This is a genomic window from Streptomyces sp. NPDC057428, from assembly GCF_042803195.1.
GTDB lineage: Bacteria > Actinomycetota > Actinomycetes > Streptomycetales > Streptomycetaceae > Streptomyces.
Genome location: NZ_JBHVCT010000024.1, coordinates 1 through 57,671 on the forward strand (window position 1 = coordinate 1; position 57,671 = coordinate 57,671).

General features: G+C 69.7%; 45 protein-coding genes and 3 pseudogenes (1 of these 48 running past the window's edge). 21 read left to right on the forward strand and 27 right to left on the reverse strand.

Going from position 1 to position 57,671, the window contains the following annotated elements:
• Positions 1-409, reverse strand: a pseudogene (locus ACFU5K_RS12440) (hypothetical protein); the annotation flags it as partial.
• A 533-nt stretch (positions 410-942) separates the two neighbouring features.
• On the opposite strand from ACFU5K_RS12440, the gene ACFU5K_RS12445 reads away from it, so the two are divergent.
• The 4 genes and pseudogenes from ACFU5K_RS12445 to ACFU5K_RS12460 all read left to right on the forward strand — a co-directional run bounded on the left by ACFU5K_RS12445 (position 943) and on the right by ACFU5K_RS12460 (position 4,808).
• Positions 943-1,818 carry a DUF4394 domain-containing protein gene (locus tag ACFU5K_RS12445; RefSeq protein ID WP_384059729.1) on the forward strand — a complete coding sequence of 292 codons (876 nt, stop codon included), beginning with the start codon at positions 943-945 and terminating at the stop codon, positions 1,816-1,818.
• Between the two features lie 380 nt (positions 1,819-2,198).
• Positions 2,199-2,708, forward strand: a pseudogene (locus ACFU5K_RS12450) (cupin); the annotation flags it as partial.
• Positions 2,709-2,713: 5 nt separating this feature from the next.
• Positions 2,714-3,613, forward strand: a complete 900-nt coding sequence (locus tag ACFU5K_RS12455; protein WP_384059732.1) for a sucrase ferredoxin — start codon at positions 2,714-2,716, stop codon at positions 3,611-3,613.
• Between the two features lie 430 nt (positions 3,614-4,043).
• Positions 4,044-4,808: an SDR family NAD(P)-dependent oxidoreductase gene (locus tag ACFU5K_RS12460; RefSeq protein WP_384059734.1), complete on the forward strand. Its 765-nt coding sequence runs from the start codon at positions 4,044-4,046 to the stop codon at positions 4,806-4,808.
• A gap of 58 nt (positions 4,809-4,866) precedes the next feature.
• On the opposite strand, the gene ACFU5K_RS12465 is transcribed toward ACFU5K_RS12460, so the two are convergent.
• Positions 4,867-5,802: a LysR family transcriptional regulator gene (locus ACFU5K_RS12465; protein ID WP_384059737.1), complete on the reverse strand. Its 936-nt coding sequence runs from the start codon at positions 5,800-5,802 to the stop codon at positions 4,867-4,869.
• Between the two features lie 123 nt (positions 5,803-5,925).
• Between ACFU5K_RS12465 and ACFU5K_RS12470 the strand changes: the two genes are divergently transcribed.
• The 3 genes from ACFU5K_RS12470 (at position 5,926) to ACFU5K_RS12480 (ending at position 8,535) form a co-directional block, all read left to right on the forward strand.
• Positions 5,926-7,182, forward strand: a complete 1,257-nt coding sequence (locus tag ACFU5K_RS12470; RefSeq protein WP_384059740.1) for an MFS transporter — start codon at positions 5,926-5,928, stop codon at positions 7,180-7,182.
• Positions 7,183-7,231: 49 nt separating this feature from the next.
• Positions 7,232-7,768 carry an NUDIX hydrolase family protein gene (locus ACFU5K_RS12475; RefSeq protein WP_384059742.1) on the forward strand — a complete coding sequence of 179 codons (537 nt, stop codon included), beginning with the start codon at positions 7,232-7,234 and terminating at the stop codon, positions 7,766-7,768.
• 101 nt (positions 7,769-7,869) lie between these two features.
• Positions 7,870-8,535: a DedA family protein gene (locus ACFU5K_RS12480; protein WP_384059745.1), complete on the forward strand. Its 666-nt coding sequence runs from the start codon at positions 7,870-7,872 to the stop codon at positions 8,533-8,535.
• 86 nt (positions 8,536-8,621) lie between these two features.
• Here ACFU5K_RS12480 and ACFU5K_RS12485 read toward each other — a convergent pair.
• Positions 8,622-9,203, reverse strand: a pseudogene (locus ACFU5K_RS12485) (coiled-coil domain-containing protein); the annotation flags it as partial.
• Between the two features lie 515 nt (positions 9,204-9,718).
• Here ACFU5K_RS12485 and ACFU5K_RS12490 point away from each other — a divergent pair.
• Both ACFU5K_RS12490 and ACFU5K_RS12495 read left to right on the forward strand, forming a co-directional pair.
• Entirely contained in the window at positions 9,719-10,330 is a 612-nt protein-coding gene (locus tag ACFU5K_RS12490) for a HEAT repeat domain-containing protein (RefSeq protein ID WP_384059748.1), read from the forward strand.
• The gene (locus ACFU5K_RS12495; RefSeq protein ID WP_384059751.1) at positions 10,330-11,340 is read left to right on the forward strand and encodes a MerR family transcriptional regulator; all 1,011 of its coding nucleotides are present in this window, start codon (positions 10,330-10,332) and stop codon (positions 11,338-11,340) included. Before ACFU5K_RS12490 ends, ACFU5K_RS12495 begins: the two co-directional genes overlap by 1 nt.
• A gap of 61 nt (positions 11,341-11,401) precedes the next feature.
• On the opposite strand, the gene ACFU5K_RS12500 is transcribed toward ACFU5K_RS12495, so the two are convergent.
• The 13 genes from ACFU5K_RS12500 to ACFU5K_RS12560 form a co-directional block, all read right to left on the reverse strand.
• Entirely contained in the window at positions 11,402-12,790 is a 1,389-nt protein-coding gene (locus tag ACFU5K_RS12500; protein WP_384059754.1) for a phosphomannomutase/phosphoglucomutase, read from the reverse strand.
• Positions 12,774-14,396, reverse strand: coding sequence for a glycoside hydrolase family 13 protein (locus ACFU5K_RS12505; RefSeq protein ID WP_384059757.1), 1,623 nt, complete (start codon positions 14,394-14,396; stop codon positions 12,774-12,776). Before ACFU5K_RS12505 ends, ACFU5K_RS12500 begins: the two co-directional genes overlap by 17 nt.
• On the reverse strand, positions 14,393-15,637 hold the full coding sequence (locus ACFU5K_RS12510; protein WP_384059760.1) for a Gfo/Idh/MocA family protein: 1,245 nt from the start codon (positions 15,635-15,637) through the stop codon (positions 14,393-14,395). Before ACFU5K_RS12510 ends, ACFU5K_RS12505 begins: the two co-directional genes overlap by 4 nt.
• Positions 15,634-16,710: a glycosidase gene (locus tag ACFU5K_RS12515; RefSeq protein WP_384059762.1), complete on the reverse strand. Its 1,077-nt coding sequence runs from the start codon at positions 16,708-16,710 to the stop codon at positions 15,634-15,636. The genes ACFU5K_RS12510 and ACFU5K_RS12515 overlap by 4 nt, the downstream gene beginning before the upstream one ends.
• Positions 16,711-16,718: 8 nt before the next feature.
• A complete protein-coding gene (locus ACFU5K_RS12520) occupies positions 16,719-17,609 on the reverse strand; it encodes a carbohydrate ABC transporter permease (protein ID WP_384059854.1) in 891 nt (296 codons plus the stop codon).
• A gap of 40 nt (positions 17,610-17,649) precedes the next feature.
• Positions 17,650-18,612: a carbohydrate ABC transporter permease gene (locus ACFU5K_RS12525; protein WP_384059764.1), complete on the reverse strand. Its 963-nt coding sequence runs from the start codon at positions 18,610-18,612 to the stop codon at positions 17,650-17,652.
• Positions 18,609-19,913, reverse strand: a complete 1,305-nt coding sequence (locus ACFU5K_RS12530; protein ID WP_384059766.1) for an extracellular solute-binding protein — start codon at positions 19,911-19,913, stop codon at positions 18,609-18,611. The genes ACFU5K_RS12525 and ACFU5K_RS12530 overlap by 4 nt, the downstream gene beginning before the upstream one ends.
• Before the next feature lie 86 nt (positions 19,914-19,999).
• The gene (locus tag ACFU5K_RS12535) at positions 20,000-21,019 is read right to left on the reverse strand and encodes a LacI family DNA-binding transcriptional regulator (RefSeq protein ID WP_384059768.1); all 1,020 of its coding nucleotides are present in this window, start codon (positions 21,017-21,019) and stop codon (positions 20,000-20,002) included.
• A gap of 135 nt (positions 21,020-21,154) precedes the next feature.
• Positions 21,155-22,387, reverse strand: coding sequence for a hypothetical protein (locus ACFU5K_RS12540; protein WP_384059771.1), 1,233 nt, complete (start codon positions 22,385-22,387; stop codon positions 21,155-21,157).
• A 370-nt stretch (positions 22,388-22,757) separates the two neighbouring features.
• Positions 22,758-24,038, reverse strand: a complete 1,281-nt coding sequence (locus ACFU5K_RS12545) for a S8 family serine peptidase (protein WP_384059774.1) — start codon at positions 24,036-24,038, stop codon at positions 22,758-22,760.
• Positions 24,032-24,535 carry a hypothetical protein gene (locus ACFU5K_RS12550; RefSeq protein WP_384059776.1) on the reverse strand — a complete coding sequence of 168 codons (504 nt, stop codon included), beginning with the start codon at positions 24,533-24,535 and terminating at the stop codon, positions 24,032-24,034. The genes ACFU5K_RS12545 and ACFU5K_RS12550 overlap by 7 nt, the downstream gene beginning before the upstream one ends.
• A 368-nt stretch (positions 24,536-24,903) precedes the next feature.
• Positions 24,904-25,893 (reverse strand): CehA/McbA family metallohydrolase, encoded by a 990-nt coding sequence (locus ACFU5K_RS12555; RefSeq protein ID WP_384059778.1) that lies wholly within the window; start codon positions 25,891-25,893, stop codon positions 24,904-24,906.
• 235 nt (positions 25,894-26,128) lie between these two features.
• Positions 26,129-26,488, reverse strand: a complete 360-nt coding sequence (locus tag ACFU5K_RS12560; protein ID WP_384059779.1) for a PGPGW domain-containing protein — start codon at positions 26,486-26,488, stop codon at positions 26,129-26,131.
• Between the two features lie 458 nt (positions 26,489-26,946).
• Between ACFU5K_RS12560 and ACFU5K_RS12565 the strand changes: the two genes are divergently transcribed.
• From ACFU5K_RS12565 to ACFU5K_RS12580, 4 genes are all read left to right on the forward strand, one after another.
• The gene (locus tag ACFU5K_RS12565; protein ID WP_384059782.1) at positions 26,947-28,320 is read left to right on the forward strand and encodes an FAD-dependent oxidoreductase; all 1,374 of its coding nucleotides are present in this window, start codon (positions 26,947-26,949) and stop codon (positions 28,318-28,320) included.
• Positions 28,321-28,383: 63 nt separating this feature from the next.
• The gene (locus ACFU5K_RS12570) at positions 28,384-28,839 is read left to right on the forward strand and encodes a discoidin domain-containing protein (protein ID WP_384059856.1); all 456 of its coding nucleotides are present in this window, start codon (positions 28,384-28,386) and stop codon (positions 28,837-28,839) included.
• Between the two features lie 459 nt (positions 28,840-29,298).
• Positions 29,299-30,711, forward strand: a complete 1,413-nt coding sequence (locus ACFU5K_RS12575) for a S8 family serine peptidase (protein WP_384059785.1) — start codon at positions 29,299-29,301, stop codon at positions 30,709-30,711.
• Positions 30,712-30,758: 47 nt separating this feature from the next.
• A complete protein-coding gene (locus ACFU5K_RS12580) occupies positions 30,759-31,331 on the forward strand; it encodes a hypothetical protein (RefSeq protein WP_384059787.1) in 573 nt (190 codons plus the stop codon).
• 148 nt (positions 31,332-31,479) lie between these two features.
• On the opposite strand, the gene ACFU5K_RS12585 is transcribed toward ACFU5K_RS12580, so the two are convergent.
• Both ACFU5K_RS12585 and ACFU5K_RS12590 read right to left on the reverse strand, forming a co-directional pair.
• On the reverse strand, positions 31,480-33,432 hold the full coding sequence (locus tag ACFU5K_RS12585; RefSeq protein ID WP_384059790.1) for a LamG-like jellyroll fold domain-containing protein: 1,953 nt from the start codon (positions 33,430-33,432) through the stop codon (positions 31,480-31,482).
• 269 nt (positions 33,433-33,701) lie between these two features.
• On the reverse strand, positions 33,702-35,291 hold the full coding sequence (locus tag ACFU5K_RS12590; protein ID WP_384059792.1) for a GPR1/FUN34/YaaH family transporter: 1,590 nt from the start codon (positions 35,289-35,291) through the stop codon (positions 33,702-33,704).
• Positions 35,292-35,644: 353 nt separating this feature from the next.
• On the opposite strand from ACFU5K_RS12590, the gene ACFU5K_RS12595 reads away from it, so the two are divergent.
• Together ACFU5K_RS12595 and ACFU5K_RS12600 are read left to right on the forward strand one after the other, a co-directional pair.
• On the forward strand, positions 35,645-38,467 hold the full coding sequence (locus tag ACFU5K_RS12595; RefSeq protein WP_384059794.1) for a PQQ-dependent sugar dehydrogenase: 2,823 nt from the start codon (positions 35,645-35,647) through the stop codon (positions 38,465-38,467).
• Positions 38,464-40,224 carry a ThuA domain-containing protein gene (locus ACFU5K_RS12600; RefSeq protein WP_384059797.1) on the forward strand — a complete coding sequence of 587 codons (1,761 nt, stop codon included), beginning with the start codon at positions 38,464-38,466 and terminating at the stop codon, positions 40,222-40,224. Before ACFU5K_RS12595 ends, ACFU5K_RS12600 begins: the two co-directional genes overlap by 4 nt.
• A gap of 127 nt (positions 40,225-40,351) precedes the next feature.
• Here ACFU5K_RS12600 and ACFU5K_RS12605 read toward each other — a convergent pair whose 3' ends face one another.
• From ACFU5K_RS12605 to ACFU5K_RS12630, 6 genes are all read right to left on the reverse strand, one after another.
• Positions 40,352-41,182: an enoyl-CoA hydratase/isomerase family protein gene (locus ACFU5K_RS12605; protein WP_384059800.1), complete on the reverse strand. Its 831-nt coding sequence runs from the start codon at positions 41,180-41,182 to the stop codon at positions 40,352-40,354.
• 106 nt (positions 41,183-41,288) lie between these two features.
• The gene (locus tag ACFU5K_RS12610; RefSeq protein ID WP_384059858.1) at positions 41,289-41,540 is read right to left on the reverse strand and encodes a DUF3253 domain-containing protein; all 252 of its coding nucleotides are present in this window, start codon (positions 41,538-41,540) and stop codon (positions 41,289-41,291) included.
• A gap of 139 nt (positions 41,541-41,679) precedes the next feature.
• Positions 41,680-43,455, reverse strand: a complete 1,776-nt coding sequence (locus tag ACFU5K_RS12615; RefSeq protein ID WP_384059802.1) for an MOSC domain-containing protein — start codon at positions 43,453-43,455, stop codon at positions 41,680-41,682.
• Positions 43,456-43,851: 396 nt separating this feature from the next.
• A complete protein-coding gene (locus tag ACFU5K_RS12620) occupies positions 43,852-44,625 on the reverse strand; it encodes a polysaccharide deacetylase family protein (RefSeq protein ID WP_384059804.1) in 774 nt (257 codons plus the stop codon).
• Positions 44,619-45,497, reverse strand: coding sequence for a DMT family transporter (locus ACFU5K_RS12625; RefSeq protein ID WP_384059807.1), 879 nt, complete (start codon positions 45,495-45,497; stop codon positions 44,619-44,621). Before ACFU5K_RS12625 ends, ACFU5K_RS12620 begins: the two co-directional genes overlap by 7 nt.
• Positions 45,498-45,539: 42 nt before the next feature.
• Positions 45,540-46,364 carry an SDR family NAD(P)-dependent oxidoreductase gene (locus ACFU5K_RS12630; protein WP_384059860.1) on the reverse strand — a complete coding sequence of 275 codons (825 nt, stop codon included), beginning with the start codon at positions 46,362-46,364 and terminating at the stop codon, positions 45,540-45,542.
• A 182-nt stretch (positions 46,365-46,546) separates the two neighbouring features.
• Between ACFU5K_RS12630 and ACFU5K_RS12635 the strand changes: the two genes are divergently transcribed.
• Entirely contained in the window at positions 46,547-47,740 is a 1,194-nt protein-coding gene (locus ACFU5K_RS12635) for a galactosyldiacylglycerol synthase (RefSeq protein WP_384059809.1), read from the forward strand.
• A gap of 271 nt (positions 47,741-48,011) precedes the next feature.
• Here the strand turns inward: ACFU5K_RS12635 and ACFU5K_RS12640 are convergent, their stop codons facing one another.
• On the reverse strand, positions 48,012-49,868 hold the full coding sequence (locus ACFU5K_RS12640; RefSeq protein ID WP_384059811.1) for an NAD-binding lipoprotein: 1,857 nt from the start codon (positions 49,866-49,868) through the stop codon (positions 48,012-48,014).
• 422 nt (positions 49,869-50,290) lie between these two features.
• Between ACFU5K_RS12640 and ACFU5K_RS12645 the strand changes: the two genes are divergently transcribed.
• From ACFU5K_RS12645 to ACFU5K_RS12655, 3 genes are all read left to right on the forward strand, one after another.
• On the forward strand, positions 50,291-51,544 hold the full coding sequence (locus ACFU5K_RS12645; protein WP_384059813.1) for a GAF domain-containing protein: 1,254 nt from the start codon (positions 50,291-50,293) through the stop codon (positions 51,542-51,544).
• A 109-nt stretch (positions 51,545-51,653) separates the two neighbouring features.
• Entirely contained in the window at positions 51,654-53,177 is a 1,524-nt protein-coding gene (locus tag ACFU5K_RS12650; protein ID WP_384059816.1) for an aldehyde dehydrogenase family protein, read from the forward strand.
• Between the two features lie 61 nt (positions 53,178-53,238).
• Positions 53,239-53,940 (forward strand): IS701 family transposase, encoded by a 702-nt coding sequence (locus ACFU5K_RS12655; RefSeq protein WP_384059819.1) that lies wholly within the window; start codon positions 53,239-53,241, stop codon positions 53,938-53,940.
• Positions 53,941-54,603: 663 nt separating this feature from the next.
• Here ACFU5K_RS12655 and ACFU5K_RS12660 read toward each other — a convergent pair.
• Positions 54,604-55,380 carry a LuxR C-terminal-related transcriptional regulator gene (locus ACFU5K_RS12660; RefSeq protein ID WP_384059822.1) on the reverse strand — a complete coding sequence of 259 codons (777 nt, stop codon included), beginning with the start codon at positions 55,378-55,380 and terminating at the stop codon, positions 54,604-54,606.
• A gap of 512 nt (positions 55,381-55,892) precedes the next feature.
• Here ACFU5K_RS12660 and ACFU5K_RS12665 point away from each other — a divergent pair.
• Together ACFU5K_RS12665 and ACFU5K_RS12670 are read left to right on the forward strand one after the other, a co-directional pair.
• Positions 55,893-56,090: a hypothetical protein gene (locus ACFU5K_RS12665; protein ID WP_266637713.1), complete on the forward strand. Its 198-nt coding sequence runs from the start codon at positions 55,893-55,895 to the stop codon at positions 56,088-56,090.
• A gap of 65 nt (positions 56,091-56,155) precedes the next feature.
• Positions 56,156-56,893 (forward strand): response regulator transcription factor, encoded by a 738-nt coding sequence (locus ACFU5K_RS12670; protein WP_179857994.1) that lies wholly within the window; start codon positions 56,156-56,158, stop codon positions 56,891-56,893.
• A gap of 70 nt (positions 56,894-56,963) precedes the next feature.
• Here ACFU5K_RS12670 and ACFU5K_RS12675 read toward each other — a convergent pair whose 3' ends face one another.
• On the reverse strand, positions 56,964-57,671 hold the 3' portion of the coding sequence (locus tag ACFU5K_RS12675) for an MFS transporter (RefSeq protein ID WP_384059825.1). The gene runs 573 nt beyond the window's last position; only the last 708 of its 1,281 coding nucleotides appear in the window; its start codon lies beyond the right edge, outside the window — the gene reads right to left on this strand; it ends in the stop codon at positions 56,964-56,966.

Here is a 57,671-nt window from a genome sequence, read left to right on the forward strand (position 1 = left end):
CATGGTCCTCGGCGACAAGACCCCATCCGAAGCCATGCGAGACTACCTCACAGGCCCATTGACCTGCTGATTCGCAACCACTGACAGAAACCGCCCCGCCCGAACGCGAGCCCCGCCCGCCGATCCGCTCGGCCTCGTCGGCCAGATGCTCATCCAGCTCGGCCTCCAGGGCGGCCTGCATCAGGTGCTGCGTGATCGCGGGCAGCAGACCGTCCTCACCGACCAGCCTCAGCCCGCCGCCGCGGACCCTGTCCTGGGCCAGCAGCGTCAGCGCGTCCAGCAGGTCCAGGCTCAGCCCGTCCACGGACTCCTGCATTCTCCTCATGTCCGCACCGTCCGCGGCCGCCCCACCGGCCGCAAGCGACACGCCGCCCACCGTCTCGAGAGAGTGAGTCTTCTGGTTCGTCATCAGGTGTCCCTTCAGGTGAAGTTCCCACCTAATTCATGACACTCCCAAACGAAGGGCCTGTCGTCTTGTGCTGGGCAAGAGCGGCGCTACTGTTCCGCGGTGTTGTACGCGGTAGTCGATGCCGACGAGCCTGGTGTCGCCGGACAGGCCGCGCACGTGCCCGATCGAGAGGGCGTGGCCGGGGGCGTGTGTCGAGAACTCGATGAGCTGGTCATGCGCGAGGCCGATATACGCATGGGTTCCTCCTATGGGGCTGGGCCGGCCGGACACAGGCATCACTCAGCGACGTAAACGCGCAAGGTAACGAGCAGCGAGCAGCTACTTTCCGCAGCCGAACGCGGAAGTGCCGGAGGACGCTCGCTCAGGTCTATGGCTATCGGCGATTCCCCTGAACGGCCGCACGCAGGCGTGTCTTTGTGGTCCATTCGGGGTGTATTGCGCCGTGAGCCCAAACCGGATCGAAGGGGGCATCGAAGTAACGGGGAGACCCGCCCCGTTCCGTGGGCGGGCTGACTACCGTTCGGAGTGCAACCGTGCGTACTCGTCTTCTTTCGGCCGCCGCTGCCGGCGCCATCGCGCTGTCCCTTGCCGCCCCCGCGCTCGCATCGGCCGAAACCGAGCCCACCCCGTTCGGTCCCCGCGGGCGTGCGGCGTCGCCTGGTCTCATCAGCGTGGGACTGACCTCCGACCAGCGCCTGGTCGGCTTCCAGGTCACCAACCCCGGCGAAAGCTGGTCATTCGGCAAAGTCGCCGGCCTGAGGGGGGACAGGAAGCTGGTCGGTATCGACTTCCGGGTCCAGAACGGCAAGCTCTACGGCGTCGGCGACCAAGGCGGCGTCTACACCGTGAACAGCGACGCGCACGCAGTCAAGGTCTCCCAGCTCACCGTCGCACTGGCGGGCCAGAACTTCGGCGTCGACTTCAACCCCGCCGCCAACCGCCTGCGCGTCATCAGCGACACCGGCCAGAACCTGCGCCACAACATCGACGACCCGGCCGCACCACGCACCACCACCGTCGACGGCACCCTCACCAACCCGACCACACCGCCCTCGACCGCGCTCGGCGTCACCGGAGCCGCCTACACCAACAACGACCTCAACGCGGCCACCGGCACCACCCTGTTCGACATCGACACGGTCAACGACCGGGTCTCCCTCCAGTCCCCGGCCAACGCCGGCACACTCGCCCCCACCGGGAACCTGGGAGTGAACGCAGGGCCCTGGGCCGGGTTCGACATCTACTACAAGCCCTCCGACGGCTCCAACCGTGGGTTCGCCGCGCTGTCCACCGGTGGAAAGAAGCGCTTCTACCGGGTGAACGTTCTCAACGGTGAGACGTCCCTCGTCGGCTCCTTCCCGACCGGCCGACAGGTCGTCGACATCGCGCTCCCGCTGAACCAGAACTGATGACGACCCGCGCCGGTGTCGGCAGACACCCCGCCGACACCGGCGCGGACGAATCGCTGTCGCCAGGCTCGAGGTGCACGGCCTGTATCCGGGCAGCCAGGCGGGCGCCGGCCGCCTGCCGCGCGGCCCGGTCCGTAGCCGTCCGGCACCAGTATGTAGAAACTCGAGCGGGCGATGCCGAGGATGGTGCAGAGCCGCTTCACGCCGTAACGGCGCTGGAAGCGGTTCACCAGCGTCGCCCCCGCGAAATACTTCGCCGCTTTGCGCAGGATCTCGAGCGTGGTATCACCTGGCCCGGCCACAAAAAATGGTCCCTCCACTCGAATCGATGCCTTCGCTGACCAGCAGTACGCTGATCGCAGCGGCGTCTTCGTGATGAGGTCTCGCTCCACCTGACGTTCGGAGTCCACACCTGGACGCGCCACGCGCTGGCTGAACAGCTCGCCCGGGCCGCGCTCGACGCACTGCGGGACGATCCCGAGATGCGCAGATCCCTGCCGATGGGCGTGGACGGGCCGGCGGCCGAGATCGACATGGTCCGAAAGGCGCTGGTCGCCGCGATCACGGTTGCCGACTCCGCGCCCCGGTTCCACCGTGCACGGCGTGGACAGGCGCGCGCGGCGCCGCTGGGGCCGCTGGGGCCGCTGGCTCAGTTCAGAGCCGTCGAAGGCCTCGGCCCCGCATCACGGGTGCGGCTCCGTGAGGCGCTGGAAGGGCGACTGGAGGGCGTGCGTCTGCTCACTCGCGTGGGATGGCTCGACTTCCCACCGGCAGATCTGCCCTCCGTCATCCGGCTGCTCGACGGTGAAACGCACCTCGCCGGTGACCTGGGCGTCGATCTTGTCGGCAGACTGCTGCACGCGGGTGTGCTCGTGCCCGCAGGGCGGTGATCGCGGTGACGGCGCCCGGCCGTTTCTTCTGCGCCGATGCCGCTCGGATCCGGGGCGACTCGATCACGGGCACTGCCCCGTACGGTTCGGTCTGTGTCCTCATCGAGTACCGAGGCAGCTGGCCGGCCAACGGCTTCGACGGCCTCGATCTCGAGCCGGATACCAAGGCGCTCGTGTTCTCCGCCGCCCAGGCGGTCAAGGCCCGCATACTTCTCGTCAGACGCCACGGACGAGGCAGCCGGGAGGAACCGCCCAGCTGGGCCGTGCTGCGCTTCGAGGGTCTTGGCGCCCACCGCCAGCAATGGGGGACGTGGAGCCGTGACGAGGATCTGGCGCAGATCGCAGAGGCTCTCCGCGCCCCCGTCGTACTGGGCTGCCCTCCGGTGGTCCTCGTCTGCACCCACGGGAGGCACGACACCTGTTGCGCTGTGCGTGGACGGCCGGTGTGTCGTGCGCTCAGCGAGCGCTGGCCGGACCTGGTGTGGGAGTGCACTCACGTGGGCGGCGACAGGTTCGCCGCGAACGTCGTCATCGTTCCCGACGGCGTCTACTACGGCGATCTGGACGCGTTGTCCGCCGTCACGGCCGTCCAGGAGCACTTGGCCGGCCTGATACACGCGGAGCACCTACGTGGCTACACGAACCTCTACCCACCTCAGCAGGCGGCCGTCACTGCCGTGCTCCAGCGCTTCGGTCCCGCCGGACGGCACGCCTACACCGTCGCCACTGCATCACGCGCCAGTGAAGACATCTGGCAGATTCGTGTCGACGGCCGCCCGCCTCACCCGGCCGCCCTGGATGTCGAGGTGCACGCCTTCCGGACCCCACTGCGGCAGCTGACCTGCCACGGGCCGTCCATGAGCCGCGCCGTCGCTTACGAGGTCACTTCGATCCGCGCCCACTGAGGCGCCCGGATCACTGATCGTACTTGCCACAATTCGGCTCCTGGGTTCCTTCGGTCACCCCGTCACCGCCCGGTTAGCCGACAGCCGACAGCCGACAGCCGACAGCAACCGTGACCTCGGTCGTATATGTGCGTCAGTCGCCCGCCTTTCCAGCCCATGCCACCTCCTCGCGGTACACCCGCGGCGAGCCCGTCCCGGCGCCCACGGTCGGCACACGGAAAGCACCGGCCGATGAACGCCGAACCCAGGAACCGCGCAGCCACAGTGACGCACACGTCCGCGGCCGAAAGACGCACGGGAGCGGCCGGGCTGCCGGTCGCGCCGGACTCTCGTGCCGGTTACAACGGAGTCCGGGGTCACGGCTTCGTCCGCTCCACACGCGTTGCAGGACTCGAAGTACCCGGACCATTCACAAAGCAGGAGCGAGACCATGGGAACACTTGACGGGAAGATCGTGCTCATCACCGGCACCGGAGGAGGCATGGGACGCGTCGCGGCCCTGATCTTCGCCAGGGAGGGCGCAAAGATCATCGGTACCGACATCCAGGCCGAGATCAATGCCGAGACGGCCGACCTCGTACGTCGCGCCGGCGGCGAGATGACGAGCCTGGCGCCCGTCGACCTCACCGACCCGGAGCAGGTGCGCCTCATGGTGGAGGAGGCGGTCAGCGCCTACGGCGGCCTCGACGTCGTCTACAACAACGCGGCCGTGCAGCGCTTCGGCCCCATGCCGGACTTCCCCGTCGAGGACTGGCGGGCGACGGTCGCCGGCGAACTCGACATCCCCTTCTTCGTGTCCAAGTTCACCTGGACGCACCTCGTCCGACGCGGTGGCGGAGTGATCATCAACGTCGCATCGGAGGCGGGCATGATCGCAGGCTCCACCCCTCCGATGGTCGCCCACACCGCGGCCAACGCGGGCGTCATCGGAATGACGCGGCAACTCGCGCTCGAAGGCGCACCTCACGGAATCCGCGCGGTGGCCATCAGCCCGGGCCCTGTACTGACCCCCGCCAGCGACAGGGACCTCGGTGACGACCAGATTTTGAGGGAGGCCGTCACCAGCAAGACGCTCCTCAAGCGCTTCGGGCGCCCTGAGGAGATCGTCGAACTGGCGGCGTTCCTCGCCTCCGATCGCGCGTCGTTCATCACTGGCGCCAACTACGCGGTCGACGGCGGATCGAGCGCCTGGTAGGGGTCTCTTGGCCCACTGCGCAGAGCGCGCCGGAACTCACGAGCGTGCCCGCCCCCCTTCAGCGGGGAAGAACCCACTCCGGGGTCCAGGTCCCGGCGGCACCGTGCCCGGCGGATGAGGCGGCGAGGTGGGCTCGGAGGGTGGCCAGCGCCGGGTGAGGGCTGTCGCGGTGCCAGAGGAGCGAGTGCGGATAGACAGGTGTCGGCGTCGTCACCGGGATACGGCGCAGGCCGTGGCCGGAGGGCCAGACGAGACGGGTCTGCCCGCCCATGAAGGTGGCGAGGGCCGGGGTGTCCGCGATGGTGTCCAGGAGCGCGTCGGAGCCGAAGTTGGGGCCGGTCGCCTCGATGGTGAGACCGAATTCGGCGATCAGGTCGTCGTAGTAGGCGGCCCACTCGGTGCCCGGGACGATGCCCGGCATCCAGATCCGGTGCCCGGCGAGCCGGGCGAGGGTGACCGATCGGACGCCGGCGAGCGCGTGGGCAGGGCCGGTGAGGAGTTGGAGCGGTTCGTCGAGCACCCGGACGGACTCGATGTCCTCGGGAAGGGGCCGGCCGGGCGCGGCCACGGCGCGGAAGGACGCGTCGATCGCACCGGACCGGATGGCGGCGACGGCCGTCTCGATGTCGAACAGCATGACCACGTCGAGCTCGATCTCGGGGTGGGCGCGGTGGAAGCCGCGCATCAGACCGGTCGCCGCACTGCGAGAGGCGATCACGTCGACACGCAGCGGACGGCGACCACTGCGCACGGAACCCACCGCACGCTCGGCGACGCGCATCAGCTCTCGCGCGTGGGTCAGGAACGCCTGGCCGTCGATGGTGAGCTCGGCACCGCGCGTCGTGCGGGTGAACAGTCGCACACCGAGCGTGCGCTCCAGTGCGGCGATGCGCTTGGACACGGCCTGCTGGGTGACGGCCAGCTCGACGGCGGCCTCCTGGAACCGGCCCGCGTCGGCGACGACAAGGAAGGTCCGGACGGTGTCGAGGTCCATGTCGACACCCTAAGGGAACAACCAATGGTTGTGGCCCGCGGCTCTGCGGTTGTTTGATTCGCAGGTGCGGCGCTCGCTTTGATGCTTGCGAACGCAGTTCGGTTGTACGGGAGGGGCGTGGGCATGAAGAACGGGCACCGGCTGGGGCGGCCGTTCGGCTGGCTCTGGGGCGCGTACGGGACCAGCGCGCTCGGCACGTGGCTGGCCTTCGGCGCGTTTCCGCTGATCGCCATCCAGGTGCTGCACGCCGGACCGGCCGCGGTCGCGGCGCTGGCCTCCGTGGGCTCTCTGGTGGGCGCCGCCGCCGCGGTGCCGCTCGGCCCGTGGGTGGAGTTCCGTCGCAAGCGGCCGGTGCTGATCGCGATGGACCTGGTGCGGTTCGTGGCGCTGCTGACGATCCCCGCCGCGTACGCGCTCGGCGTGCTCACCTTCCTCCAGCTCCTCCTGGTCTCGGTCACCGTCGCGGCGGCGGACATCGCCTTCCGCGCAGCCTCCGGGGCGTACTTGAAGACGCTGCTGCCGGCAGAGCATCTACTGGTCGCCAACGCCCGTTTGGAGTCCACCGCCTGGACGACCACAATGATCGGACCACCGCTGGGCGGCGTCGCCGTCGCACTCCTCGGCCCGGTGGCGACGGTGATGGCCGACGCGGTCAGCCACCTGCTCTCCGCCCTGGGTGTTCGCGCGATGGGCGGGCACGAGCAGCAGCCCGCGCGCCGGGAAGCCTCCCGGGTGCGGGCCAGGGACCTCCTGGACGGCTGGCGATACATCCTCGCCGACGCGACACTGCGTCCGCTGTTCTTCAACACCGCCCTGTTCAACGGCCTGGTGATGGCCACCCAGCCCCTGCTCGCCGTCCTCATGCTCGGCCCGCTCGGTTTCGCACCGTGGCAGTACGGTCTCGCGTTCGCCGCGCCGTCGATCGGCGGGCTCCTCGGTTCGCGGCTGGCCCGCCCCCTCGTCACCCGGTTCGGACACCGCCGGGTCCTCGTCATGGCCGGGGCGTCACGGGCGGTCTGGCCCGTCGGTCTGGCCTTCCTGGGGCCAGGCACCGGCGGACTCCTGCTGGTCATCGGTGTCGAGTTCGGACTCATCTTCTGCTGCGGAGTCTTCAATCCCGTCTGCACCACCTACCGGCTCGAGCGCACCGCGACCGACAGAGTCGTCCGCACGCTGTCCGCCTGGGCGGCCACGGCCAAAGCCGCGACCGCACTCCTGACGGCGGTCTGGGGTGTGCTGGGCGGTCTGCTCGGCCCACGCCCTGCCGTGGGCCTGGCCGGCGTACTCCTGCTGGCGACCCCGCTGCTGCTCCCCCGCGGTGGAGCGGCGGCCTCGTTCCGGCCGGATCGGGCACCTGAACCGACCAGGTACGTCCGCTGACCCCCGAGGACACTCCCCCAGGACGGGTCCTGGAAAGTATGATCGGGCGATGTCTGACTTGACCGAGACCACGCCCGGCTGGCTCACCACGGACGAACTGAGCATGGCCCGGGCCCGCATGCCCGTCCTGTACGTCGAGGCCGTGCCCGTGCGGGTGGACGAGAGCGGAGAAGTCACCAGCATCGGGGTGCTCCTCCGGATCGGCGCCGAGGGAACGATCAGCCGTAACCTCGTCTCCGGCCGCGTCATGCACCACGAACGGGTCCGCGACGCGCTCCTACGCCACCTGGAGAAGGACCTGGGCCCGGTCGCCCTCCCCCACGTCCCCGCCTCACTGCAGCCCTTCACGGTTGCCGAGTACTTCCCCACGGCGGGCATAACGCCGTTTCACGATCCTCGCCAGCACGCGGTGTCCCTGGCGTACGTCGTCCCGGTCACCGGCGACTGCCGCCCGCGGCAGGACGCACTGGACCTCGTGTGGCTCAGCCCACAGGAAGCGGCGTCACCGGCGGTACAGGGCGAGATGCCCGGCGGCCAGGGAGCACTCCTGAAGCAGGCTCTTGCCCATACGGGACACATGTACTGAGGGCTCGGTGTCGACGGGCAGGTGCCGCACCCTGCCCGTCGCTTCGGCCCTCCTGACCGTCTTCAGGATGGCTTCAGGTTGAGTTCACTACCGTGGCCCGCATGATCGACAGCGGCGCGGCGCAATGGGTGACCGACCTGATGAGCACCCTCGGGTCACCAGGGGCCGGACTGGCCATCGCCCTGGAGAACATCTTCCCGCCGTTGCCCAGCGAGGTGATTCTCCCGCTGGCCGGATTCACCGCGAGCACCGGCGGGATGAACCTCTACGCCGCTCTGCTGTGGACGACGATCGGATCGGTGGTCGGAGCACTCGCGCTGTACGGCATCGGCGCGGCGTGGGGCCGGGACCGCGTGGTCGCCCTGGCGGCGAAGGTCCCGCTGGTGAAGGTCGCGGACATCGAGAGGACGGAGGCGTGGTTCGAACGCCACGGCACCAAGGCGGTCTTCTTCGGCCGCATGATCCCGGTGTTCCGGAGCCTGGTCTCCGTACCGGCAGGCGTGGAGCGTATGCGCCTTCCGGTCTTCCTCACACTGACCACCCTTGGCAGCGCGCTGTGGAACACGGCGTTCGTGCTGGCCGGGTTCTTCCTGGGCGCGCAATGGGAATTGGTCTCCGGATACGTCTCCGCCTATTCCAAGGTGGTACTCGCGGCAGCCGCTCTCGCGCTGCTCGTCCTCATCGGGCTCCGGGTGTTCCGCTCGTCCGGAACCGGAGGGCCGGGCGGTCGGGCTCCGAAGGAAGACGCGCGGGCCGACCGGTCCTAGGCCGGACAGGGCCTGTCGGCCGGACCGATGGTGCAGGGGTCCGAAGTCCCGGCAGGACGGCGGGGCCGAGCCTCCCGTCCGCCCCCGGTGTTCAGCAGCTTCTGGGCGTCGGCGAGCTTGCCCTGGAACTTCTGCTTGTTCTTGCCGAGCGTCTCCCGGACGTCCTCGAGGTCGGCGAGCTTGGCCTGCGCCTCCTTGCGCTGCTGCGCGAGGGTGCGCTGCTTCGCCTGGATCTTCTGCAGGGACTCGGCCTGCTTGGCCGTCAGCTGGTCGAGCGCGGAGGCCTGGTCGAGGAAGCTGTCCGGGTCCGAGGAGAGCAGCAGCTGGACCGACGGGTCGAGACCGCCGGAGCGGTACTGCGCCGTGGCGAGCGAACCGAGCTCGGCGCGCAGGGTATTGAGCTCGTCCTGGCCGCGGGCGACCTTGTCCTGGAGCGCGTCGGCCTGCTTCTTGAGCTTGTCCTGGTGCTCCTTGGCGCCGTTGTACTTCTCCGTGGCCTCCTCGGCCTCGTGGTAGAGCTTGTCGACCTTCGCCTTGACCTCGCTCTTGGTCGGCTTGGGGTCGGCGTGCGCCGCCTGGGAGGTCAGGGCCACAGCTGCTGCGGCGGTCACGGTGAGCACGGTCACGCGGGCGCGGCTCGGCTGCTTGGGACGACGGTGGGACGCCACGAAGGCGAGCTCCTTCTTCCTCGAGCCGCCTACCGAGCTGCGGGGGGACAGGTGTCCCCGGCTCCGTGCACGTCACGGAATCGGCGGTTCCTTCGCCGCCACCCCGGATGGGTGCCGATCACGCGAAGGTTCGAGGCCCAACTTTAGTGACCATCTTGTAATCAGTTCAATGTTCGAGTGAAGAATGTCGACACGCTGGGTACTTCTTCACCCACAACACACGCTCAGGAACCAGAACTTGACGGTACGTCGGGTCCGGATCCGCCGAAGGGACAGCCGTTACGAGCCGGGCACGACGACCAGACACTGACCTGCGCCGCACCCTCCTCTCACACCATTGCTGTCGGTGGCCCGTGCGACCGTTCCGTCCCCACCCCTGCGCTGACCGTGGGCTTGACCTTGACACCGTGGCAAGGTCTTCACTGAAGCGCAGGAGGTGATCCCGATGACCTTGCGGGAAGAGGAATCGGATACGAATCAAGCGCTCCGGGGGGCTCCGGAGCGACAGCTCGTCGGTGCGGCTGCGGGCAGCACTGGCGCTGGGCACGGCACCCGACCCACGCTCCGTCGGCAAGCTGATCGAGCGCTGCGCGATCGAGCCCGAGTTCTACGTTCGCGACATGCTCACATGGGCGCTCACCCGTCATCCGTCCTCGACGACGGTCCCGGAGCTGCTCGCGGAAGTACGTTCCGAGCGGCCGCAGGCACGGAGCCAGGCTTTGCACACGCTGTCGAAGATCGGTGACCGTCAGGTCTGGCCGGCGATCACCCGGGCGATTCTGACCGATGCCGATGACGAAGTGGCGCGGAGCGCCTGGCGGGCAGCGGTGGTGCTCGTACCCGCAGGCGAGGAGTGCGGGCTTGCGGCGGTGTTGTCGACTCAGCTCGGACGTGGTGAGCACGAGACGCAGCGGAGTCTCAGCCGTGCGCTCATCGCGCTCGGCGAGGTGAGCGTGCCGTTGTTGCGTGCCGCGATGGCGGATACGGATGCCGAGCCCGGCGTGCGACGACACGCGATCGCCACCGAACGGCTGTTCCGCGACCCCGATGCCGGATTCACGTTCGCGATCGAGGATGCGAAGCGCATCATGGTCCTCGGCCGGGCTGGACAGGAGGGTGACGGGTAGTGCTGATCGGTGAGGTCGCGCGGCGGTCCGGGGTCAGTACGCGCATGCTCAGGCACTACGACTCGCTCGGCCTGGTACGGCCGATGGGGCGCACCGGGTCCGGCTATCGCGAGTACTCCCGCGACGACATCCAGCGGATCTTCCACATCGAGAGCCTGCGCTCGCTCGGGCTGTCGCTGCGTGACGTCGGGCGCGCGCTGGACGATCCCGGTTTCGAGCCCTCCGAACTCGTCGAGGACCTCATCCGACGGACCCGTGAACGCATCGCGGACGAGACGGCACTGCTGACGCGGCTCCGTCGCATCGGGGCCGCGGAGCCCGCCGACTGGGAGGACGTCCTCCAGACCGTCGCTCTCCTTCAGTCGCTGGGGTCGAAGAGCGCCGGGACGCGCCAGCGCGCGGCCCTGTCCGCGGCGGGAGAGGTGCCGGTGGAGGTCCTGGCCGAGGCCGCCCTGCGGGAGGCGGACCCGCACGTCGCCGGAGCCCTTCGGTGGGCTCTGGCCCGGTCGGGTGGCGACGGCCCGGCGCTGCTGGCGGAGGGGCTCGGCGCAACGGCGGCCGAGGTTCGCAAGCGTGCCGTCCGGTCGCTTGCCGAGATCCCCGGCGATGAGGCGACGGCACTGCTGCGGGACGCCCTGGCGCATCCCGACATCGTGGTCCGCAGGTACGCGGCTCTCGCGCTCGGGGAGCGTGGGGTGGCCGACGCGGTCCCGACGCTCGTCGGCATGGTCGTCGGGGAGGCGAACGATGTGGATGCGGCCGACGCCCTGGGCGCATTGGCGAGGCGTCCCGAGTTGGCGGACCGGATCGCCGCGGGCCTCGTCGAGCGTCTGGACCGCGGCGCTCTGGAGGCGTCCGCACGTCGCCGTCTGGCGCAGGCACTCGCGGATGTCCCCGGGGCCGCAGCGTCTGGCGCCCTGGAACGTCTGTCACACGATGACGACCGCGCCGTCGCACTGACAGCGGCATACGTCCTGGGGATACGCGAGGGCGACCCGCCCCCTCCGTGAGCCCCGCGCGCGGGGGGCTTGCGCCCGCCCGCGCGGCTGCGGCAACTGGCCGCCCTGCGGATCACCGACGGACGAGAGCCAGGACCTCGTCGCGCAGACTCCGCATGGTGTCCGGGTCGCGGGCCTCGACGTTGAGGCGCAGCAGGGGCTCCGTATTGGACGGCCGGAGGTTGAACCACCAGCTGTCACCGTTGATAGTGAGGCCGTCGAGGTCGTCAACGGTCACACCGTCACGGTCGGACCAGGCCGCGCGGATGGCGGCGAGGCGGTCGGCCGCGTTGTCGACGGTTGAGTTGATCTCTCCGGATGCCGCGTACCGCTCGAAGTTGCGGGTGAGTGCCGAGAGGGTCCCTTCCTGTTCGCCGAGCGCGGCCAGGACGTGGAGCGCGGCGAGCATCCCGGTGTCGGCGTTCCAGAAGTCGGCGAAGTAGTAGTGCGCGGAGTGCTCGCCGCCGAACACCGCACCGGTGCGGGCCATCTCCGCCTTGATGAAGGAATGTCCGACGCGCGTGCGCACGGGTGTGCCACCGGCCTCGCGGATCACCTCGGGCACGGTGCGCGAGGTGATCAGGTTGTGCAGAACGGTGGCGCCGGGCCTGCGCGCGAGTTCGCGGGAGGCGACGAGCGCTGTGACGGCGGACGGTGAGACCGGCTCTCCGCGTTCGTCGACGACGAAGCAGCGGTCGGCGTCGCCGTCGAAGGCGAGGCCGAGGTCGGCGTGCTCAGCGCGTACCCGGGCCTGGAGGTCGACGATGTTGGCCGGGTCGAGCGGGTTGGCCTCGTGGTTGGGGAAACTGCCGTCGAGGGTGAAGTAGAGCGGAACCACGTCGACGGGGAGGCCCGCGAGTACGGTCGGCACGGTGTGGCCGCCCATGCCGTTCCCCGCGTCCACGACGACCTTGAGCGGGCGGATCGCCGTCAGGTCAACGAGGGTGCGCAGGTGGCGTGCGTACTCCTCCAAGGTGTCGTGGTGCGTGATGGTGCCGGTGCGTTCGGTGGACGGCGAGGGTGCGCCGGTGTCGGACCACTGCTCGACGAGCGCGCGGATCTCCGCCAGGCCGCTGTCCTGGCCGACCGGCGCGGCGCCGGCGCGGCACATCTTGATGCCGTTGTAGCGGGCGGGGTTGTGCGAGGCGGTGAACATCGCGCCGGGCAGGTCGAACGCTCCGGAGGCGTAGTAGAGCTGGTCCGTGGAGCACAGGCCGGTCTCGGTCACGTCGGTACCCTGCGCGGCGGCTCCTCGTGCGAAGGCCCGCGCGAGGCCGGGCGAGGTGCCGCGCATGTCGTGTCCGGTCACGATCGCGCGCGCTCCGGTGACCCGTACGAAAGCGGCGCCGAACAGCTCGGCCGTCGACTCGTCCCACTGGTCGGGGACGACGCCGCGCACGTCGTACGCCTTGACCAGTGAGGACAGGTCGGTGCGCGGGGAGGGTTCAGTGTTCGCGGCCATGGCCGTCTCCTTCGTCGTGCTGCGGATCCAGGTCGTCGATGAGCCACAGAGCCGTGTCGGGCGGGATCGTGTCGCCGTCCAGGGGACCGCTCGCCAGTACGGGGCTGCCTGTCACGCCGAGCCCCGCCCAGGCCAGGGGCTCCGTACCGAGGTTGACGACGCAGGTCAGGGCGGAGCGGCGGAAGGCGAGGTACGGGTCGGCCGGCGCCGAGTGCCAGCGGGGTGCGGCCGTCGGGTCCTGCGCGGGGTGCGCGCGGCGCAGACGCAGGGCTTCGCGGTACAGGTTGAGCGTGGAGGCGGGGTCCAGATCCTGGGCAGCCACGGTGTACGGCGCCCAGTCCTCCGGTTGCGGCAGCCAGGTGCGCTCGGCCCGGGCGGTGGTGAATCCGTACGGGGCACGGTCACCGGACCACGGCAGCGGTACACGGGAGCCGTCACGTCCCCGGTCGGTGTGGCCGGAGCGTTCCCACAGGGGATCGCGGATGCGGTCGTCCGGGACGGTGGCCTGCGGCAGGCCCAGTTCCTCGCCCTGGTACAGATAGGCGGAGCCGGGCAGCGCGAGCATGAGCAGGGCGGCGGCCCGTGCGCGGGCCGCGGAGCCGAGGCGGGTCACCGGCCGGACCGCGTCGTGGCTGGAGAGCAGCCAGGTCACGGCCCCGCCGCCGGGTGCGGACAGCGAACCGTCGATGACGCGGCGCAGCTCTGCCGGGTCCCAGGCGGCCTCCAGGAAGGCGAAATTGAAGGCCTGGTGCATCTCGTCGGGCCGTATGTAGCGGGCCAGCCTCGCCGGGTCGAACACGGCGGATTCGGCGACCATGACCCGCTCGTGCGGTGGCACGGCGCCCGGGGGCGCGGGGTGGGTGTCCAGGAGGGTGCGCCACTCGCGGTACAGCGGGTGCAGCTCCTCCTGGTCGTAGTAGGGCATGAGGTGGTTGCGCAGCGGGTCCTGGTGCTGGCCGGGGCCTGCGTCGGGCATGCCTTCGGCCTTGAAGAGTGCGTGCGCCACGTCGACACGGAAGCCGTCCACCCCGCGGTCCAGCCAGTACCGCAGGACATCGGAGAACGCGGAACGCACTTCGTCCTCCCGCCAGTTGAGGTCCGGTTGCTCGGGTGCGTGCAGATGGCAGTACCACTCGCCGTCGGCCACGCGGGTCCATGCGGGCCCACCGAAGGCCGACTGCCAGTCGTTGGGCGGGAGTTGACCGGACGGGCCACGACCCTGACGGAACAGGTAGCGTCCGCGTGCGGCGGAGCCCGGGCCGGCGGCGAGCGCTTCCTGGAACCAGGGGTGCTGGTCAGAGGTGTGGTTGGGCACGAGGTCGACGATGAGCTTCAGGCCCAGGTCGTGGGCGCGGGCGGTGAGCCGGTCGAAGTCCTCCAAGGTGCCGAGGTCGGGCGCGACGGCGGTGTGGTCGGCGATGTCGTAACCGCCGTCCGCCAGCGGCGAGGGATAGAACGGTGTGATCCACACGGCGTCCGCGCCGAGTTCCGCGATGTGGCCGAGGCGGGCCGCGGCTCCGGCAAGGTCGCCGGTCCCGTCACCATCCCAGTCGGCGAAGGAGCGGGGGTACAACTCGTAGCAGACGGTGTCCTGCCACCAGCTCATGAGGACTCCTGGAGGTGCGGTGGTGCGGTGGTGCCCGTGGTGCCGTCGAGACCGGGAACGAGTTGTTCCGTGCCGGTGTCGGCGGCCAGTGTGGCGGCCTCCGCGACGGCGACGGCGGTGAGACCGGAGATCGCGTCGGCGACCGGCGTACCGCCGTCACGTGCGACGCGGACCAGGTCGGCGACGGCGGCGCGAACGCTCTCGGTGTAGACGTGCGGCTTACGGGGCTCGCCGCCGAGGTCGAGGACGGCGCGGACGTGGTGCGGCACTACGCGTGTCTCTCCGCGTCCGCGTGCGGGGCCGGCGGCACCGGCGTCACGTTCGACCGTGACGGTGATGCGTTCGCCGCCGTGCGGCCGGAAGCCGTCCACGTGCAAAAGCGCGTCTGCCCGCGCGGGCAGCCGTTCCCACGCCTCGGCTCCGGCCTCGTCGGTCCACGCGGAGATCTCGGCACGGACCGGGATCCATCCCTCGATCCTGGTCTCGGCGAATCCGTGGTCCAGACGCATCAACTGGCGTTCGCAGCGGTGCGCGTGGGTGAAGGAGTGGAGGTGGGAGGCGAGGACACCACCCGGGTGAAGGACGTCGGCGCTGACCATGTCGACGGGCCCGCCGGGCCGGCTCACCGCGGTGGCGCGCACGCTGACCGGATCGGATCCCAGCAGAGCGCGCGCGGCGTCGAAGAAGTGCACGCCGTGCTCGACGAAGATGCCGCCGCTGTGCGCGGGGTCCCAGAACCAGTGGCCGGGGCCGAGGTCCTGGTCGGAGGCGTCGTTCTCGAACAGGAACCGGCGCGGGGCGTCGAGAAGCCCCTCCGTGGTCAGCTGTTGCAGGGCCCTCAGCAGGGGGTTGTAGCGCAGGACGTGGTCGACGACCAGGGCACGCCCGGCTCGTTCCGCCTCGCGGACCACGGCGCGGGCGTCCCGCGCCGTGGTGGCGAGCGGTTTCTCGCAGAACACGTGCCGGCCGGCGCGCAGGGCGGCCGTGGCCATCGCGGCGTGCGCGGCCGGCGGTGTGGCGATGGCGACGGCCGCCACGTCCTCGCGTTCCAGCAGCTCCTCCAGGGAACCGAGGGCGGGGACGCCGTACCGTTCGCCGAGCGCCCTCGCCCGTACGGGGTCGGGGTCGGCGACGGCGGTCGGGCGCAGCCCGGGGAGGCCGGCCACGGCGTCCAGGACGTAAGCCCCGAATCCGCCGCAGCCGACCAGTCCGAGGCCGAGCGGGGCCGGCGCGGAGGTCATGCCGTGCGCTCCAGGAGGGCCACTCCGATGTGTGCGTCGGCCATGCCGTAGAACACGTACAGCTTTCCGTCGACCTCCTCGATGGCGGTCGGGAAGACGACGTTCGGGACGGTTCCCGCGCGCTCCTCCTCCGTCTCGGGTGCCATCAGCGGCTCCTCGGAGCGGGCGAGGACCTTCGCGGGGTCGGCCGGGTCGAGGATCATCGCGCCGGCCGCGTAGGACACCGTCTGGTTCTGCGCGAAGGGGTCCTCGATGTGGCCGGAGACGCCGTGGTGGATGAGGAGCCAGCCCTCGGGGACACGGATCGGGGCGGGGCCGCCGCCGATCTTCAGCTCCTCCCACGGGTGGTCGGACAGGGCGACGAGACGGTGGTCGCGCGGGCGGGTCAGGGCGCGGATGTCGGCCTCGACCTCGGCGACGGGCACGTACGAGATCCAGATGCCGGGCCGCTCGTCGGTGATCCCGGCAGGCAGGTGGACACCCTCGCCGGGGCGGAACCAGCCGAGGTCCCACATCGGGCGGTGCAGCATCGCGTACGCGGGCTCGCCGTCCGGGCCGGGCACGGGCTCCGGGAAGTGGACGACGTCCTTGTTCGGGAAGAGGTTGAGGTCGGTGTCGAGGTCCGGCTGGTAGGCGAACTGGATCGGGCCGAGGCGCGTCCATTCGGTCAGGTCCTCGGATACGGCGAGGGCCGGCTTGGGGCCGAGCGGACCGTAGGCGACGTATGACATGACGTGCTTGCCGAGCGAGGGTATCCAGGTGACGCGGGGGTCCTCGACGCCCGCGTTGTTCTTCCCGCGCTCCCAGCCCTCGTCGGGCGAGAGGACGACTCCGCGCCGCTCGACGCCGCTCGGGACGCCGTCGGTGAAGGTGACCTCGGCCAGGCCCACGCGGGACACGTTGCCCTCGGCGACCAGGCGCGGCAGCAGGTGCAGGCGGCCGTCGGGGGTGCGACCGGACGCCGGGTTGAGGACTCCCTCGGCCTCGTTCGCCTCGCCGGGCAGCGGGGACATGATCAGGCCTTTGCGTACCAGGCGGTAGGGGATGCGCGAGGTTGCGCTGGTGGTGCTCATACGGGAAATCAGCCCTTTACTCCGGAGTCGATGTCGGTCGAGGTGAAGTGGCGCTGGAACACGAGGAACAGCGCCACGGCAGGGGCGGCCAGCACACAGGCGCCGGCCAGCAGGGCGCCGGTCGGGTTGGAGACCGTGCCCTGGAGGTTGGACAGGAAGCTGGCGAGGGAGACGGCCAGCGGCTGCATGTCCGCGTTCTTGGTGACGAGGAACGGCCACAGGAACTCGTTCCAGGGTCCGATGAAGGTCAGCAGCATCGCGCTCAGCACGGCAGGCCGGGCCATCGGCAGCGCGACGCTCCACAGGATGCGCAGCTCGCGCGCGCCGTCGAGACGGGCGGCCTCGAAGAGGGACTGCGGCATCTGGAGGAAGAACTGGCGGAACAGGAAGACTGCCGTCGAGTTGATCGCGAACGGGAGGATCATCCCGATGTAGTTGTCGCCCAGTCCGTAGTCGCGGACCACGAGGACGTACAGCGGTAGCGTCAGGAGCTGGAAGGGCACCATCTGCACCAGCAGCAGCGAGGCGAACACCGTGCCCCTGCCGCGGAAGTGCAGCTGGGCCAGCGCGTAGCCGGCGAGCACCCCGAAGACGAGGGTGCACAGGAGGACGCCGATCGTCATGATCCCTGAGTTGAGCAGGGACCGCCCAAGCGAGATCGCGCCGTTGACGGCCGTGTAGCTGCTGCCGGTCAGCCCGCTGGGTACGGCGGAGGAGAGGTCGCCCGTCGTCGTCTTACGCAGCGAGCCGACGATCATGTAGTAGAAGGGGAAGAGGAAGGCGAGCGCGCCCAGTGAGAGAACGACGTACTTGACGACCGTCCCCCTGGTGCGGTGCGCACCGGCGGACCGTGTGCGGGCCGGGGTGCCCGAGGACGGACCGTCGGGTGCCCGGGTCATGGAGGCCGCGGTTCCCGGGGCCGGGGTGGAAACGCTCATGTCAGTTGCCCCTCTCGGTGAGCTTGCGGGCGGCCAGCGAGATGACGAGGACGAAGCCCACCAGGACCACGCCCAGGGCGGCTGCGAAGTCGGGGTGGCCCTGCTCGATGCCCTTCTGGTACATGAGCAGGACGGGCGAGGTGGAGGCGTGGTCGGGACCGCCGCCGCCGGTCAGCAGGTAGGGCTCGCTGAAGAGGTTGGCGCCGGTGATGATCGCGTAGATCACGACGAGGGTCGTGGCCGGCCGGACTCCGGGCACGGTCACCGCGAAGAACTGCCGCAGGCGTCCCGCCCCGTCGACGGAGGCCGCTTCGTACAGCTCCTTGCCGACGTTCTGGAGTGCGGCGAGGTACAGCATCACGAAGAAGCCGAGCTGCTTCCAGGTGACGAAGACGGCGATCATCGGCATCGCGAGATGCGAGTTGACCAGCCACGAGGGATCCGGCGCGTGCGAGCCGAGGAGGTGATTGACGAAGCCGTCCGAGCCGAACAGGAACTGCCACACCGCGACAAGCGCGACGCTCGCGGTGATGTACGGCAGGTAGTAGGCGGCGCGGAAGAAGGCGCGGAAGCGGATCTTCGCATTGAGCGCCGCGGCCAGGACCAGCGCCAGAAGCACCGTGAGCGGCACGTTGATCACGAGGAAGATGGCGATGTTGAGGAAGGCACGGCCCACGACGGGGTCGGTGAAGACGTCCCGGTAGTTGGAGAACCCGACCCAGGGTGAGTCCGCATGGGTGCCGGGGGCGGTGAAGTAGAAGCGGTGGAAGGAGATCCACAGCGTGTAGACCATGGGGACCGCGAACACGACGAGCAGGAACAGCACGTACGGCGTCACGAACAGCGCGCCGGTCCGGGTGGTGAGCTTTCGGTGACGGGAGGCGGCGCCTTCGGCGGGCGCGCGGCCGCCGGCGGAGGCGGCAACTGCGCGGGGCGCTGTGACGGCGGACCGGAGGTTCGTCATGACTGGTCCCCGTACTCGTCGAGCAGCTTGGTTATCTTCTCCGAGGCCTTGCGCAGACCGGTGTCGGTGGGCTCGCCGCCGAAGACGACGGACTTGGTCCACTCGTCACGGAAGGTCTGCCAGATGTCGACGGAGCCTGGGACGTTGGGCACCTCGACCACGTGCTTGGCCTGCCGTGCGAACGCCTTGTAGAGGGGCTTCTTCGCGAAGAAGTCCGAGTAGCGCGTGGTGAGGTCCTCGCGCATCGGCATCTGGCCGGTCGCTTCGAGGAACTTTCCGTCCTGCTGGGCCGAGCTGGAGAACTTCAGCAGGTCCCATGCGGTGCCCCGGTTGCGGCAGGCGCTGAACATCGCGGCGGACTTCTCGTCGCTGAAGGAGTACGTGTCGTCGGGCGACTTCCCGTCGGCCGTCGGCACGGGGGCCACACCGATGTCGACGCTGTCCTTGTAGGCGGAGACCGCCCAGGGTCCGACGGTGGCCATGGCTGCCTTGCCGTCGTTCACCGCGTCACCGGGATACTGCTCCTGCGGTGCGAGCTTCTCGGAGTACAGCTTGCGCCAGAACGCCGCGACCTGGCGGCCGACGGGCGAATCGAACTGCGGCTTGCCGTCCTCGATGAGCTGCTTGCCGCCGCTCTGCGCGGCGAAGGCGGGGTAGAAGTCGAGCCAGGACTGGAAGAACTCGCTGCTGGGCGCCGGCCAGATCGCCGCCTTGGCGGCACCGCTGTGTACCAGGGTGCGGGAGGTCTTCAGGAACTGGCTGTAGGTCGCCAGCTGGGGGTGCTCGGGGTCGAGGCCGGCCTTCTCGAAGATCTTCTTGTTGTAGAGGATCATCACCGGGTTGCTCTTCCAGGGCAGCTGGTAGAACTTGCCGTCCTGCGACTTGTACTGGTCGGTGAGCGCCCCGCCGCGCTGGTTGATGTACGTGTCACCGTCCGGGAAGTCGCTGAGCGGCACGAGGCCGTTCTGCTTCTCGAAGGTCGGCACCGAGGCGGGCGCCGTGTTGTACACCAGGCACGCGCTGGTCCCGGCGATGATCGAGGCGCTGATGGCTTCCTCGGAGGTCTTGCCCGCCGGAATCTGCTGGACCGTGACGTGCTGGTCCGGGTGGCTCTTGTTCCAGGCGCCGACCATGCTCTTGCCCCAGGCCACTTCCTGGGCGTTGTTCGACAGCCAGATCGTGATGGGACCGCGCGCGGTCGCCGCGGTCGCCTGGTCAGGTGCCGACCGTCCACAGGCGGTCGTGGCCGCGGCACCCGCGAGCGCGAGCGCGACCAGCGAGTACGCCGTTCTCCTCAGCATGCAAACTCTCCGAACTGTTCACGACCGGCCTCGTCGCCGGACGGGAAATTTTCTTGCCGTGCCTCGTCGGCTCGGCGACCCGGGCGTCAGACGCGGGGGGCGGGGCCTATCGAGGCCCGGGGGATGAACTCGGCGGGCGGCAGTACGACGTGCGCCACCTCCTCGCCGGCCAGCACCCGGTCAAGGGCACGGGCCGCCGCCTCGCCCCAGCCGCGCGCGTCGGCGCGGGCGGAGGAGAGCGGCGGGTGGGTGTAACGGGTGAGGCTGGTGTCGTCATAGCCTACGACCGAGAGGCGTTCCGGTACCGAAACGCCCAGTTCCTGGGCCACGGACAGTCCGGCCGTGGCGGCCAGGTCGTTTCCGTAGACGATCGCGGTGGGCGGCTCGGCCAGCGACAGCAGTTCGCGGGTGGCGCGGGCGCCGCCCTCGGCCGTGAAGCCGCCGGGCCGCACGGGCCCTTCCGGCAGCCCCAGGGCGTGCAATGTCTGCTCCCAGGCCACCCGGCGGCGGTGTGCGTGGCGGAGCTCCTGGGGGCCTTCGACATGGGCGATACGCCGGTGTCCCAGCTCGGCAAGGCGCCGTACGGCGTCGACGTAGGCGGGCCGGTCGTCGAGGCTGACGGAGCTGAGCCCGTCGCTCCACTCGCTCTGCCCCACCACGACTGCGGGCAGCCCGAGCCGGTGCATCAGGGCGGGCCGGGGGTCGTCGTGGCGCAGGTCCGTGAGGAGCACCCCGTCCACCCGGCGGTCGGCGGCCAGCCGTTCGTACACGGACCGCTCCCGCTCGGGAGTGGTGAGGTGCACCATGAGCCCGTCGCCTCGCTCCCCGAGGGCGACCTCGACGCCCGCTATGAAAGCGGGGAAGAACAGGTCGGCGCCGATCAGGTCCGGTTCCCTCGCGAGAACGAGACCGAAGGCTCCGGCCTTGCCGAGCGACAGTGCCCGCGCCGGACGGCTCGGGGTCCAGCCGAGTTCGGCCGCGACCGCCAGGATGCGTTCCTTGGTCTCCTCGGCGATCCCGGGCCGGTTGTTCAGTGCGAACGAGACGGAACTGCGCGAGACACCCGCACGCTGTGCGACGTCGTCGATGGTGGGCTTCCGAGCCATGGCGCCTTCCGCTGTCTGTGCGCCCGGGGGACCGGACACGTTGCCGAGCGATGCTCTCACCGGCTTCTAAACCGGTTTGAGCGTTCAACTGGCGTTCACTAAACCGGTTTGGAACAAAAGCGTCAATGGCCGGACCTATGTGATCCGGACCACATACGTTTGAAGGCCGGCCACCGACGCCTCTGGCCATCGCCGCAGGTCAGCACCGAATGCCCCTGCCGTGGGGCGCTCCCGTTCCAGCGTCGGGCTCCCTCCGACGACCCTGGAACGGGAGCGCCCCACCGGAGTCATCGCTGCGGCCGCGAGGGGAACGCCGTGGCGCAGTGCCGTCTGGACACCGCCGTATCCGGCATTGGTGATCAGAAGGTCGGCATGGGGCAGCAGTCGGTCGAAGGGGACGAAGCCTGCCACGCGGGCATTCCCGGGAACGGTCTCCCCCATCACCGCACGCACCATGCTGGGCCCGTCGGGGCGGGCGGTGGCCGCGATGACAGTGACCTCCGTGTCCGCGAGGGCACGCAACGTGGGGATGAGGAGCTGGGAGAGATCGCCGTTCTCCAGAGTCCCCTGCGTGACGACGACCACCGGCCGTCCGGCGGGCAGGTCGTGCCACCATTCGGGGAGCTGAAAATCGGACTCCGGGGCGGGCGGCAGAGGGCCGATGCAGCGGAAACCCTCCGGCGCGTCGCTGCGAGGGTATTCGAACTCGGGGACGGTCAGCTGGAGCATGTGGTCTGGAACCGTGGCGCAGGCGTTGAAGATGAAGTCGGGAAGGGTCACTCCCATAGACGCGAAGACCCTTTCGACGTGCTGCTGCCCGTCGGCGAACATGGCCCGCGCATCCTGCCTGATCCCCTCGTACCGCGCCCGGTCTTCGTCGACGGCCGGAGGCGGCAGGCCCGGACCGTAAGGTGCGGTGTCCACGCTGTCGAAGAGCGGCGGATCCGCGCTGACCGTGACCACCAGCGGGCGTCGGCCACGCGGGGCGCGCAAGGCCATCGGAAGAAGCCCGAAAGAGCCCACCTCGCCCATGACCACCGAGGCCGGAAACTCCATGAGCAACTTCTGGATGCGCTCGTCATGGGCGGGAATCGCACCCGCGAGGACGTGCTTCAGGTCGAAGTTGAAGCGGTCGACAGGGGCCAGGTGTTCGCGCCCCGGGAAGGAAGCGTCGAGGTCGCGATCGTCGTAGTCGACCTCCGCAGCGTACGGGGCGAAGCGGGCTCCGGTCCTCCGCATCCGTTCCTCGAACCGGGCACCCGTATAGACCAACACGTCGTGCCCGCGACTCGTAAGGTCGGCCGCAATCGCCTCGATCGGTGCGACATGACCTTGGAACGGCGTCGACGTCAGCAGAATTTTCGCCATGATCTCATTCCGGTTGATGGGGGAAGCAGGCTGTCCCGCGCGCGACGGTGCTGTGCAGCACGTGCCCTTTAATTGCTACGTCAATTAAAGGGCACGCTGTGCGGCACCACGAAGCGCCCCCGGTCCGGGCGGCTTCCCCGACCACGTGGCGAGGGCCGGATCAAGCGGAGCGGACCGAACTTGCCCGGACTCGCGTGTGGTTCGGGCTCAGCGGCAGCGTCACTCCGAGGGCCTACGCGGCCCGGGAAGCTGCTGGAGGGAGTTTTGTCGGTGAGTGAACTCGAAGGGGGTGTGCACGGAGGTGAGCCAGACGTATGCCGCGGCGGGACGGCCGTCCTCGGGCGCGAACGTGCGCCCGCCCGTATGTGTTTCAGTTCCGGCGGCGGGAGTCGGGTACCACCCGCCGAGCATCAGCCCCGCAGCCGGGCCGTACGCACGTGCGCGAGACGTTGACGTGTACTGACCCCGGCAGGGTGCGGGTGCGGACGACGTCGCCGGCGGACGCGGTCAGCCGGCCGGTCCAGCGCTGCAGTTCGCCGGCCTTGGCGAGGTCGGTCCGCACGGTGACGGCGGCTGTGCCGTGGGCCGGGACCGTACGTCGGTTCTCGGAGAGGGTGAAGACACCTGCCGGGACGCCGGGCGCGTCCACGGCCAGGTCCACGGTGACCTCCCGGTCCGAGGTGTTGGTCCAGGTGACCTCGGACTCGACGGGGCCCGGGTCCCCGCCGGGCGCGTGAATGCCCGCGTCCGCCTTCGCCGTTGCGGTGAGGGTGCCCACGGTCGCGGCTGCGTCGACCCGGCCGTTCCCGCCGTCGTCGATCGTGATGCCGGGGGTCGGACGCACCGTGCTGATCAGTGCGTCCTTGACACGGCTGCCGCTCCAGTCCGGATGGGCCGCGGCCACGAGCGCCGCTGCGCCGGCCACGTGCGGTGTGGCCATGGAGGTGCCGCTGAGACTGGCGTAGGAGCCGGAGCCCCAGGGGGCGTACTGCGATCTGGCGGCGAGGATACCGACACCGGGTGCGGTGATCTCGGGCTTCAGCGCGTCGTCGCCGTAGCGCGGACCGCGGCTGGAGAATTCGGCGATCGCCTCGGCGGAGTCCACCGCACCGACCGTCAGGGCCGCGTCGGCAGTGCCCGGCGACCTGACGGTCCGGGCATCGGGGCCGTTGTTGCCGGCCGCTATGGTGAAGAGAGCGCCGGTCTCCTTGCTCAGTTCGTTCACGGACCGGGCGAGCACGGTCTCGCCGTCGGCGTTCTCACTGCTGCCGAGGCTCATACTGATGACGCGGGCGTGCGCGTCTCGCGCGGCCCACTCCATGCCGGCCACGATCCACGAGTCGTACCCCGGCCCCGCGTCGTTCAGGACCTTGCCGACGTGCAGATCGACGCCGGGCGCCACGCCCTTCTCCCTGCCGTCGGACGCTACGCCGCTGCCGGCGATGGTGGAGGCCACGTGTGTGCCGTGGCCGTTGCGGTCGGTGACGTCCTCTCCGGGGACGAAGCTGTCGCTGTCCTCGACGACGCCCTTCAGATCGGGGTGGCCGGGGTCATAGCCGGTGTCGAGGACGGCCACGTCCACGCCTTCGCCGCGGTTGCCGCCGGACCAGACGTCGGGTGCGCCGATCTGGGCGACCGAGTCGCTCAGCATGGCCTCGGCCTTGCCATCGAGCCATACTTTGGAGATGCCGCCCCGGAAGGCAGCCTCGGGGCCTGAGCCTTTGTGGCAGCGCCGGATCCGGTGAGGGCAGCCCACAGTGCGCCGTCGTCCTCCCGGTCCGCTGTCAGTGCGACACCGTTGACACTGGTGAGCGGGAGTGTGACGTCGCCCGGGATCGTGTCGCCGCGCCGGCGGAGGGTGGCCGCGCCCGCTTCCTCGCCGCCGTAGGTCACGATGAGGGGCAAGCGGTCGAGCCGGGCGTCGTCGTAGCCATCGGCCACGAGCCGGGTGACGTTGAAGAGCCGCTGGTCCAGGGCTCCAGCAGCCAGGTACGGGCGGACGGAGTCCGGATAGACATAGGTGTCGCCGCCCACAGTCATCACCCGGGCGCCTGTGGGCTCACCGTCGGGACCTCGGACGGTGATGGTGCCGGGGCTGCCGCCCGCGGCGGGAGCCACGGTGACCTTGTCCCCGGTCAGCAGGGTCACGACGGGTGAGGCAGTCGGTCGACGACGGCACTGGCAACGATGTCGGACTGCGCGGGGATGGCCGCGCCCGGAACCGAGGAAGCGTCTGCGGAAGAGGTCGCGAGCGGGGTCGCCGCTGCGACCAGGACGACGGCCGCGACCGCGAGTCGACCTCGTCGTCTTCCGGAGTGATGGTGTGTCAACAAGATTCCCTTGAATCGAAGGATCTTACAGGCAGTCGGGAATCTAAGTCCAGGACGACGATCTTGGGAAGCCCTTGCTTTCGGCGTCAACGTATCGTCAACTCACAGGAAAAACTCGGGCGTTCCTGATCACTTGATCGTTGTCGGTCGAAACACCAGGGGGATCGCAGTCCGGGGCTCACAGGCTCACACCAGCACGACCGGGTTCGTCAGGGCGGCCATGTGACCGTGCGGATGCCGCACCTCGATCCGGACGAACGCCGCGGCCCGCGACGTCATACGCCACACGACGCCACCCGCGCCGGACTCCGGCAGTCCCTCGCGGTGGACGATACCCCGGTCCGTGTGGAAGCTGACGATCCCCGATTGGACACCGCGTATGTGTGCATGCACCACAACGGGTTCCCCAGAGGTTTCCAGATGCTCGCCGATTCCCGCACTCCGGCCGGCCGCGACGGCCCGGAGCGACAGATCGACGCCGGCCGACTCCGCGATCCAGCTCCGGCCCGCACGGAGTCCTGCGAGGACGGCCGCAGTGTCCAGGCTGTCAGCGAGCACGACGGTGTGCGGGATGCCGATCTGACCCACGAGATGCGTGTCGCTGTTCCCCATGGCCGGCCGCCACCGCCCCGCACGCACCCCCTCGGCCAGTCCTCGCCCCCACTCAGCCAGAGCAGCCTCGTTGTCGGCGTTCCAGGGCCGGTCCGAGGTCCACAGCCCGTTCCACACCTCGATCACATCGAGGCCCTGGTAGGAGAACATGAAGCTGCCCGAGGGATAGGGAGCGTACGGATGCGCGACCACACAGAGACCGCCGGACTCGTGGACGCGCTCCAGGCATCGGTCGATGAGGGCGTCACCCACGCCGTGGTCCCAGTCGATCACCTGCCCCGGAGCGATGCCGAGAGCGAGCCAGTGCCCGGCCCCGGTGGTCACCTCCTCGCCGAGAAGGATCATGAAGTCCTCTGCGGCGTGACGCTGCCAAGCACCGTGCGCAGCGACGGAGTTGTGCTCCGTCGTGGCGATGAAGTCGAGTCCTGCCGCGCGTGCGTCCGCCGTCAGCTGCTCAGGGGTGAGCTTCCCGTCCGAGTGCACCGAATGGACGTGGCAGTCTCCGCGATACCAGCCGGCCCCTCGGCCAGGTGCTCGCACAGACGGGAATCCCGAGTTCGGCATGACTCTCCTCGTCGCAGGACGGCTCGGGGGCCGAACGAGCGCAGCCCGCACAACATGCCCCCGACTGCTCGGACAGGAGTGTCCGTCAGACAGGCCGCAACCACAGGTCCCGGTGCACTCCCGCGAATGATCGGGAGATCCGGTTCCCACCGGAACGCCCGGCACCTGGGTCCCGGAGCCGCTTAGACCGACCGGCGGCGCACGTCCGGGTGACGGCAGAGCCGGGCTGGGAGCATCAGCGGTCGGTACGAGTCGTGCGATAGCTGTAGACCAGCAGGGCCACGAGGATGAGACCCGAGAGAATCAGCCCCGCGCCGGTGGGCCAGCCACCGAAGGGCAATTCAGGCATCAGGCCCCAGACCAGACCCGCCGCCAGCAGAACCGCCGCTGTGAGAGCGGAACCGGCGATCCGAAGCGGTGAGGCGACACTCTCCTTGGCCGCTCGCATGGCGCGCTCGCGCACCGGGTCGACGTAGCGGGCCACGGCGGGGAACTGATCAGCGAGGACCAGCAGGCCTGCGAGAATGAGCAGCAGCCCCGGGCCGGGCAGTACGAGCAGCGCGATGCCCAGGATCAGCAGCGCAGCACCGGCCACGAGCGCTGCTCCCCGGCGTAGGGGGTTTCGACTCTGCACCTCGTTTCCCTCCTGTATCGCGCCGAACGGGTCGGGGCCGGCTCCACCTCTCGTGCGGCCTGTCGGTGACCGCCCCCGTCCGTCACGGTTCCACCTCCATGCTGTGGCTGGACCGCTCAAGGCGCAATCGACCGCGCAGCGGGTGGAGGAGTCACGCTCAGACATCCCACCCTGTCTGGCGTGCCACGGGCCGGCACCGGGGCATCGCGGCCGTTGCGTCGTGCGAGGACCCCGTCCCAGACCGTCCGTACCGTACTCGTGGTGTCGACACCAAGACCGGCAAGCCGCGCGCGCCAGTCGAGCCGCGGACCATCCGACCCACGACGTCCCGGTCGGAGCAGACGCCGACGGGGGTGGTTCCCGGCCGAAGATCGTCAGGCAGTAGGCTCGCTGCGCAACACGACGCGAAGGGGAGCACGGTGGCGCGGGTTGCGGTGATCGGTGGGGGTATCAGCGGGCTGGCGACAGCACTCATGCTTGGCCGTCGGGGCCACCCGGTCACGGTGTTCGAGCAGGAGGCGCGCCAGGCCGGGGAGGATCTGGACCAGGACTTCTTTCAGTGGCGCAGGCCCCGGACCCCACAGGCCGCCCAGCCTCATTCGCTCCTCGCCCCGGTTCGCACGGTGTTGCTCACCGAGGCCCCCGATGTCTATGCGGACATGCTGGCGCGCGGCGCCCGGGAGTACCACGAGTTCGACTGGTTCGACGAGCATCCGCCGCACAGGCACGGCGACGAGGACCTGGTGACCCTGCGAACCCGGCGCATCGTGCTGGAGGCCGCCTTGAGCACGGCCGTGCGGCGGGAACGCACCGTCGAGGTACGGCGAGGCAGCCGGGTACACGCCCTCACCGTCGAGGAGGGCAGCCCTGCCCGGGTCACCGGCCTGCGGGTGGGCGCGGAAGCGCACCGGGCAGACCTCGTCGTCGACACGTCCGGTCGCCGCTCGCCCGTACCCGCCTGGCTGATCGCGGCCGGCTGCCGGCCGCCCGTGGTCGACAGCCACCGCACCGGGATCGCCTATGTGTGCCGCTGGTACCGACTGCGTGCCACCGGCCCGCGCGACCCCGGACGGGTGAAGACCGGCTCGGCCGCACCGTTCGCGCTCGCCGGCGTCTTCCCGTCCGACAACGACACCTTCGCGGTGAGCCTGGTTCTGTCCACAGGTGATCCGGCCCGTGGCGCGCTCACCGACCCCGCCGTCTTCGAGGCCGTGGCCCGCCGCTTCCCCGCAACCGCGGCCTGGCTCGACCTGGGCCCCGAACCGCAGTCGGCCGTCCTGGCGATGGCCGGCCTGGACAATCGCTGGACATCTCTCGCCGACGGTGACGGTCCTGTGGTCACCGGTCTGATCAACGCCGGGGACAGTCTCATCCACACCAACCCCACCTTCGGCCACGGCGTGGCCCTCGGCCTGCTCGCCGCCCAGCACCTCGCCACCCATGTCGAGCAGATCGCCGTGGACTCCACCGGCTACCACTCCTGGACGACACGGGCCCTCCGCCCGTGGTTCGACGCGCAGGTGACGGCCGACCGCACCAACGGGCAGCGCCTCGCCGAGAGTACGTCGTCCTCGGACCGGCGAGCTGCGGCCCTGGCCGTCTGCGCCTTCGACGATCCCGTCGTGATGAGGGCGCGCGCCCAGGTGCGCCACCTTCTGCGAACAGCCCAGAACGCCTACGGCACCGACGAGATCGACCGGCACCTCAGCGCCTGGCTGGCCGCCCACCCCGACTTCACGCCGAAGCACGACGGCCCGACCAGGGAGCAGTGGGACGCACTCGTCCCGGGATGAGCACCTGCCCAGGTGCGGGATTCAGCGCCGGGCCAGCGCCAGGAGGCTCGGGCCGAACATCAGGTGACAGCCTGCCCACGACCACTCCCGGGGAGTTCCTGCCGTCACGTCCGCAGGCAGGGAGTATCCGGTCACCCGCAGTACGGATACTCCCTCTACACCTTCAGCGTCACCGAGTGGGAGGGCGGCGCCGACCTCGCGCGCGGCCGCGCGGCCACCGCCTCGTCGGCAGCGACGGGCTACGGCGCGGAGCGGGTCCTGGATGGTGACGCGGGCACTCGCGGGGCCGTGGCCGTCGGCGAACGGACCCGTCAGCACAACTGGTTGAGCGTGGACCTCGGCAGCATCACGGAATTCGACCGCCTGACCCTGGCTTGGGAATCAGCTGCCGCGACCGCGTACCGAGTGCAAGGGTCGACGACGGGGAGACCTGGACGGACCTTGCCCGGTTCCCCGAAGCCGACCACACGAGCCGCGGTGGCTGGCCCGGGTTCCGAGCACCGCGATCGAGTTCAGTGACGACGGCGTCATCTACGTCCCGGGCGGCGCCCTGAGAGGTGTCACCGCAGTGCGTGACCTGACGACCCGCGCGACCGCCCGCTATGTGGCGTTCGACGTCTCGGGGTGGCGCAGCGGGTACGCCAGGCTGCGGTCGTTGTCGGTGACGCCTCGGTAGGACGCCCGCGCTCGGCCCGATGTGATGCCCTACCGAGGACGTGCGGTCCTCGACAGGGCATCTTCACGTCGCCTCGCGACAGGAAGAGTCACCTGGCACGTGACGTGTGGATCCGCAATGCGGCATCCGTGGAACAGGGACAGCCCCCGGAGATGACTGCGTGCGTGGGTCCGGAGCGATCTCTCGGCGGTGTGATCCCAAACACACAACTCAAGGCGCCCGTAGCTTCGTTGAAAGGGTGTCAGGGGTTTGTCATGCCGAGAGGCGACGAGCCCCGAACCCACCGATTGAAGTGAGGGCGCGTGAGGCGACGAATACGGATATGGGCAGGATCGGCGACAGGGACACGCCGGTGGGCGTTCACGGCGGCGGCGGTCACCGGGCTGGTGTGTTCCGCGCTCACGGCGAACACCGCGCCGTCTTCGGCGGCACCCACCGCGGATGCCGCCGTCATTCCCCCACTGCCCGTCACACGACTGACCGGGGAGGCGAATTCGGGTGAGGGCGTCGCCCGTCTGCACCAGCAGGTGAGGGAGGGGACACTGCTCGAACACCACGGCTCGCGACCGGTCTGCCCCACGTGTCACGCCGAGGTCGTCACCCAGGACGCCAAGGGCGACACCCCGCTGCGGTCCCCGGCACCTGCCGGCTACGGTCCGGCCGAACTGCAGGCGGCCTACGGGCTGCCCGCCGCCTCGCGCGGCAGCGGGACCATCGCCATCATCGACGCAGGTGTCTATCCGACGCTGGAGAAGGACCTCGCCGTCTACCGCAAGACGTTCGGCCTGCCGGCGTGCACCATCGCCTCCGGCTGCCTCTCACTGATGAACTACGACGGTGGCAAGCGGCCGGCCCCGCAGACCGGTGACCAGGGCCGGCTCATGGAGGAGGGAGCCGCCCTCGAGACGGCGCTCGACCTCGACATGGCTTCCGCCGCCTGCCCCTCCTGCCGCCTCCTCGAGATCTCCGTACCCTGGCAGGACGCCCAGGACGACAACGACGTGTCCACGGCCGACTTCGCACAGGCGGTGAACACAGCGGTGAAGGCGGGCGCGTCGGCCGTCAGCATCAGCTACGGCTTCAGCGCTGATGTCCAGAACACGCACGGCTTCCGTCGTACCGCACTCGACCACAAGGGTGTGGCCATCACCGCGTCGACCGGCGACGGGGGCTTCAACAGCGGCGTCCACCAGCTCTGGCCGTCCGCCCTGCCTTCCGTGATCAGCGTGGGCGGCGTCTCCCTGCCCGCCGCCGGGGAGAAGGCATCCGCCTGGTACGCCGCGGGCAGCGGATGCGAGCAGGCATTCCCCGCCGCCAAGGGCCAGCCGTCCTCGGTAGCCGCCGCCTGCAAAGGCCACCGAGCGGCCTCCGACATCTCCGCGGACGCGGACCCCGCCACCGGTGTCGCCGTGTACGACACCTACGCGCCCCTGAGCGACCAGCCCAACAACTGGGTCGTCGCCGGAGGCACCAGCGCGTCGGCGCCCTACGTGGCCGGACTCTTCACCCGCGTCGGCCACCTCTCTGCAGTCGACGGGCCCGCGAGCCTCTATCGCGCGCCGAAGACCGCCTTCACGGACGTCACGAGCGGCAACAACGAGGTCTACCACCAGTGTGCCTCGTACCCCGGGATCAGCTCCGCGCTGTGCAACGCCGGCCCGGGCTGGGACGGACCGACCGGTCTGGGCGTTCCGCACGGGCTCGGCGCGTTCTGACCGCAGGCGTCGGTCGTCTGCATTCCTACTGTTCGTGGAGGTACCTCATGCGTCTCAATTCCCGTGCCGCGGCTGTCGCGACGGCGGTCGCCGCCCTGCTGCTGAGTGGTACGGCGGTGGCGAGCGCCACCATCGGTGACCGTGCTACGACGGGCACGCCCGCCGCGAGCCAGGCGCCGGTCAAGCCGGCGACGCCCCGTCCGTGCACCATCGACGACGTCTCGTTCTACTTCGGCGGCTACACGGCCGGTCTCAGCAAGCGCAGATTCGACCTGACCCTGCTCGCCCACGACGGCGTGGTCTGCACTCTCACGGACACCCCGCTGATCACCGTCAGGAAGGCCGACGACGGCAAGTCCGCCCCGGTCAGCGTGAACGGCCGGGGCGGCACCCTCGTGCTCAGGCCCGACTCGCCGCTGCACACCACGGCGATCTACAACATCCCCGACTCGCCCGAACACGCCGTCAAGGTCAACGCCTTGAAGCTGTCCATGCCCGACGCCAGCAGCCGGAGCACGTACTTCTACGCACCGGGTGACACCGACGTCTATCAGGCGGGTGTGTCGTTCACGTCCTGGACCACCGGCCTCGGACTGGGGCAGGGCGAGGAATCGTTCTGACGTCTCCATGACCTGACCCTCGCTCCGGCAGGTGCTGCTCCGTAGCGGATCAGGACGGAGAACGACGGATGGGCCGATCCTCCTGGACCGGCCCATCCGTCCCCGGACCGACGCCGGGCGGAAGCACGACGGGCGGGGATGAATGACGCTACTCGGCGGTCAGGAACTCGCGGTGGGACAGCGCCCGCCCCACGATGCGGATGTCGCCGACGTTGCCGTGGAAGACGACGTCGATCGCGCCCGCGTACTCGTGGCCGCCCACCAGCCAGGGCAGCCCGAGCGAGGTCAGGCCCGCCGACACCCGGCTCGGGTTGTCGAGTACCGGAGCGCCGTCGACGTACAGCTTGGTGTGGCGGCCGTCGTTGACGACTGCCAGGTGGAACCACTTGAGTTCCGGCATGCCGTGGCCCCAGTTGGTCGTGGGGTAGGTGTCGTTCGTCGGGTAGTGGTTGAACTGCGCCTCGCGGCCGTTGTTCGTGATGGCGAGCTGGGCCAGGGGCTCCTTCGGGTCCGTGTTCCGGCCGTGCTTACCGGCGTCTCCGGCCGCACCTCGGCGGCTGAGTATCGAGGCGTTGCCGTTCCTGCCCCCGTCCCAGTCCAGCGGCATCCTGACGAAGGTCTCGATCGTGTATCCGCCCTTGAACGTCTCGGTGTTCAGGGGCGCCTTCGCTCCGGTGGTCAGGTACGAACCGTTGACCGGGTTCCTGCCGCCGACGAACTTCAGGCTGGCGTGGCCGGGCTGGTCGGGGTGGTGGTCGGCGGACCAGGACAGCGAGCCGTCGGGCGTGCCCGGCACGGTCACCACGGTCAGGTCGTTGCCCTTGCCCGACAGGTCTGGGACCTTCTGGCCGGCCGTGAGCGGAGCGCCGGGTGCGCCCTGTCCGTCGAAGCGCCAGTACGCCAGGGTGCCCTTCACCAGTTCCCTGTGGGCCGGGCGCGCGGGACGGACCGGAATCGGGATGAAGCCGGAGAAGCGCTGCTCGAAGTCGATCGGGATCGAGAAGTTGTCGACCGGACCCGTGATCCTGGCGTGCTCGGCGGCAAGGTCGTTTCGGGACTTGGGGTCCTGGGCCAGGATCCAGGGGTTGATCGTCTCGACGTCGATCGTGTTCCGGGCCAGGTCGAAGTGGTACAGCCGGATCATGCCGCCACCGCCGAAGTAGCGGTTCTGGTAGTTCGTGATGTGCATGTCGACGTCGTTGCCGGCGTCGTTCTTCCTGGTCGTGCGGCCGGGCGGCCAGTAGTGACCGTTGAGGGTCAGGAAGATCTGGTCGTTGTCGGCGATCAGCTTGTCCCAGACGGTCTGCCCGTACCCGGAGAGGACGGCGTTGTTCTCCGGGTCGCCGGACTCGTACGGGAAAACGTTGTCATCGTAGGGCGAGGCGACGATGTCGTGCGAAGTGAGGATCACCGGCATCTTCGGGTGTGCCTTGATGACGTCGTTGGCCCACGCGAAGCCCTGGTCGGTGGTCCGCCAGTCCAGGGCGAGGAGGAGCCACGAACGACCGGCCGCCTCGAAGACGTGCGCGGTGTTGTAGCCGGTCCGGTCCGCCCCGGCGAACGTCTTCGCCCGCTTGAAGCGCTGCGGACCCATGGTGCGCAGGTAGGGCGTGTCGCCGCGGCTGTCGTCGCCGGTGACGTCGTGGTTGCCGGCCAGCACGCTGTACGCCGCGCCGTGCGCGTCCAGCAGCCCGAACGCCTTGTCGACCTGCTCGAACGACGAAGGATCGGCGTCCTGGGTGAGGTCACCGAGATGCGCCATGAAGACGATGTTGTCGCCGCCGGAACCGCTGTTCTCGATGATGTAGCGGAAGGACTCCTCCTGCGGCGTTCTGTTGACGCTGTCCTGGCTGCCCCAGTAGAGGAACTGGGTGTCCGGCATGACCGCGAGGGTGAACTGGAGCGAGGCCGGGTCAGGGCTCCACGTGGCGGACCGGCCGTGTCGGGAAGCGTCCGCGGCGGACGCGGGCGTCGCGCCGAACGTGGTCACGCCGACGCTCGCGGCGGCCGCGCCCGCACCGGCCAGAGCCGCGTTGCGCAGGAAGCCGCGCCTGTTGTGCCCGCTCGGCTCGTGTGACTCGGTGTCACCAGTGTGGGACATGTGGGGTCCTTCTCGGGTAGGTGGTTCAAGATGCAATGACGTTCGTCAAAAGCTCCTCGAACAGGGCGTACGCGAGATGACCACCGGAGAACCACCGGAGGTCAGGAGTCTGTATACGACGAGAAGTGCATATCGAACCTCATGGCCGTAAAACTTCCGGTAGGAGAGGAAACCGTGACCGGAGCAGGGTTGCGCTCCGTCACGGCCGCCGCCGGACGGCGGCGGCCGGCATCCGGTGTCCGGGCTTCGCCGCAGATCCGGACCGCACCTCACAACTGGTGGCGGACTCCGGCTTCCTGCTGCGCGGGAGTGAGCTGTTCACGCAGGTCGCCCTCGATGGACCTGCGGGCGGCCCCACGCCGGAAGAGCGGCAGTACGGTGCGCTGCTTGCCGTCCTCCACGAGGAGGGCCAGCCCGCCGTACAGCGCGTAGACACCGATGACGACGCCGGTCCAGCCCGCCGCGACCTGCAGCGCGTTCCCCGTGCCCGCTTCGTAGAGGCCCGTCAGGCCGAAGCGCAGCGCGGTGAGGGTGAGGAGCACGGCGAACAGCGGCTTCGACGGCACCGCCGCACCCGCGAGGGCGAGGACGAACGGCACGAGCGCCAGCAGGAAGACGGCTTGTGCCACCACGGGCCGGCCGGGCGGGGAATCGAGGGAGGTCACGCTCGTTCCGGCCCAGGCGGCTGCGAGTAGGAGCAGTGCGGTGCCGGCACCCGCGTCGCGGGCGAGGAGCACGAAGAGTCCGGCGACGAACTGGAGGGGGACGACGAAGATGAGGACCAGGAGCAGCAGCATCTCGCTCTGCCCGGTCGGCACCCACCCGAGCTGGAGCGAGGACAGGACCACACTGCCGATGCCGAGGGCGAAGAAGCCCAGGGGAAGAGGGCTCGCGACGGGGCGCAGCACGATGCGTGTGACCGCGTCGGTGGTCAGTGGTTCGGACGGGCCGGGTGTGTCCGAGGTCTGGGGCATCGTTGCAGGGTACGGGCCGGGCTGTGGTGCATCGCGGGTGCCCGTGCGGCTCGCGGTCGACTCTCCGCCCGCCGGGTTCAGCGGCAACGGGCGGAGGTCCTTCGGTCCGCCGCATGAGGACGGGGTGTCTCCCCCGCGGCTCTGGTACGAAAGCTGCAGGAGAACGCCGGTGCGCCCGTACGGCCGCACCGGCCCGCTGTTGGCCGGGATCTCGTACGGCACGTCGTTGGTGTCGAGCGCGATCACGCCGACGTTGCCGTGCGTGAAGAAGTAGGCGCCGGGCTGGTGCACGGGGGCCGGGCCGTTGTCGGGCAGCGTCCAGCGGGCGTTCTGGCCGCCGTAGCCGTTGGGTGAGTACCAGGCCCCCGTGCCGTGGTTGCCGGTGGTCACCATCCACGGCACGGTCATGGACACGGTCTCGGTCTGCGCCAGGAACTGGTCCCAGGTGCGGGCGTCGTAGGTGTCGGTGCTCTGGCCGGAGCCGGACGGGTCGGCGTAGCAGATGTCGCCCGCGTGCAGGTGGAAGGCGGGGTTCTGGCCCAGGATCAGCTGGTCGTTGCCGTGCGTGTGGTAGCTGACGCCCTGGTCGCCGAAGGCCGTGAAGGTGAACGACTCGGCGCGGGCGGGCGCGGTGGTGAAGGTGCCGAGCGTGCCGAGGTTACGGGCGTCGGCGGGGTCGAACCCGTCGTGACCCACGCCGTAGTAGTACGTCGTGCCGGGCCTCAGCCTCTCCAGTGCAGCGTGCACGTAGTAATGCTCGGCGGCGGCGATCTTGCCGCCGTTGAGCATCGGCGTCGTCAGGTGCCGTACCTCGGCGTCGATCGTGCGGCTGAGCGCCCATGGCGTGTTCCCGATGCGAATGTAAGGCCGCTTCACGGCAGCCATCTGAGGCGACGTCGGACATACGGCGGGCCCGGGGTCCCCGACCACCCCTCACCCGGACCGCACCGAAGGGCGCGGTCCTGCGCGCGGGCCGGACGCACTCCGTGCCGCCTCCGCGCGGGGCCCGCACATGCCTCCCCGCCGGATTCTCGGCGGGCCGCTTTGTCTCCCGACTAGAAGAAGTTGCGGTCCGGTGCGTCAAAGGGGTTTCTGGCCGGTGCAAAAGCCATTACCTTCCTGACCTGAACCGGACAACAACGCCGGGTGCCCTCCCCTCCCCCTGGGCACCCGGCTTGCTGGCGCGACGGCGCGCGCCTGTGCTTCACCCCCGCCCCGTCACCACACGGAGGTAACGCGTGCACAGGAGAATCACCCGGCCTCTCGCGGCGCTCGCCTGCACCCTGCTCGCCGCCGCGGGCGCCCTCACTGCTCAGCAGAGACCCGCCGAGGCCGCACCGGCCGCGGCGGACGAGTTCCAGCAGGTCACCCTGGCCAAGGGAGTGGCTGAGACCGGTGAGCCCATGACGCTCGCCGTCCTGCCCGACAGATCCGTCCTGCACACCTCGCGGGACGGCACCCTGCGGCTCACGGACGCCGCGGGGACCACCAAGGTCACCGGTCAACTCGACGTCTACTCCCACGACGAGGAAGGACTCCAGGGGGTCGGCGTGGACCCGGGCTTCGCCGGGAACCGCTTCGTCTACCTCTACTACGCACCCAAACTCACGACCCCCACGGGAGACGCCCCCGCGAACGGCTCGGCAGCCGACTTCGCGCCGTTCAACGGTGTCAACCGCCTCTCGCGCTTCGTCCTCAGGACCGACGGCACCCTGGACATCGCTTCGGAGACGAAGGTCATCGACGTCCCCGCCAGCCGCGGTCTGTGCTGCCACGTCGGGGGTGACATCGACTTCGACGCCCAGGGCAACCTGTACCTCTCCACGGGCGACGACAGCAATCCCTTCGCGTCCGACGGATACACCCCGATCGATGAGCGGGCGAACCGCAACCCCGCCTACGACGCCCAGCGTTCGGCGGGCAACACGAACGACCTCCGCGGCAAGGTGCTGCGCATCAAGGTCAACGCCGCGGGCGGCTACTCCATCCCGTCGGGCAACCTGTTCGCGCCGGGAACCGCGAAGACCAGGCCCGAGATCTACGCGATGGGCTTCCGCAACCCGTTCCGGATGTCGGTCGACAAGCCCACCGGCATCGTCTACCTCGGTGACTACGGCCCCGACGCGGGTACCGCGAACGCGGGCCGCGGGCCGGCCGGACAGGTCGAGTTCAACCGGATCACCAAGGCGGGCAACTACGGCTGGCCCTACTGCACAGGCAACAACAACGCCTACGTCGACTACGATTTCGCCACCTCGACGTCGGGCTCGGCCTTCTCCTGCGCCGCACCCAGGAACACCTCGCCGAACAACACCGGCCTGACCGACCTCCCTCCGGCCCAGGCCGCCTGGATCCCCTACGACGGCGGCTCGGTACCCGAGTTCGGCAGTGGTTCCGAGTCGCCCATGGGCGGTCCCGTCTACCGCTACGATCCGGCGTCGACGTCGACGGTCAAGTTCCCCCAGAGCTACGACGGCGACTTCTTCGCCGGCGAGTTCGGCCGCAGGTGGATCAAGCGGATCGAACAGGGCTCCGACGGGACCGTCCAGTCGATCAACGCCTTCCCGTGGCAGGGCACCCAGGTCATGGACTCGGCATTCGGGCCTGACGGCGCTCTCTACGTGCTCGACTACGGCACCGGTTACTTCAACGGGGACGCGAACAGCGCGGTCTACCGCATCGAGTACGTCACCGGAGGGCGCGCCCCGCTCGCCAAGGCCACCGCCGACCGGACCTCCGGCAGTGCCCCGCTCGCCGTGAAGTTCTCTTCCGCCGGCAGCTCCGACCCGGACGGTGACCCGCTCACCTACGCCTGGAAGTTCGGCGACGGCACTACCTCGAACGCCGCACAGCCCGCGCACACGTACACCGCGAACGGCCGCTACACGGCCGAGCTGACGGTCTCGGACGGCACGGGCAACACCGCGACCGCCTCGGTGATCATCACCGTCGGCAACACCGCGCCCACGGTCACTCTGGAACTGCCCACCGACGGTTCAATCATCGACCCGGGCGCGGCCGTTCCCTTCAGGGTCACCGTGACCGACCCCGAGGACGGCGCGATCGACTGCTCCAAGGTCAAGGTCACCTTCATCATCGGACACGACAGCCACGGGCACCCGCAGACCTCCGCCACCGGGTGCTCAGGCACCGTGCAGACCATCGCCGACGGTGAACACGACCCCAACGCCAACATCTTCGGTGTCTGGGACGCCGAGTACACGGACAAGGGTGCGAACGGCCAGCCCGCCCTCACCACGCACGACCAGAACCTCAGCCAGGGAAGCCAGCGCCAGGCCGAGCACTTCGGGGACTCCGCCGGGGTCCAGATCGTCGACAAGACGGCGGCGCACGGAGGCAAGGCTGTCGGCCACATAGAGAACGGCGACTGGATCTCGTTCAAGCCGTACCTGCTGGCCGACGCCACAAGGATGACCGCCCGCATCGCTTCCGGCGGCGTGGGAGGGACGTTGGAGGTACGGGCGGGCTCGCCCACGGGCACCCTGCTCGGATCGGTGCCGGTACCCGTCACCGGAGGCTGGGAATCCTTCCAGAACGTGTCCTTGGACCTCACCAACCGTCCCGCCGGCACCACGACTCTCCACCTCGTCTTCAAGGGAGGCAGCGGCTCCCTCTTCGATGTCGACGACTTCACCTTCACCACCGGCGGGACGGCCGCGCGGACAGGCGCGATCACCGGCATCGCCGGCAAGTGCGTCGACGTCGCGGCGGGAGCCAGTGCCGACGGCACACAGATCCAGCTGTACGGCTGCAACAGCTCCGCCGCGCAGACCTGGACCGTCGCCGCGGACAGCACGCTGCGCGCACTCGGGAAGTGCCTGGACATCAGCGGCGCCGGGACGGCCGACGGCACGAAGATCCAGCTCTACGGGTGCAACAACACCGGAGCCCAGAAATGGGCGCCGCAGTCCGACGGCACCCTGAAGAACCCCGCGACGGGTAAGTGCCTGGACGCTGCGGGAGCCGCCTCCGCGGACGGTACGAAGCTCCACCTGTGGACCTGCACCGCCGCCGTCAACCAGAAGTGGATCCTGCCATGAGCCGACGACTCCGGCGCCTCGCCTCCTGGGGCACCTGCGCCTTACTGAGCACCGCCATGCTGCCTGCGGCGGCCACCGCCGCCGCCGGCACGAACGCGCGACAGGCACCGCCCTCGACGGTGGCCGCCGCGGCCGACCCGGCGTACGACGTGCTGGTCTTCTCCAAGACCGCCGGCTTCCGCCACTCCTCCATCGACGAGGGCGTCGCCGCCCTGCGCGAACTGGGCAACGCCAACAACTTCACCGTGACCGCGACCGAGGACGCGGCCGCTTTCACCCCCGCCAACCTGGCCGGCTACGAGGCCGTAGTCTTCCTCTCCACCACCGGCGACGTGCTCAACGCCTCTCAGCAGACCGCCTTCGAGAGCTACATCCAGGCCGGCGGCGGCTACGTCGGCATCCACGCGGCGGCCGACACCGAGTACGACTGGACCTGGTACGGCGGCCTGGCGGGCGCCCTCTTCCGGGCACATCCGCAGATCCAGCCGGCCACGGTCACGGTGGAGGACCGGGCGCACGACGCCACCGCCCACCTCGGCAGGACCTGGCAGCGGACCGACGAGTGGTACGACTACCGCACCAACCCGCGCACCACGGCGCACGTCCTCGCCTCGCTCGACGAGTCCACGTACAGCGGCGGAGGCATGGGCGGTGACCACCCGATCGCCTGGTGCAAGGACTATCAGGGCGGCCGCGCCTTCTACACCGGCGGCGGTCACACCGAGGACTCGTACGCCGATCCGGCCTTCCGCCGCCATCTGCTCGGTGGTGTCCGCTGGGCCGCACGTCTGACGGAAGCCGACTGCCGCCCCGAGACGGGCTACACCACCCTGTACGGCGGCTCCGGCACCAGCGGTTGGAAACAGGCCGGACCGGGGTCCTTCGGCGAGGCCGACGCCACGCTCACCTCCCGCGGCGGCCTCGGCATGCTCTGGTACCAGGCCAAGGAGTACAAGGCCTACTCCCTGAAACTCGACTGGCGCCAGGCCGGTGACGACAACTCCGGTGTCCTCGTGGGCTTCCCCGCCTCCGACGACCCCTGGTCGGCCGTCGACAACGGATACGAGATCCAGATCGACGCGACGGACACCCCGGACCGCACCACTGGATCCGTCTACGGCTTCAAGTCGGCCGATCTGCCCGCACGCGACGCGGCCCTGAACCCACCGGGAGAGTGGAACACCTACGAGATCCGGGTGGAGGGCGAACGCCTCCAGCTCTTCCTCAACGGGCGGAAGATCAACGACTTCACCAACACCGATCCCGCCCGCAGCCTCCAGCAGGGACACATCGGCCTGCAGAACCACGGCGCCGACGACGACGTCTCCTTCCGCAATGTGCGCATCAAGGAACTCGGCGGCACGACAGGACCGAGGGAGGGCGCCATCACGGGAATCGGCGCGAAGTGCGTGGACGTCGCGAACGGATCCAGTGCCGACGGCACGCAGATCCAGCTGTGGACGTGCAACCAGTCGGCGGCCCAGAAGTGGACGGTGGGCACGGACGACACGCTCCGCGCACTCGGCAAGTGCCTGGACATCAGCGGCGCCGGCACTGCCGACGGCACCAAGATCCAGCTCTACGGGTGCAACAACACCGGAGCCCAGAAGTGGGTGCCCCAGGCCGACAGCACCCTGAAGAACCCTCAGTCGGGCAAGTGCATGGACGCGTCGGGGACCTCCTCGACGGACGGCACCAAGCTCCACCTCTGGACGTGCCACTCAGGCGCCAACCAGAAGTGGAACCTGCCCGGCTGACGTTCCCCAGACTCCGTCGCCACCGCGGGAGGCGGTGGCGACGGGGGCCGGCTGCGCTCACGGGCCGGTGACGGCGGCGGGGCGTGACGCCGAGGCGCCCTGCCGCCGTTCCTCCCGTGAGGCGCAGTCACGAGAGGTCTGCCACCTGCCGGCCGAGGTCACGCTCCACGCCGTCCGCCCGCTGCAGACCCCCCTCGAGGAGCCGCTTCACCCGGTGGGAGTTCTCGGGCCTGCCGGAGGTTCCGAAGAACGCCGCCAGCGCCGCGCCGAACTCCTCGACGGGAGGCTGGGTGCCGGCGTCGACCAGTTCCTTGGTCCTGCGCAGCGCCACCTTGTCGAAACTGGCGATGCGGCGGGCGAAGGTGTCGACGAACTGCTCCAGCTCCGGGCCCGGAACGACGCGGTTGACGTACCCGTAGGCCGCCGCGAGGTCGGCCGGGAAGTCGTCGGATCCCAGCAGGATCTCCAGGGCTCGCGCCCGGCCCACCAGACGGGGCAGCCGCCCGGTGGGGTTCCCGCCGGGGACGGATCCGACACCCACCTCGAAGTGTCCGAGGACGGCGCCCGGCCCGGCGAAACGTATGTCGGTCGACAGGACGAACTCGCTGCCGGCACCGCGGGCCCGGCCGTTGATCTCGCTGATGGTGACGGACGGCACCCTGCCGAGCCGGTACATGTTGTCGGCGTACGGGTGCAGACCTGAAGCGCCCGGCTTCATGGCGGCCACGCGCGAACGGTCCGCCAGCATGTCCCAGTGCGCCATGAAGAAGTCCGGGTTGGCACTTCTGAACACGACGACCGAGAGATCGGGGTCCTGCTCGATACGCGTGATCAGCTCGGCCAGTTGTTCCACCGTGTCGGGGTCCATCAGGTTGATCTCGCCGTTGGAGAAGGTCACCCTCCAGTAGGCCGGGCTGACTTCCTCGACAGCGAACTGCTCGTCCGTTCGTGATTCCATGTCGCCCGAGCCCTCCGCGTCTTTCGAGATCCCGAGATGTCAGTATTTCACTGGATCCATGGGGACGCATCCGACCCGTTCGGCAAGGCGGGATCGTCTTGGTGCGTCAGTGGACACGTCCGATGCGGACCGGCCCCTGGGCCTCGGCCGGCTCAACGGGGCGTCCGGCCTGGGTGATTTCCACCCCACCGGCTGTGACCAGTCTCCGGGCTGCCGCTCGCGCCGGCTCCATGAGCGCGCGCCAGCCGTCGTCATCCCCTTCGTACGCCGCCCGCGCGGCGTCGGAAGGGCAGATCGACGCGGTCGGCCCGCGCCGGTCCAGCAGATCAAGGATGGTTTGTTCCAGGCGCCCGGCCATCCGCCGTTCGATGTCCGTCACTCTGCCAGTGTCGCACCGGCGGTGACAGGGGCCGGGGCAACGGCCGCCCACAGGTTTCCTCGTACCGCGGCCGCGGCTGCCGTGCCACGCCGGGCGGGCCCCGGGCCCGGGGCCCGCCTCACAGGTCGAGGACCACAGGCTCGGACGGCGTGGAGCAGCAGATGAGCACGTTGCCCTGCGCAGGCGACTCGACCGGTTCGGGTTCGTAGGCGACAGCCCCGGCGAGCAAGCCGAGTTCGCACGTGTGGCAGACGCCCGTACGGCACGACCATCTGACGGGGACGTCGCACGCCTCGGCCAGTTCCAGGAGCGACCCGTGGTCCTTCCCCCACCGGACGCTCAGCCCGCTGCGCGCGAAGGAGACGGGTGTTCCGTCCTGCGGCATGCCCTCCGGCTGATGCGGCGCAGGGCCGGCTCCGGGCTGCGTCACGCCGGGTGTCAGGGCGGCGCCGGACCCGAACGTCTCCGTGTGGACGCTGCTCGGGTCGATTCCCGCCTCGCCCAGTGCTTTCGAGGCTTCACTCATGAAGGCGACCGGTCCGCAGATGTACACGTCGGCGGATTCGGGGAGTGCCAGGCCGCGAATCCGCTCGGCGGACAGCCTTCCGGCCTCGTCGTAGTCCTTCCCGGCCCGGTCCGCGCCGGATGGCTCGCTGTAGAAGACCTTCGCATGTGCGTCGGGAATGCCTTGGAGCAGACGGCGGGCCTCGGCGGCGAACGGATGCTCCGTGCTGTCGTGGGCACCATGGAGCCACCAGACGGGCCGCTGTGACTGTTCGCGTGCGAGGGCGTGCAGCATCGCCAGCACGGGTGTGACCCCCACTCCGGCGGACATCAGGACCACCGGAGTACTCCCCGGCACGAGCCGGAAGCTGCCGCGGGGTGCCGCTACGTCGATGGTGTCTCCGACCCGCACCTTGTCGTGGAGGTGGGCACTGGCCGAGCCGTGCGGTTCGCGCTTTACACTGATGCGGTACGCCTCGGCGCCGGGTTCGCCGGAAAGCGAGTAACTCCTTATCAGCGGAACGCCGGTGCCCTCGGGCGTGAGTCTCACCGTCAGGAACTGCCCGGGCGCCGCAGCAGGCAGTCCCGCCCCGTCCGGTGCCGACAGGTACAGCGAACGGACCGTACGGCTCTCCGCCCGAACCGCCGTCACCGTCAGGGGGCGAAAGCCCGGCCATCCGGGTGCGGGGGACGCTGCCGCCTCGCTCAGCCCCGCAGCGCCTGTGGAGCCCTCCGGCCCCTCGCCGTCCGCCGCCTCCAGCAGTGCCCGCATCGATCCCTTCCAGCCGGGGCTGAGGGCGGGGATGCGCAGCGCACGCTCGACCTGCTCGGGTGTGTGGCCCGGCAGGTAGAGCACCCCGTCGATCTCCTCGATGGTCATCCGCTCCGGGCCCGAGGCCACCTTGACGATCTCCTGACCGGCCGCGATCTCGCCCTCCCGCAGGACCCGCATGTAGAAGCCGGGCCGCCGGTGGGCGACCAGCAGCGCGGCCATCGCGGGCTCACCCACGCGCAGTCCCACCCGGTAACACGTGACGCGGGGCTGGGTGACCTCGAAGAGCGCTTCGCCGATGCGATACCTGTCCCCGACGCACACCTGGTCGTCGGACAGGCCCTCGACGGTGAGGTTCTCGCCGAACCCACCGGCAGCCAGATCGTCACGCCCCAACTCCCTTCTCCAGAAGCGGTAGGAGTCGACCTGATAGACCAGTACGGCGCGTTCTTCACCCCCGTGCCCGCCGAGATCGCCCTGTCCGTCGCCCTCGATGTTGAGACGGCGCACCATACGCGGACCGCTGACAGGTTCCTTGTAGACACCGGTGTGCACGGTCCGGCCGCGCCACGGCACGTCTGCGGGCATTCCCACGTTGACGGAGACCAGCCTGCCCATATCGCTTCTCCTTACCTCCGGTGGAGGCGAAGTCGTCGCGGATCACGGCTGAGGTGGACAAGAGCCCGTACGGCCGTCACCGGCCGTCGGCGGGCCCGGGAGGAGGTCCGGCCCCGTTACATCTCCCGCGGGGAACGGGCCTCATGGCGCCCAGGAGCGATAGATCGCCCTTGTCACGTTAAACCCGCTCAAGGCGGTGGGCAACAGCCGCCTGAAGGCTGATGGAGTCCGAGCGCCTGATCCTGACAGCCCCGTAGTCGTCCAGGTCTTCCACGCTCTGCGAGGGCGCACCGGCGGTTGACGGCTCCATGTGCCGTCCCCGTACCCCCGGCGTCTGCGGTGACTGTGCCCCGTCGGGTCTCCGAGGGCGCCGGAGACGTACTCGGTGGGCCTCGGTCATGCCCGCACCTGCGGCGCGTGCGCGTGCCCGATACCGTGCTCGCCCAGCGGGCCCGCGTTCAGACCGAGTCGACGGCACTCTGCCAGCAGGCCGGGGAGCGCGCCCAGCGTGGCTCGCCACGCACCCGGCGCGCTCCACCCGTCCGCGTCGTGCAGCAGTACGGTGCCACCGCCGGCCAGGTCAGCGAGGACCGAGGCCTCCACCGACCGGGCATCGGCGTCAGCCGTCCAGTCGCGGCCCCACGTCGACCACAGCACCGGTCGCAGCCCCGCTCGGCGGGCGGCGGCCAGCCGGCCGCCACTGAGGATCCCGTACGGCGGCCGGTACCACTGCGGGTCCGTCCCGCAGATACGCCGGACCGCATCGGCCGTTCGGGCGACCTCCTGTGCGTCGCGCAGAGGCGCCGGGAACCACGGACGGTCGTGGTTCCATCCGTGCACCGCGACCTCATGCCCCTCTGTCACCAGAGCCCGGCCGAGGGCGGGATGGCGCTCCAGGGATTCGCCGACGAGGAAGAAGGTCGCCCGAACGTCGTGGTCGGCGAGGACGCGCAGGAAGTGCGGGGTGCTGGCCGGATCGGGTCCGTCGTCGAAGGTCAGCGCCACATGGTCGGGACGGCCTCGGCCGTCCAGCCTGGGACTGAGCTTCCTGCGCACGGGGGGCAGCCAGGTGGCGGCAGGTCCGATGTGCCAGGCGGCGACAAGGCCCAGCGCGCACGCGGCCACGCCGGACGCACGGCCCGCCCTTCCTGTGGCACCACGTCTCACCATCGCTGTGACTCCTTCCCTGAGACCAATGGTGATCTGCTCAGACGTACGCACGCGAAAGCGACGAGCCCGAGCGAAGCCAGTTCCGGGAGCACCCGCCAGCCGAGGGCGATGCTCTCGCCGAACAGCGATACGCCCAGAATGACGCTCAGCAGCGAGTCGCCGAGTGTGAGCGCGGGCTGTGAAGCGGCTAGGGATCCGGCCCGCAGGGTTGCCTGGAGCATCAGGAAGGAGGCCAAGCCGACGGCTGCTGCCGTGTACAGCTGCCAGGCGGTGAACAGGTCCCCCGGCCCGTCGGGCACCAGGCCCAGCGCGTCCTTGATCAATGCCGCGGTGAATGAGAAGCCGATGGCCGTCACGGAGCCCAGCACCGCCGCCCGCGCGGAGCCCCGCAGCCTCCTTCCCACGACGATCAGCACGATCGACACCAGGAGGGCGGGCACGGCGCTGACCAGCCACCGCTTCGGCGGCACGGTTTCCATGCCGCCGCCGGGACTGGCGAGCAGGAGGAACACCGCCAGACCCAGGGCCATCGCCAGGAAAGCCGCCCAGGTCCCGGCTCCGGGCGGCCACCGGAACACGACGGCGGCCAGAACCAGCGTGAACAACAGCTCCGTCGTCATCACCGGCTGCACCACCGCCAGCGGGCCGGCCGCCAGGGCGAGGGCCTGCGCCGCCCCCGAGAGGGCGAGCAGCCCCGCCCCCCAGCGCCAGACCCGGAGACGGACGAAGCCGAACCGCCCGGCGAGGCGCCCGGTGAGGCGGCCGCCGACGGATGTGGACAGGTCGGTCGCCGCGGCACGGCGCTGCAGGACGGAGGCCGCGGCGTTTCCGAGAGCGGCCAGCAGTGCCAACACGACAGCGAGGATGATCACGTGTCACGATCCCGCGCCCTGGCCGGCCGGCCGGAGGTCCGTTCAGCCAAAGCGAGTGGCCAGCCTGCGAAAGAGGTTCGGTGCCATGGCCTGCACCCGGGCCGGCGCTCCCAGCCAGCGCGGCACCGTGATCTCGTCCCGCCCCCCGGCCAGTGCCTCCTCGACCGCTGCCGCGACCCGCCCGGCAGGCACGGGCCGTGGCCACGAACGCGTGTACGGGACCTCACGGCGGGCGAAGAAGGGTGTCGCCACGGGGCCGGGCTGCACCAGACACAGCTGGACCCCCGTGCCCTGGAGTTCGTAGCGCAGGCTCTCCGCGAAGGGGATCAGTGCCCCCTTCGTCGCCGCGTACGCCGCCTCGCCACGTACGCCGTACCGTCCTGCCACCGATCCCAGCAGGACGAGCCGGCCCGATCCACGGGCCACCATCTGCGGCAGGACGAGGCCGACGAGATGGAGCACGGCGCAGACATTGACGTTCACCAGGCGATTGATGGTGTCTGGTGTCATGTCCGTGTACGAGCCCGCCCAGCCGAGCCCCGCCGCGGCGACGAGTGCGTCGATTCTGCCGCTGTGCGCCAGCGCCGCCTCGGCCAGTCTCCGGCAGCCCTCCTGGGAGGCCAGGTCCATCGGCAGCGCGACTCCCGCGGTGCGCGTGGCGACGGCTCCGAGCCGGTCCTCGTCCCGCCCGTTGAGCAGCAGTTCCCACCTGTCGTCTGCCGAGAGCCGTGAAGCGACCTCTGCACCGATCCCGGACGAGGCACCGGTGATCAGCACGACATGCCGTCTATCGCGGGCAGGCTGCCCGGCCCTTAGCACCGCCTCGCCGGCCGCGGGGTTACTGCGAGGTGGGGGGCTCGCGCGCATGGGCTTTCCGTCCTCCGTCGCCGCCGACATGCGAGCTCCTCTTCCGAGCCCGCCGACACCGGACCGTTCTGACTCATCCTTCATGGAACCGGCCCACCGGCAAACGCAGGTGACCACTTCGGGCTAACGACTTGCCCTGCCCGGATGTGGCACACCAGCTGCGATGCGGGGAATATTCAGGAATGAGCAGGTTTCTGGTAGTCGGCGCCAGTATGGGTGCAGGACATGACACCGTCGCGTACGAACTGGGCGGACGGCTGCGCGCGGCGGGCCACCGAACCGCTCACTTGGACTACTTGGACCTGCTGCCGGCCGGCGCCGGTTCCGGCCTGCGAGCCGTCTACCGTACGGCCGTACGCCACTGTCCATGGGCCTACCAAGCGGTCTACTCGGCGTTCTTCCGTGAGGGCGGGGCACCGACCGGGCGGAGGGGCTGGGCGCCGGACACCGGGCCGTTGGCCGCAGCCCTGGAGTCCCGCCTGCTCAGCGTCGTCGACCGCTGGCGACCGGACGCCCTCGTCTCGACCTTTCACCAGGCCGCCCAGGTCACCGGGCGGCTGCGGGCCGCCCGTGGTGCGGACTGCCCGCCCAGCGCGGTCGTGGTCACCGACTTCGCCGTGCACCGGCAGTGGCTGCACCCGGGGAACGACCTGTATCTGTGTCTGACGGACGCCGCTGCGGCACGGGTCCGCGCAACGACCGGGCGTACGGCGGAGGTGTGCGGCCCGGTCGTCCCCGCGGCCTTCACCGCGGCCCGCCGGACGACCACGCCCTCCCGGTGGGCGGGCGAAGTGGAGCGGCGGGCTTCGGGCCGGCCGGTGGTGCTGGTGTCGGCCGGCGCCTGGGGGGTGGGGCAGGGGCTGACCGCCACCGCGCGCCTGCTCGCGGGCGCGGGCCATCTGCCGGTGCTGCTGTGCGGCAAGGACGACGGGCTGCGGGCCCGTGCGGCCGGGCTCCCGGGCGTCCTCGCGCTGGGCTGGGTCGACGACCTGCCCGACCTGATGGCGGCGTCGAGCGCCCTGGTCGACAACGCGGCGGGGCAGACGGCCGTGCAGGCACTGGCCGCGGGCGTGCCTGTCGTCGGATACCGGCCGATCCCCGGACACGGCGCCGAGGGCGTCAGGGCAATGGCAGCGGCGGGCATCACCGAACATGCCTGCGATGTGAACGCGCTGCTCAGCTCACTGAACCGCCTGGCGCATCCCGGCGCCGACCGGGACCGCCGGATCGCCGCCGGCCGAGCCGTCTTCACCGCGGACCCGGCCGCGCTCATGGCCCGCTGGGCGGACCCACGCACGCGTCGCGCGGCCGGCGCCGAAGGATCGGGCGAGATCCGGCAGGTCGCACGAGGACGGCGCAGGCCCGCAGGTGGATGAGGCCGGCCTCATGGCGACGGCGGACTCTGCGGGCGGACGCCCCCGCTCAGAGACCGATGACGACCAGCGCCATGTCGTCTGCGGCGCCTGCTGTGGTGTCCAGGCGGGTCAGCAGCGAATCGGCGAGCAGAGCGGGCCGAGGGTGCCGTCCAGCGGCAGTGCTCCGCTCGGGAGCCAGGCCGGCGTCGATGTCCCGAAGAGCGCCATACCGCCGAGCGGGCCCTGGTGCGGCGATGGTGCGGCCCCACCCCTGTGGCCGCGCCGTGGTGAGTCAGTGCCCGGTGATCACGATGACATCGTCATCGGCGCTCCAGCGACGAACAGCCGTCTTGAAGGGATTGACCTGTACCCGGTGGCCCGGCTGGGCAGACGCACGGTCGCGGGTCCGGAAACCGATGGCGCACTCCCCGCGCCGCGAAGCCGATTCGACGATCGTGGCGAATGAGGCGTGACCTCCCTCCCGGACGTAGTCGCCGGACGGTCTGAGATGGATCCCGCTGCCGCCGGGAGCGAGGAGGCTCTCGAATACGTCGGCAAGCAGCCAGTTCTGGGAGATCTGGGCCATCAGGAGGCCGATCAGCTTGCCGCTGACGACGAAGTCGGCACCCGGTCCGACCGGTGCGATCGACCTGTTGCGGTCGTCGGTCATCTCGGTGACCACGGAGACCGGCCGCCCCGAACCACCTTCAAGGGCGCGCAGGAGCAGCAGCGTGACCAGCGCCCGGTCGTCCGGCGAGCCGTTGCCCGCCGAGTGGTCGGGGCCCAGGACGATGACGCCGTCGTACTCGGCGGGGGTCAGGGCGTTCACCGTCCCGGGGAGGGTCGGATCCCCGCGGTGGAAGGTGACTTGCAGGCCGGTGGCATCGACGGCAGCGCTCCGTACCTCGCTGCCCGCCGACTCAGTGTCCTCGGTCACGACATGGAGAACGGTGCCCGCCGTCACGTGGCCGGAAAGGTGATCGACGATGCGCCGCGCCCTGCGATTCCATCCGAGCAGGAGCAGCCGCTCGGGCCGTGAAGGCGTGACCGGGCGTGAAACGATCAGTGACTCGTCGTAGGTCGCCGGAAGGCCGCCAGGTGCGGCGGCGGAGGCGTCCTGCGCGATGACGACGAGCTTGTCACCGAGGCGGACGACCGAGTCCCGCGTCGGATTCAGACGTACTGCTCCGTCCGCCCGCACCAGACCCACCACGCTGGCGGCCGGACAGGCCAGGAGTAACTGCCCGAAGGTGCGGTCGGCCCCCTCCGGGGCGTCGATGACGTAGAACTCGTCCCCCGCGAAGTCGAGCAGTTCCTGGTAGACGAGTGAGAGGCCGGGCTGTCGCACGCACTGCGACACCAGACGGGAGGTGATGTCGTCGACCTCGAGGACGACCGCGTTCCGGCCCGCGGCGAGGCGAGCGGCGAGCCGGTAGCGCTCGTCGCGGACCACCGCCACGATCCGCACGCTGCAGTCGTCGCCGACCAGTGCCCTGAGTGCCAGGAGGGTCCTCACGACTTCCGCGTCCTCGTCCGGTTCGTCGCGCGGAAGCACGAGCACGACGTCGGCCGTGCCCGGGCTGACCCGGGCGAGCGCCGCCTGGTCGGTGGCACGCCCGTTCCGGCAGATGATCCGTGTACGCCCGGTGTCACCGACCTTGGCTCTGAGCTCCTCCTCCATCTCGGTCTTGTCCATGTCGGCGAGCACCGCGATCGCTCTCTGCCGCCCGCTCCTGTCGGCGGCGACCAGCTCAATCGCCACCGTATGGATCTGTGCGGACCAGCCGAGCACCACGGTGTGTCCCTGCTCCAGCACCGTGGAGTGGCCCAGCCGCAGTGCGACGAGTTCCTCGGTGATCGCCGTGGTGATGAGACTGACGAGGGTGGAGACGTAGAAGAGGGCCACCAGAGCCAACAGGACCGACAGTGCGACGCGCAGGGGTGAACCGACCTCGCCGCCCAGCCGGAGCGTCTGCCCGACCGTCCGCCACACCGCCGCGACCTTGGCCCCCGGCGCATGGGGGGCACTGTCATCCGTCCAGACCAGGACGGAACTCACCGGCACGACGACGGCCAGACAGGCGACGGCGAGCCAGCCGATGAGAGCGGCCACACCACCGGTCAGGGTGTTGTCGAACCAATACCGCACGTGGTCGTTCCATGGGGCCCGGCGCGTGTCCTCGGCACTCAGGCGCACCGCAGCCGGCGGAACGCGCTTCGGCTGTCGCTGCCGTCCCACCCGGGCGCTGCCGACGTGGGGGCGCCGGTCCGTACCACCTCTTGTCCTCTGCACAGGAGCAGCGTGAGGAATCGCTGTCCCCGGCGCGTGGATATCGGGCCGGGGTTCATCCTTTCGGGATGCATTGCCGCAGGCACGTTCCAGCTGAGGAAGTACATCGGCACAACAGGGAATTGCCCACCGGGAAAACGGGTACGTCACCCCGCGGCGCAGCATCGACCGCTGTCCGGGGTTCCACGGCGCATTCACTGCGACTGCCCCGCGCCCGGTTCTTGTCGCGGACGCCCGCTGCCCCGACGATGGGGGCACGCCGCCACGGACGGGAGGGCGAGTTGAAGGACCCCTGGGTGGCTCTGCACGCCGACGCGGACCCTGGCATCCGGCTCGGTGAGCTACGCCGCGCACACGAGGTGTTCACCTCCGACGGACGGTTGGAGACACCGGTACGTTCCGTGGTGGGCCAGTCATGGCGACGGTCCGCCCGAGCTCGCGTCAGCCCGGACGGTTCGGCGCTCGTCGACATCCCCGCTGACGAGCTCGGGCCCTACCGGGACGCCCATCCCCTGGCACGCGTCATGCCGATGATCCGTGAACTCATGGGAGCGTACGCGATGGACGGCGAGCATCTCCTCGCGGTCTGCGACGCACGCGGCCTGCTGTTGTGGGTGGAAGGGCACGCACGGGCCCGCCGGCGTGCGGAGCGGATGAACTTCGTCGAGGGCGCCCGCTGGGCCGAGTCGGAGGCCGGGACGAACGCACCCGGTACGGCTCTCGCGGTCGACCGCCCGGTTCAGGTTTTCGCCGCCGAGCACTTTCTGCGGCCGGTCCAGCAGTGGACGTGCGCGGCCGCCCCGCTGCACGACCCGCGCACCGGCCGGGCACTCGGCGCCGTCGACATCACGGGTGGGAACGGACTCGCGCATCCGCACAGCCTGGCGTTCGTACAGGCTGTGGCCCGTGCTGCCGAGTCCCAGCTCGCCCTCGTCGCGCCGGAGCCCGCCGATGGGTCGGTGCGGCTCTCCGCGCTCGGGAGGGACGAGGCACTCCTCGTCCTGAACGGGCGCAGGATCCGGCTCAGCCGACGCCACAGCGAGATCGTGGTGACGCTGGCCCTGCACCCGGTGGGACTCGGTGGTGACGAGCTGCTGATCGAGCTGTACGAGCACGAGTCCGCGCCTCCGGTCACGATGCGGGCCGAACTCGCCCGGCTGCGAAGGCTTCTGGGACCAGACCTGTTGTGCTCGCGCCCGTACCGGTTGTGCGCTCCGGTGGATGCCGACTTCGACACCGTCGCGCGCAGGCTGGACTCGGGGGCGGTGGCGGCGGCTCTCGGTACGTACGAGGGACCCCTGCTGCCGCGTTCGCAGGCGCCGGCGGTTGTCCGGCTGCGACGCAGGATCGCCGACCAACTGCGTGATGCGCTGATTGCACGAGGCGATCCGGGCCTGCTCGCAGACTGGGCGTACAGCGCGTGGGGCGCCGAGGATCTCACCGTCTGGCAGGCCCTCGCCGCGACGGCGCCCCCGGAGCGGCGCGCGGCCCTGCTTGCGCGGGTCAGGAGGCTCGACGCGGAACAGCGCGGGTAGGCCCCCCACCGGGCCGGTCCGTGCAACGGCGTTGCAACGTCCCGCTGTCTAGCGTCACGGCCGAGGGCTGTCCAACGGCGGGCAGCACCGGATCCGGGAGGCCACAGAGATGACCCGTTACGCTGCGCCGGGCACCGAGGGTGCCATCGTCTCGTACGAGTCCCGCTACGACCACTGGATCGGCGGGGCATACGTCCCTCCGGTCCGTGGCCGGTACTTCGAGAACCCGAGCCCCGTCCACGGACGCCCCTTCACGGAGATCGCCCGTGGAACGGCCGAGGACGTCGAGCGCGCACTCGACGCCGCCCATGCGGCGGCCCCGGCCTGGGGAGCCGTTTGCGCGGGTGACCGTGCGACCGTGCTGAACCGGATAGCCGACCGCATGGAGGAGCACCTGGAAGAGCTGGCGGTCGCCGAGAGCTGGGAGAACGGCAAGCCGGTACGCGAGACTCTCGCGGCGGACATTCCGCTGGCCATCGACCACTTCCGGTACTTCGCCGGTGCGCTGCGCGCCCAGGAGGGCTCACTCAGCGAGATCGACGACGACACCGTCGCGTACCACTTCCACGAGCCGCTGGGTGTGGTCGGCCAGATCATCCCATGGAACTTCCCCATCCTGATGGCCACCTGGAAGCTCGCCCCCGCGCTGGCCGCCGGGAACGCGGTTGTCCTCAAGCCGGCCGAGCAGACCCCGGCCTCGATCCACGTGTGGATGGGCCTGATCGCCGATCTGCTTCCGCCCGGCGTCGTGAACATCGTCAACGGCTTCGGTGCGGAGGCGGGCAAGCCTCTCGCCTCCAGTCCACGGGTCGCGAAGATCGCCTTCACCGGCGAGACGACCACGGGGCGCCTGATCATGCAGTACGCCTCCGAGAACCTCAAGCCCGTCACGCTGGAGCTGGGCGGGAAGTCACCGAACCTCTTCTTCGACGACGTATGGGCGTTGGACGACGACTTCCGCGACAAGGCTCTTGAGGGGTTCACCATGTTCGCCCTGAACCAGGGCGAAGTGTGCACGTGTCCGTCGCGGGCTCTGATCCAGCGCGGGCACTACAGCGAGTTCCTGGAGGCGGCCATCGCCCGCACCGAACTGATCGTGCCGGGCCACCCGCTGGACACCGGCACGATGATCGGTGCGCAGGCATCCGACGAACAACTGAGGAAGATCCTCTCGTACCTTGAGATCGGGCAGCAGGAAGGTGCGAAGATCCTGACTGGAGGTCAGCGCGTGGAACACGGAGGCGAGTTGGAGGGCGGCTTCTACGTCCAGCCGACGATCTTGGAGGGCGACAACCGGATGCGGGTGTTCCAGGAGGAGATCTTCGGCCCCGTGGTCGCCGTCACGTCCTTCTCGGACTTCGACGACGCGATCACGACCGCCAACGACACGCCGTACGGGCTCGGAGCGGGCGTATGGACCCGGGACACCAACACCGCCTACCGGGCCGGCCGCGCTATCAAGGCGGGCAGAGTCTGGACCAACTGCTACCACGCCTACCCGGCTCACGCCGCCTTCGGTGGTTACAAGCAGTCGGGTATCGGCAGGGAGAACCACAAGATGATGCTGGAGCACTACCAGCAGACGAAGAACATTCTTTGTTCCTACAGCTCTCAGAAACTCGGCTTCTTCTAGTAGGGCTTTGTTAGGTACCCCGGTTGATCGTCGTCAGGTACGTTGTGATGTCCTGTCAGGTGTGACACCTGAGGAGATGGAAGAGGTCCGCCCGCGCCTGGAGGCGTTCGCGGTGGAGATGCTTGGTTCGCTGGCGCGTCGGGACCAGCGGGCCAAGGGCGAGCTGTATCTGCGTGGGCTGATGCTGGACGGTAAGCGCAAGTCGATGCAGCCGATGGCCGAGCGTCTGGGCGTGGACCATCAGCAGCTGCAGCAGTTCGTCTCGTCGTCCACGTGGGACTACGCCAAGGTCCGTGAGCGGATGGCTCGTTGGGCTGCCGCGCACATTTCTCCCGAGGCGTACGCGATCGACGACGTCGGCTTCCCCAAGGACGGCTATGACTCACCGGGGGTGGCGCGGATGTACTGCGGTGCGCTGGGCAAGCGCGGCAACTGCCAGGTCGGCGTCAGTGTGAACCTGGTGTCCGATCGCGCGTCATCGGCTGTCGACTGGCGCTTGTTCCTGCCCGAGAGCTGGGACGACGCCAAGCACGCCGAGGACCCGCTGATGGCGGAGGCGATCCGGCGCCGCCGCGCGAAGGCGGGAATCCCGGACACCGAGCGGCACCGGGAGAAGTGGCGCCTGGCGCTGGACATGCTCGACGAGGTACGCGACAACTGGGAGCTGCCCGGCCGGCCCCGGGCACCAGTGGGGTACGCGCGGCCGGCGCACCCAGGAACCTCCTGTACACGGCGTGAAGTTGGAGAGCATGGCCGTGGGTGAACGCGCGCAGAAAAGTGCCGAGCGTGGAGGGGGCACGGGTACCTGCGAACATGGCCGGCATCGCACCGTGCCGCAGGACGTCGAGGTCGTCGATGCTGTCTGCGCCTGCGGCCATGCCGCCCACGATGCTGGTGACCTTCGCGTCCGCCGCCGTACCCGCACCGTTCGTCGCCCCGATCAACTTGACCTTCTCCGTCACCAGTCGCGGCAAACCACACCGCTCGGCCAGCCGCATCACCGGGACAGCCCGGCCTGCGCGATCAGATTCGGGGCATCGAACGCAGCGGAGACCGCCGCCGGCGTACGGGAAACTTGCATCTCGGAAGTACCTTGCTGATTGTGCGTGCCAGAAGCGTGAAGAACTCCCATCATCGCAGGTCACAAGGCACTTCTTCATTTTCCCAAGCGTCGTCCACAGGCGTCGGGCGGTGGATCGAGGCTAAGCAGGCACGTTTCTTCTCTGGTGTCGAAGAGTTCGTCATCAGCGTTCCATTGATGCCGACTCAGCAGAATCGTGGTTGTCTCCGACCTTGTCCGTCCCTATTGTCCTTATCGATCCCGTCCGCGCCGGTGGGCGCCGGGACCGATAGACTGCGTTGAGGAAGGAGCGGTGTGGGCTTGGGCAGTTGAGGACCGCGGGATGCGCGGGGTGAGGCGTAGACGTCACAGCCAACGGTTCTGCGCCGCCTTCATTCCTGCTTCGAACCGACTCTGTGCGCCGAGGCGCTCCATGATGGCGGACATCTGCCGACGTACCGTGCGCAGTCCGATTCCCAGTCGTTTGGCAGCAACCTGGTCCGTCATGCCCTGGGCCAGCAGGGTCAGCAATTTGTGCTGGATCTCCGTCAGGCCGTGGTCCGGATGCGTGCTCTGACCTCTGCTGTACGGGACGGCGGCGATCCATGCCAGCTCGTACGTCGCGACCAGAGTGGCGACGATGCCGGGCTCGCGCGTGATGAGCGCGCCGACACGGGAGTTGTCCGGATCTATCGGCACGACCGCGACCTTCCGGTCGAAGATCAGCATGCGGGGCGGCAGCACGGTGGCGATGCGCACCTGTCCCCCCTGTTCGGCCAGCCACTCCGCGTAGGTACGCGTCGGCCCGTCGTGGCGCATGGTGTCCTGATACAGGTTGCGCAGGGTGATTCCTCGCCTCAGCGCTTCCTCGTCGAGAGGGCGGGAGGCGTTGAGGCTCGCCTGGGACTGGGCGCCGCCGGGGAGCACCGCGAGACACTCGTCCTCGACCTTTTGGGCGAGGATCTCAAGTTTCGTCTCGATGGCGTCGATGCCGATCAGTCGTTCCGTGCAGTCGTATACGAGGCTGAGGGGCGCCGGGGCTTCCACCACCGCCTCTCTCATGGCGGCCAACTCCTGCACCTGTCGAGTCAGTTCGACTTCCTGGTTGCGTATCAGCTTGGTGAGGGCGACCGGGACACTCACCGCGCGGACGCTCGCGGGATCTTCTCTTGACGGGCGGACGAGAGACAACTCGGCTAATTCTGCGAGTGCGGTGGATATTTCGTCTTCCTTGAGGCCGAGTGCTTCTTCGAGTTCTACGGACCGTGACTGCGGCCGGCCCGCCAGAGTCATGTATACGGCTTCTGCCGTCGAGCTGAGGCCCAGAACAGCTAGCATCGTCACCGCGCGTTTTCTCCTGTCTTCTTCCCTCCCCCGTCTCGCACGCAACGCGCTGATTGTGCCCCGGTCGGACTCGCTTCAACCACGCAAGAGTTGACCTGAAGTGGGCTGACCAGGGATGTGGCACCTAGGTGCCTCGGCACGGAGGTGCCACCAGGTGGGTATTCCATCGGCACTGGCCCGTCGGCAAGACTGCTGATCGCCGGCGACCGCCGCACCAGACGGATTGATCCCTGACTCACCGTAAGTAAGGGATCGTCCTTCTCGGGATTTATCTGGATCCCATGCCGCATCGTGAATGAGGAGTACTTCCCATGTCCAAGATCGCGGGCCTCGTGGCCGCTGCCATCCTCGCCGTCGCTTCCCTCTCCGCCGTCGAAAAGGCGGCCTCCGTCGCCCTGTTGGGAGACGGCATCGGCTGGGACTCCGTGGGGCCGGTCTCGGCCCTGCACGACTCCGGTCGGGCCGCGCAGTCCGCTCCGACCCCGGATAACGTTGTCGAATCGCTCTGACCTGGAACTCTGCTCGCCCCGAGCGCGACGTGACCGCTGCCATGAGTCCCAAGGAGCCCACCACCGTGACCTCGACGGAGGGTCAGACCGCACCTCCACGCGCCGACTTCGCGCCCCGCGCGACGGACCAGCCCGTCCGCCTGGTCATCCTGGACGAAGACCCGATTCTGCGGGCCGGTATCCGGGCGATCCTCGACTCCTACGCGCAGATCGAGATCGTTGCCGATTTCGGTTCGGCGAGACTGGCATCCAGCCGTGCCCTGCAGACACGGACCGATGTGCTGCTCGTCGGTGGCGACTATCTCAAGGACAGGGCAGGAACGGCGCTGCACGATCAGGTCACGACCGGTCGGAGACCGGCCGTGGTGACCTTGATGCAGCCGGACGACGCCGTCACGCTGCGCAAGGCGGTGAAGTACGCGGTCCGCGGCTTCGTGGACCGCAACACCAGCCAGCATGATCTCGGCACCGCCGTGCTGGAGGCACACGGCGGACGCACCTATCTGTCCGCCTCCATCGCCGAGGTCCTGGTGGCCTGGATGGCGGACGGCATCCGGCGCGAGCACCTGTCGCTGCCCCAGGTCGAGGATGTGCTGACCGAGCGGGAGCTGGAGGTGCTGGAAGCCCTGGGTCACGGCATCACCAATACCGCCATCGCCCATCGGCTGCATGTCCAGGAGGCCACGGTCCGCAGCCACGTTTACCACATCCTCACCAAGCTCAACCTGCGCACCCGTACCGAGGCGGTACTGCTGGGCCACAGCTACGCGAACAGGCGTCCGGCCCTGCGGCCGCCGAGCTGAACATGCACGGCGATGACGAACCGGTGGTCCGTCCCCTGGGGACGGGCCACCGGTTCGTTCAGCAGGAGAGCTAGCGTGCGGCGGCGGCCACGGCGGCCCCGGCCCGAGCGGGCCGCAGCACGACGGCGGCGGCCAGCGCCACGACCGCGGTCGCCGGGCCGAGCAGCAGCATGTGATGGACGCTGACACCGGCGAGGAGCACACCGGCGAACGCGTATCCGATGCTCTGCGTGGCGACGAGCACGGTGAAGGCCTCCGACATCCGGGACTGCGGGACCAGGTACCCGGGTGCCTCCGTCATCACCGAGTTCAGCGGAGCGGCGCACAGACCGAGGAGTGCGAAGCCCGCGACCAGTCCCCACCAGCCCGAGACGGTGGCGATGACCAGTGTGGCCGCCGTCATCGTGAGCAGCAGGACGACGGCACGCACCGTGAACCCGACGCCGATCCGGGTCGCGTACCAGGCGTAGACGAGCCCGGCCAGCGCGCTGGCCCCGCCGAGCACCGCCGTGAGGACGGCAGCCTCGGAGGCGCCGCCGCCGTCGAGGGTCACCCGGGGCAGCGCGCCCACTTCGGCGGTGCCCAGGAAGTGTCCGAAGGCCATGGTCACCAGCGCCCAGAACAGGAAGGCCGGGTTGCGCCAGACGCCGACCGAGTCCGGGAGGCCGGGTGCGATTCCGTCGTCCTTCTTCTCCGGCTTGCCGGTGGCCTCGTTCGCCTCCTGGAGAACGGCCGCGCCAGACCGCTTCGGCCACAGCAGCAGCGCGTCGGCCAGCAT

Bases quoted from the DNA above. Each gene is read 5' to 3' on its own strand.
- ACFU5K_RS12620 (WP_384059804.1), bottom strand. From the start codon at position 44,625: ATGGTGAGACGTGGTGCCACAGGAAGGGCGGGCCGTGCGTCCGGCGTG.
- ACFU5K_RS12650 (WP_384059816.1), top strand. From the start codon at position 51,654: ATGACCCGTTACGCTGCGCCGGGCACCGAGGGTGCCATCGTCTCGTAC.
- ACFU5K_RS12500 (WP_384059754.1), bottom strand. From the start codon at position 12,790: ATGGCCGCGAACACTGAACCCTCCCCGCGCACCGACCTGTCCTCACTG.
- ACFU5K_RS12510 (WP_384059760.1), bottom strand. From the start codon at position 15,637: ATGACCTCCGCGCCGGCCCCGCTCGGCCTCGGACTGGTCGGCTGCGGC.
- ACFU5K_RS12515 (WP_384059762.1), bottom strand. From the start codon at position 16,710: ATGAGCACCACCAGCGCAACCTCGCGCATCCCCTACCGCCTGGTACGC.
- ACFU5K_RS12545 (WP_384059774.1), bottom strand. From the start codon at position 24,038: ATGCTGAGCGACTCGGTCGCCCAGATCGGCGCACCCGACGTCTGGTCC.
- ACFU5K_RS12605 (WP_384059800.1), bottom strand. From the start codon at position 41,182: ATGGAATCACGAACGGACGAGCAGTTCGCTGTCGAGGAAGTCAGCCCG.
- ACFU5K_RS12580 (WP_384059787.1), top strand. From the start codon at position 30,759: ATGCGTCTCAATTCCCGTGCCGCGGCTGTCGCGACGGCGGTCGCCGCC.
- ACFU5K_RS12590 (WP_384059792.1), bottom strand. From the start codon at position 35,291: ATGGCTGCCGTGAAGCGGCCTTACATTCGCATCGGGAACACGCCATGG.
- ACFU5K_RS12530 (WP_384059766.1), bottom strand. From the start codon at position 19,913: ATGCTGAGGAGAACGGCGTACTCGCTGGTCGCGCTCGCGCTCGCGGGT.
- ACFU5K_RS12635 (WP_384059809.1), top strand. From the start codon at position 46,547: ATGAGCAGGTTTCTGGTAGTCGGCGCCAGTATGGGTGCAGGACATGAC.
- ACFU5K_RS12535 (WP_384059768.1), bottom strand. From the start codon at position 21,019: ATGGCTCGGAAGCCCACCATCGACGACGTCGCACAGCGTGCGGGTGTC.
- ACFU5K_RS12555 (WP_384059778.1), bottom strand. From the start codon at position 25,893: ATGCCGAACTCGGGATTCCCGTCTGTGCGAGCACCTGGCCGAGGGGCC.
- ACFU5K_RS12480 (WP_384059745.1), top strand. From the start codon at position 7,870: ATGATCGACAGCGGCGCGGCGCAATGGGTGACCGACCTGATGAGCACC.
- ACFU5K_RS12585 (WP_384059790.1), bottom strand. From the start codon at position 33,432: ATGTCCCACACTGGTGACACCGAGTCACACGAGCCGAGCGGGCACAAC.
- ACFU5K_RS12615 (WP_384059802.1), bottom strand. From the start codon at position 43,455: ATGGGCAGGCTGGTCTCCGTCAACGTGGGAATGCCCGCAGACGTGCCG.
- ACFU5K_RS12610 (WP_384059858.1), bottom strand. From the start codon at position 41,540: ATGGCCGGGCGCCTGGAACAAACCATCCTTGATCTGCTGGACCGGCGC.
- ACFU5K_RS12630 (WP_384059860.1), bottom strand. From the start codon at position 46,364: ATGCGCGCGAGCCCCCCACCTCGCAGTAACCCCGCGGCCGGCGAGGCG.
- ACFU5K_RS12540 (WP_384059771.1), bottom strand. From the start codon at position 22,387: ATGGCGAAAATTCTGCTGACGTCGACGCCGTTCCAAGGTCATGTCGCA.
- ACFU5K_RS12520 (WP_384059854.1), bottom strand. From the start codon at position 17,609: ATGACCCGGGCACCCGACGGTCCGTCCTCGGGCACCCCGGCCCGCACA.
- ACFU5K_RS12475 (WP_384059742.1), top strand. From the start codon at position 7,232: ATGTCTGACTTGACCGAGACCACGCCCGGCTGGCTCACCACGGACGAA.
- ACFU5K_RS12665 (WP_266637713.1), top strand. From the start codon at position 55,893: ATGTCCAAGATCGCGGGCCTCGTGGCCGCTGCCATCCTCGCCGTCGCT.
- ACFU5K_RS12470 (WP_384059740.1), top strand. From the start codon at position 5,926: ATGAAGAACGGGCACCGGCTGGGGCGGCCGTTCGGCTGGCTCTGGGGC.
- ACFU5K_RS12505 (WP_384059757.1), bottom strand. From the start codon at position 14,396: ATGAGCTGGTGGCAGGACACCGTCTGCTACGAGTTGTACCCCCGCTCC.
- ACFU5K_RS12460 (WP_384059734.1), top strand. From the start codon at position 4,044: ATGGGAACACTTGACGGGAAGATCGTGCTCATCACCGGCACCGGAGGA.
- ACFU5K_RS12525 (WP_384059764.1), bottom strand. From the start codon at position 18,612: ATGACGAACCTCCGGTCCGCCGTCACAGCGCCCCGCGCAGTTGCCGCC.
- ACFU5K_RS12465 (WP_384059737.1), bottom strand. From the start codon at position 5,802: ATGGACCTCGACACCGTCCGGACCTTCCTTGTCGTCGCCGACGCGGGC.
- ACFU5K_RS12600 (WP_384059797.1), top strand. From the start codon at position 38,464: ATGAGCCGACGACTCCGGCGCCTCGCCTCCTGGGGCACCTGCGCCTTA.